This is a genomic window from Acinetobacter sp. 24-47-66 (genome assembly GCF_056779755.1).
In genome coordinates this window covers 57,672-115,342 of sequence record NZ_JBWYIL010000001.1, presented here as the reverse complement: position 1 = coordinate 115,342, position 57,671 = coordinate 57,672, and the positions used below count along the sequence as shown (strand labels likewise).

Annotated in this window: 50 protein-coding genes and 4 tRNA genes (1 of these 54 only partly in view); 24 read left to right on the top strand and 30 right to left on the bottom strand. The window is 38.7% G+C overall.

Going from position 1 to position 57,671, the window contains the following annotated elements; genetic code table 11:
* The 6 genes from AC1M84_RS00540 to AC1M84_RS00515 form a co-directional block, all read right to left on the bottom strand.
* A protein-coding gene (locus AC1M84_RS00540) for a 4-phosphoerythronate dehydrogenase (RefSeq protein ID WP_481594173.1) crosses the window boundary here: on the bottom strand, positions 1–628 show its 5' portion. The gene continues 440 nt to the left of window position 1, outside the view; 628 of the gene's 1,068 nt are visible here — the first part of the coding sequence; it begins with the start codon at positions 626–628; the stop codon falls past the left edge of the window.
* A gap of 110 nt (positions 629–738) precedes the next feature.
* A complete protein-coding gene (locus AC1M84_RS00535; protein WP_481591300.1) occupies positions 739–1,905 on the bottom strand; it encodes a type III PLP-dependent enzyme in 1,167 nt (388 codons plus the stop codon).
* A 119-nt stretch (positions 1,906–2,024) separates the two neighbouring features.
* The gene (locus AC1M84_RS00530) at positions 2,025–2,258 is read right to left on the bottom strand and encodes a phosphopantetheine-binding protein (protein WP_481593149.1); all 234 of its coding nucleotides are present in this window, start codon (positions 2,256–2,258) and stop codon (positions 2,025–2,027) included.
* Positions 2,259–2,260: 2 nt separating this feature from the next.
* Positions 2,261–2,905, bottom strand: a complete 645-nt coding sequence (locus AC1M84_RS00525) for an isochorismatase family protein (protein ID WP_481594172.1) — start codon at positions 2,903–2,905, stop codon at positions 2,261–2,263.
* 15 nt (positions 2,906–2,920) lie between these two features.
* The gene (locus AC1M84_RS00520; protein ID WP_481594171.1) at positions 2,921–4,585 is read right to left on the bottom strand and encodes a (2,3-dihydroxybenzoyl)adenylate synthase; all 1,665 of its coding nucleotides are present in this window, start codon (positions 4,583–4,585) and stop codon (positions 2,921–2,923) included.
* Complete coding sequence (locus tag AC1M84_RS00515) at positions 4,582–5,817, bottom strand: isochorismate synthase (protein ID WP_481594170.1); 1,236 nt, start codon at positions 5,815–5,817, stop codon at positions 4,582–4,584. Before AC1M84_RS00515 ends, AC1M84_RS00520 begins: the two co-directional genes overlap by 4 nt.
* 160 nt (positions 5,818–5,977) lie before the next feature.
* On the opposite strand from AC1M84_RS00515, the gene AC1M84_RS00510 reads away from it, so the two are divergent.
* A complete protein-coding gene (locus tag AC1M84_RS00510) occupies positions 5,978–6,748 on the top strand; it encodes an SDR family oxidoreductase (RefSeq protein ID WP_481594169.1) in 771 nt (256 codons plus the stop codon).
* 36 nt (positions 6,749–6,784) lie between these two features.
* Here AC1M84_RS00510 and AC1M84_RS00505 read toward each other — a convergent pair whose 3' ends face one another.
* Positions 6,785–8,107: a condensation domain-containing protein gene (locus tag AC1M84_RS00505; protein ID WP_481594168.1), complete on the bottom strand. Its 1,323-nt coding sequence runs from the start codon at positions 8,105–8,107 to the stop codon at positions 6,785–6,787.
* A 232-nt stretch (positions 8,108–8,339) separates the two neighbouring features.
* Between AC1M84_RS00505 and AC1M84_RS00500 the strand changes: the two genes are divergently transcribed.
* From AC1M84_RS00500 to AC1M84_RS00480, 5 genes are read left to right on the top strand one after another with little or no spacing between them, the layout of a single operon-like run.
* Positions 8,340–9,149: a siderophore-interacting protein gene (locus AC1M84_RS00500; protein WP_481594167.1), complete on the top strand. Its 810-nt coding sequence runs from the start codon at positions 8,340–8,342 to the stop codon at positions 9,147–9,149.
* Positions 9,150–9,186: 37 nt separating this feature from the next.
* Complete coding sequence (locus tag AC1M84_RS00495; RefSeq protein WP_092765986.1) at positions 9,187–10,137, top strand: ABC transporter substrate-binding protein; 951 nt, start codon at positions 9,187–9,189, stop codon at positions 10,135–10,137.
* A gap of 1 nt (position 10,138) precedes the next feature.
* A complete protein-coding gene (locus AC1M84_RS00490) occupies positions 10,139–11,176 on the top strand; it encodes a FecCD family ABC transporter permease (RefSeq protein WP_481594166.1) in 1,038 nt (345 codons plus the stop codon).
* A gap of 1 nt (position 11,177) precedes the next feature.
* The gene (locus tag AC1M84_RS00485; protein ID WP_481594165.1) at positions 11,178–12,194 is read left to right on the top strand and encodes a FecCD family ABC transporter permease; all 1,017 of its coding nucleotides are present in this window, start codon (positions 11,178–11,180) and stop codon (positions 12,192–12,194) included.
* Positions 12,191–12,979 (top strand): ABC transporter ATP-binding protein, encoded by a 789-nt coding sequence (locus AC1M84_RS00480; protein ID WP_481594164.1) that lies wholly within the window; start codon positions 12,191–12,193, stop codon positions 12,977–12,979. Before AC1M84_RS00485 ends, AC1M84_RS00480 begins: the two co-directional genes overlap by 4 nt.
* A 70-nt stretch (positions 12,980–13,049) precedes the next feature.
* On the opposite strand, the gene AC1M84_RS00475 is transcribed toward AC1M84_RS00480, so the two are convergent.
* Both AC1M84_RS00475 and AC1M84_RS00470 read right to left on the bottom strand, forming a co-directional pair.
* Positions 13,050–13,139, bottom strand: a tRNA-Ser gene (locus AC1M84_RS00475).
* A 97-nt stretch (positions 13,140–13,236) separates the two neighbouring features.
* Positions 13,237–15,270: an oxidoreductase gene (locus tag AC1M84_RS00470; RefSeq protein WP_481588517.1), complete on the bottom strand. Its 2,034-nt coding sequence runs from the start codon at positions 15,268–15,270 to the stop codon at positions 13,237–13,239.
* Between the two features lie 428 nt (positions 15,271–15,698).
* On the opposite strand from AC1M84_RS00470, the gene argG reads away from it, so the two are divergent.
* The 6 genes from argG to AC1M84_RS00440 all read left to right on the top strand — a co-directional run bounded on the left by argG (position 15,699) and on the right by AC1M84_RS00440 (position 22,944).
* Positions 15,699–17,039, top strand: a complete 1,341-nt coding sequence (gene argG / locus AC1M84_RS00465) for an argininosuccinate synthase (RefSeq protein WP_092765981.1) — start codon at positions 15,699–15,701, stop codon at positions 17,037–17,039.
* Positions 17,040–17,266: 227 nt separating this feature from the next.
* Positions 17,267–18,301, top strand: a complete 1,035-nt coding sequence (pyrC, locus tag AC1M84_RS00460; protein ID WP_092766254.1) for a dihydroorotase — start codon at positions 17,267–17,269, stop codon at positions 18,299–18,301.
* Positions 18,286–18,942: a ribonuclease T gene (gene rnt, locus AC1M84_RS00455; protein WP_035266446.1), complete on the top strand. Its 657-nt coding sequence runs from the start codon at positions 18,286–18,288 to the stop codon at positions 18,940–18,942. The genes pyrC and rnt overlap by 16 nt, the downstream gene beginning before the upstream one ends.
* A 215-nt stretch (positions 18,943–19,157) precedes the next feature.
* Positions 19,158–21,665, top strand: a complete 2,508-nt coding sequence (locus AC1M84_RS00450; RefSeq protein WP_481594163.1) for a TonB-dependent receptor plug domain-containing protein — start codon at positions 19,158–19,160, stop codon at positions 21,663–21,665.
* 152 nt (positions 21,666–21,817) lie between these two features.
* Positions 21,818–22,759 (top strand): hypothetical protein, encoded by a 942-nt coding sequence (locus AC1M84_RS00445; protein ID WP_035266435.1) that lies wholly within the window; start codon positions 21,818–21,820, stop codon positions 22,757–22,759.
* 35 nt (positions 22,760–22,794) lie between these two features.
* On the top strand, positions 22,795–22,944 hold the full coding sequence (locus AC1M84_RS00440; protein WP_171076764.1) for a hypothetical protein: 150 nt from the start codon (positions 22,795–22,797) through the stop codon (positions 22,942–22,944).
* Positions 22,945–23,026: 82 nt separating this feature from the next.
* Here AC1M84_RS00440 and serC read toward each other — a convergent pair whose 3' ends face one another.
* From serC to AC1M84_RS00410, 6 genes are all read right to left on the bottom strand, one after another.
* Complete coding sequence (gene serC / locus AC1M84_RS00435; protein WP_035266433.1) at positions 23,027–24,109, bottom strand: 3-phosphoserine/phosphohydroxythreonine transaminase; 1,083 nt, start codon at positions 24,107–24,109, stop codon at positions 23,027–23,029.
* Positions 24,110–24,742: 633 nt separating this feature from the next.
* Positions 24,743–27,745, bottom strand: coding sequence for a DNA gyrase subunit A (gyrA, locus tag AC1M84_RS00430; protein WP_481594162.1), 3,003 nt, complete (start codon positions 27,743–27,745; stop codon positions 24,743–24,745).
* A 304-nt stretch (positions 27,746–28,049) separates the two neighbouring features.
* Positions 28,050–28,658 carry a hypothetical protein gene (locus tag AC1M84_RS00425; protein ID WP_035266431.1) on the bottom strand — a complete coding sequence of 203 codons (609 nt, stop codon included), beginning with the start codon at positions 28,656–28,658 and terminating at the stop codon, positions 28,050–28,052.
* Positions 28,659–28,890: 232 nt separating this feature from the next.
* Positions 28,891–29,823: an FAD-binding protein gene (locus AC1M84_RS00420; protein ID WP_481594161.1), complete on the bottom strand. Its 933-nt coding sequence runs from the start codon at positions 29,821–29,823 to the stop codon at positions 28,891–28,893.
* An 18-nt stretch (positions 29,824–29,841) separates the two neighbouring features.
* The gene (locus AC1M84_RS00415) at positions 29,842–30,594 is read right to left on the bottom strand and encodes an electron transfer flavoprotein subunit beta/FixA family protein (RefSeq protein WP_035266425.1); all 753 of its coding nucleotides are present in this window, start codon (positions 30,592–30,594) and stop codon (positions 29,842–29,844) included.
* 452 nt (positions 30,595–31,046) lie between these two features.
* Positions 31,047–31,655, bottom strand: a complete 609-nt coding sequence (locus AC1M84_RS00410) for a LysE family translocator (RefSeq protein ID WP_035266421.1) — start codon at positions 31,653–31,655, stop codon at positions 31,047–31,049.
* Positions 31,656–31,767: 112 nt separating this feature from the next.
* Between AC1M84_RS00410 and AC1M84_RS00405 the strand changes: the two genes are divergently transcribed.
* Positions 31,768–32,262, top strand: a complete 495-nt coding sequence (locus AC1M84_RS00405) for an Lrp/AsnC family transcriptional regulator (RefSeq protein WP_092765973.1) — start codon at positions 31,768–31,770, stop codon at positions 32,260–32,262.
* 85 nt (positions 32,263–32,347) lie between these two features.
* Here AC1M84_RS00405 and mtlD read toward each other — a convergent pair whose 3' ends face one another.
* Together mtlD and AC1M84_RS00395 are read right to left on the bottom strand one after the other, a co-directional pair.
* A complete protein-coding gene (mtlD, locus tag AC1M84_RS00400) occupies positions 32,348–34,495 on the bottom strand; it encodes a bifunctional mannitol-1-phosphate dehydrogenase/phosphatase (RefSeq protein WP_481594160.1) in 2,148 nt (715 codons plus the stop codon).
* A gap of 210 nt (positions 34,496–34,705) precedes the next feature.
* Positions 34,706–35,080, bottom strand: coding sequence for a hypothetical protein (locus AC1M84_RS00395; RefSeq protein ID WP_481588525.1), 375 nt, complete (start codon positions 35,078–35,080; stop codon positions 34,706–34,708).
* A gap of 336 nt (positions 35,081–35,416) precedes the next feature.
* Between AC1M84_RS00395 and AC1M84_RS00390 the strand changes: the two genes are divergently transcribed.
* The gene (locus tag AC1M84_RS00390; protein WP_481594159.1) at positions 35,417–37,087 is read left to right on the top strand and encodes an amidase; all 1,671 of its coding nucleotides are present in this window, start codon (positions 35,417–35,419) and stop codon (positions 37,085–37,087) included.
* Positions 37,088–37,147: 60 nt separating this feature from the next.
* Here AC1M84_RS00390 and AC1M84_RS00385 read toward each other — a convergent pair whose 3' ends face one another.
* The 5 genes from AC1M84_RS00385 to AC1M84_RS00365 all read right to left on the bottom strand — a co-directional run bounded on the left by AC1M84_RS00385 (position 37,148) and on the right by AC1M84_RS00365 (position 42,066).
* Entirely contained in the window at positions 37,148–38,065 is a 918-nt protein-coding gene (locus tag AC1M84_RS00385; protein WP_481594158.1) for a tyrosine recombinase XerC, read from the bottom strand.
* Positions 38,066–38,177: 112 nt separating this feature from the next.
* Positions 38,178–39,020 (bottom strand): diaminopimelate epimerase, encoded by an 843-nt coding sequence (gene dapF / locus AC1M84_RS00380; protein ID WP_035267038.1) that lies wholly within the window; start codon positions 39,018–39,020, stop codon positions 38,178–38,180.
* An 11-nt stretch (positions 39,021–39,031) separates the two neighbouring features.
* Positions 39,032–40,276 carry a diaminopimelate decarboxylase gene (gene lysA / locus AC1M84_RS00375; RefSeq protein WP_481594157.1) on the bottom strand — a complete coding sequence of 415 codons (1,245 nt, stop codon included), beginning with the start codon at positions 40,274–40,276 and terminating at the stop codon, positions 39,032–39,034.
* Between the two features lie 47 nt (positions 40,277–40,323).
* Positions 40,324–40,518 (bottom strand): LPS translocon maturation chaperone LptM, encoded by a 195-nt coding sequence (gene lptM / locus AC1M84_RS00370; protein ID WP_092765967.1) that lies wholly within the window; start codon positions 40,516–40,518, stop codon positions 40,324–40,326.
* 150 nt (positions 40,519–40,668) lie between these two features.
* Positions 40,669–42,066, bottom strand: a complete 1,398-nt coding sequence (locus tag AC1M84_RS00365; RefSeq protein WP_481593167.1) for an amino acid permease — start codon at positions 42,064–42,066, stop codon at positions 40,669–40,671.
* Between the two features lie 322 nt (positions 42,067–42,388).
* On the opposite strand from AC1M84_RS00365, the gene AC1M84_RS00360 reads away from it, so the two are divergent.
* The gene (locus AC1M84_RS00360; protein ID WP_481593168.1) at positions 42,389–43,747 is read left to right on the top strand and encodes an alanine/glycine:cation symporter family protein; all 1,359 of its coding nucleotides are present in this window, start codon (positions 42,389–42,391) and stop codon (positions 43,745–43,747) included.
* Between the two features lie 57 nt (positions 43,748–43,804).
* On the opposite strand, the gene AC1M84_RS00355 is transcribed toward AC1M84_RS00360, so the two are convergent.
* Entirely contained in the window at positions 43,805–44,203 is a 399-nt protein-coding gene (locus AC1M84_RS00355; protein ID WP_481593169.1) for a hypothetical protein, read from the bottom strand.
* Positions 44,204–44,390: 187 nt separating this feature from the next.
* Here AC1M84_RS00355 and radA point away from each other — a divergent pair, with 187 nt between their 5' ends.
* Both radA and AC1M84_RS00345 read left to right on the top strand, forming a co-directional pair.
* Complete coding sequence (gene radA, locus AC1M84_RS00350; protein ID WP_481593170.1) at positions 44,391–45,779, top strand: DNA repair protein RadA; 1,389 nt, start codon at positions 44,391–44,393, stop codon at positions 45,777–45,779.
* Positions 45,780–45,910: 131 nt separating this feature from the next.
* Positions 45,911–46,915, top strand: a complete 1,005-nt coding sequence (locus AC1M84_RS00345; RefSeq protein ID WP_481594156.1) for a Tim44 domain-containing protein — start codon at positions 45,911–45,913, stop codon at positions 46,913–46,915.
* A gap of 235 nt (positions 46,916–47,150) precedes the next feature.
* Here the strand turns inward: AC1M84_RS00345 and AC1M84_RS00340 are convergent, their stop codons facing one another.
* A complete protein-coding gene (locus AC1M84_RS00340; protein ID WP_180028696.1) occupies positions 47,151–48,338 on the bottom strand; it encodes a trypsin-like peptidase domain-containing protein in 1,188 nt (395 codons plus the stop codon).
* A gap of 170 nt (positions 48,339–48,508) precedes the next feature.
* On the opposite strand from AC1M84_RS00340, the gene AC1M84_RS00335 reads away from it, so the two are divergent.
* The 6 genes from AC1M84_RS00335 (at position 48,509) to AC1M84_RS00310 (ending at position 51,465) form a co-directional block, all read left to right on the top strand.
* On the top strand, positions 48,509–49,267 hold the full coding sequence (locus tag AC1M84_RS00335) for a Nif3-like dinuclear metal center hexameric protein (protein ID WP_481589697.1): 759 nt from the start codon (positions 48,509–48,511) through the stop codon (positions 49,265–49,267).
* A gap of 161 nt (positions 49,268–49,428) precedes the next feature.
* On the top strand, positions 49,429–50,055 hold the full coding sequence (locus tag AC1M84_RS00330; protein WP_481594155.1) for a superoxide dismutase: 627 nt from the start codon (positions 49,429–49,431) through the stop codon (positions 50,053–50,055).
* A 153-nt stretch (positions 50,056–50,208) separates the two neighbouring features.
* Positions 50,209–50,284: transfer RNA gene (locus tag AC1M84_RS00325), tRNA-Asn, on the top strand.
* A 6-nt stretch (positions 50,285–50,290) separates the two neighbouring features.
* Positions 50,291–50,366 (top strand) — tRNA-Asn (locus AC1M84_RS00320).
* 505 nt (positions 50,367–50,871) lie between these two features.
* A tRNA-Asn gene (locus tag AC1M84_RS00315) sits at positions 50,872–50,947 on the top strand.
* 41 nt (positions 50,948–50,988) lie between these two features.
* The gene (locus AC1M84_RS00310; protein WP_481594154.1) at positions 50,989–51,465 is read left to right on the top strand and encodes a DUF2726 domain-containing protein; all 477 of its coding nucleotides are present in this window, start codon (positions 50,989–50,991) and stop codon (positions 51,463–51,465) included.
* Here AC1M84_RS00310 and AC1M84_RS00305 read toward each other — a convergent pair whose 3' ends face one another.
* From AC1M84_RS00305 to AC1M84_RS00290, 4 genes are all read right to left on the bottom strand, one after another.
* Positions 51,466–51,696, bottom strand: a complete 231-nt coding sequence (locus AC1M84_RS00305) for a hypothetical protein (protein WP_051586562.1) — start codon at positions 51,694–51,696, stop codon at positions 51,466–51,468.
* Positions 51,697–51,808: 112 nt separating this feature from the next.
* On the bottom strand, positions 51,809–53,032 hold the full coding sequence (locus AC1M84_RS00300) for an alpha/beta hydrolase family protein (RefSeq protein WP_481594153.1): 1,224 nt from the start codon (positions 53,030–53,032) through the stop codon (positions 51,809–51,811).
* A gap of 107 nt (positions 53,033–53,139) precedes the next feature.
* Positions 53,140–54,018 carry a 4-hydroxybenzoate octaprenyltransferase gene (gene ubiA, locus AC1M84_RS00295; RefSeq protein ID WP_481594152.1) on the bottom strand — a complete coding sequence of 293 codons (879 nt, stop codon included), beginning with the start codon at positions 54,016–54,018 and terminating at the stop codon, positions 53,140–53,142.
* 10 nt (positions 54,019–54,028) lie between these two features.
* Positions 54,029–54,520, bottom strand: coding sequence for a chorismate--pyruvate lyase family protein (locus tag AC1M84_RS00290; protein ID WP_092765955.1), 492 nt, complete (start codon positions 54,518–54,520; stop codon positions 54,029–54,031).
* A 158-nt stretch (positions 54,521–54,678) separates the two neighbouring features.
* On the opposite strand from AC1M84_RS00290, the gene AC1M84_RS00285 reads away from it, so the two are divergent.
* A complete protein-coding gene (locus AC1M84_RS00285; protein WP_481594151.1) occupies positions 54,679–55,593 on the top strand; it encodes a polysaccharide deacetylase family protein in 915 nt (304 codons plus the stop codon).
* 29 nt (positions 55,594–55,622) lie between these two features.
* On the opposite strand, the gene AC1M84_RS00280 is transcribed toward AC1M84_RS00285, so the two are convergent.
* Together AC1M84_RS00280 and glnA are read right to left on the bottom strand one after the other, a co-directional pair.
* Positions 55,623–55,901: a hypothetical protein gene (locus tag AC1M84_RS00280; protein ID WP_035267000.1), complete on the bottom strand. Its 279-nt coding sequence runs from the start codon at positions 55,899–55,901 to the stop codon at positions 55,623–55,625.
* A 95-nt stretch (positions 55,902–55,996) separates the two neighbouring features.
* Positions 55,997–57,412: a type I glutamate--ammonia ligase gene (glnA, locus tag AC1M84_RS00275; protein ID WP_171076768.1), complete on the bottom strand. Its 1,416-nt coding sequence runs from the start codon at positions 57,410–57,412 to the stop codon at positions 55,997–55,999.
* Positions 57,413–57,671: the final 259 nt, after the last annotated feature.

Sequence of the window (57,671 nt, the reverse complement as noted above, 5' to 3'; positions counted from 1 at the left end):
TGACTGGACCACGGGCAGAATTAATTAAAAATGTAGATGGTTTAAGCTTTTTTAAGGTCTCAGCATTAAACATATGTCGGGTTGCATGCATCCCTGAAGTGGTTAATGGCACATGGATAGAAATTGCATCTGCTTTCGAAAAAACTTCATCTAAAGTGACTTGCTGAATATCTGCTCTTTGTACAAAAGGATCAACCCCAATGACGTTCCATCCCAATAATTTCGCCATATGTGCGAGTCGTGAACCGACATTACCCAGTCCAATAATGGCTAAAGTGAAATCTTGTTCTGCATCTAGCAAATGAGGATTTAGAGCTAATAACGCCGTAATAACATATTCAGAAACAGCTTGGGCATTACATCCTGCAGCATTTGACCATTGAATATTTTGCTGTTCAATTGCTGGAATGTCCAAGTGATCTGTTCCGATCGTTGCACTACCAACAAAGCTTAATGCAGTATTTTGAATGAGCGCAGAATTCACTTTCGTCACAGAACGTACTAATAAGGCTTCAGCATCGACCACATCTTCATGCTTTAAGGTACGACCAGCTTTATTATCAATATCGCCAAATTCTGAAAAGAAATAATCTGTGAATGCGAGATTTTCATCTGCAACGATTTTCATGAGCCTACCCATCAAGATTTTAGCATTATGATAACGCTTCTGGGAGGGTTAGGCTATGTGGCTCGCAGCTTGAGCGACTGACTACCAACCACATAGCACCATTCCTTAAATCAATCTAAATAGAACGTTTTTAAAGGTGGATAACCATTAAATTCGACCGAAGCATAAGAGGTTGTATAAGCTCCAGTACTTAACCAATAGAGTCGATCTCCAATGCTCAAGTTTTTAGGTAACTGATAAGGCACTTTTTCATACATGATATCAGTAGAATCACAGGTCGGGCCTGCAAGCACAACACTTGAATGCTCAGGTGCTGAATGCATTTTAGGTGTGTATATAGGATATTTGATCATCTCACCTAAAGTTTCAATTAGTCCATTAAAGACGCCCACATCCGTGTAGACCCATCGTTTATCATCATGTGCTGATTTATTGGCGATAAGAACAATCTCTGAAACAATCACTCCAGCATTACCCACCAATGATCTGCCTGGCTCCAAAAATAATATCACCTGATCATCAAAGTGTTCATCGAGATAGCGTTGAATCTCATGCGCATAACTTTGGATACTGTCAACATCAGCTAAGTAATGTGCTGGGAAACCACCACCCAAATTGATTAATTGTAAGCTGATACCGTATTGGTCTTTCAAAGTATTAAATATTTGCTTCACTATCGTTAAAGCTGAACGCCATACAGTGACATCACGTTGCTGACTACCGACATGGAATGACACGCCAAAGGGTATTAAACCCAATTGTCTAGCTTTCACCATTAAATCAACCGCCATATCTGGATGGCATCCAAATTTACGTGACAGTGGCCAATCTGCTGTACCTCCCGACTCTACCATTGCCCTGACAAAGACTTTAGAGTTCGGTGCGAATTCGGCAATTTGTGCGAGATCTGCTTCCGCATCGGTGACAAATAAACGGATTCCTTTTTGGTAAGCATACTCAACGTCTGAAGCTTTTTTAATAGTATTACCGTATGAAATACGATCTGGATGAATTCCACATTCAAGCGCTTTGTCTAACTCATAAATTGATGCAACATCAAAACATGAGCCAAGTTGATCAAGTTTATGAATAATTTCACGACCTGGATTTGCTTTCACTGCGTAATAAATATGGGCTTTTGGAAAGCTATTCTGCAACTCAATAAATTGAGTTTGCACTTGATCTAAATCAACAACTAAAAAAGGGCTTTGCTTTGTTTCGGCAAAATTTTGGATTTTTTTCCATTGTTGATCAGAATAGTATTTTTCTAATTGCATGTAAGATCCACTCACGTTAGCGAATAATTTAACGAAAATGGCCTTTGGCTATAAGTACTTTGGCTAGGGCCGTTGATTGTGCATATGTTGATTTTCAAGGTATGCACATTAGTCTTACATTAATCTCTATCCAATCTAAGACGATCACTCCATTCATTCAACGTTGGCTCCTCCACCAGATCTTGAAATTCAATTTGAAAGCCTTTTTCACGTAGCAATCCAACCAGCGTCATAAGACTGACTGAATCAAGTCCTAACATAAATAAATTATCCTCCTGCTGAATTTCATCTACAGGTAAATTCAATTGATGAGCGACCATATTTTTTAACTCAATCATGCTTAATTCATTCATGATCATTGCCCCTGACCTAAGGCGTTAATCACAGTCTGAGTATCCATGACTTTTGCACAGCGCCCAGTCGCATACTTTAGTGCAAGATCATGTTCTTTTCGGCTAAAATCCGCCAAGGCATCACCCACCATAAATGCTTGAATATCCAACATAAATGCTTCGGCAGCTGTTAATAAGCAACCAATATGGGCATATACTCCACAAATCACTAATTGATCGCGATTGGCTTGTTTGATTTGCTGCTCAAAATCACTTTTTTTAAATGCGCTATAGCGCCATTTTGTCAGCACGGTGTCTTCATTTTTTGGTTGAAGTGGATCAATAATTTTGGTCAATGCTGGATCAGCTGACAAACCTTTACCCCAAAAATCCGTTAATAGTTGACGATGTTCTTGCGTCTGATCTCCAGGTTGTGCGGTGTAATAGACTGGAATTCCTAGTGCATGTGCCTGATCAATAAGGGCTTTACAATTTCGGATTAATGTGGGAATGGGCGCTTGGGTCTGATCGTAAAAATCTAAAAAATATTGCTGAACATCATGTACCAATAAAACCGACCGTGACGCATCTAAAGTCCAATCAACTTTGTTAACTGGAAAATCTTGAGCAGATGGCATGGGATAACTTGCAATACGTGGGATTGCCATATTTTATTTCCTTAGTTAAATCGTGTCTTCGGTGAGGCGTTTTCTGAGTTGTTTCTTGTCGATTTTGCCCAATGCCGTATAAGGCATTTCTTCAATAAATTCGATGCGATCTGGGATCTTATAGGTCGCCAGACCGTATACTTGAACAAATTGTCTAATTTGCAGTTTCAGCCTTGTTTCTGATGCATCTTGATCGTTAGGTCGCCATTGAATAAATGCACAACTTTTTTCTCCTAACTTTGGATCTGGTTGTGCAACCAAGGCAGACAAGATGATTTGTTGGTGTTGATTTAAAACCTGTTCGACTTCTTCCGTCGCGATTTTTTCACCGCCACGATTAATTTGTTCCTTACTTCGTCCTTCAACAATAATATTGCCTTCTGGCGTTAATCGTACTAAATCACCAGTGCGATAAAATCCATCTAAGGTAAAAGCACTTCGATTATGTTCTGAAGCCCGATAATAACCTCTAATGGTATAAGGGCCGCGAGTTAAAAGATGCCCCACCTCACCCAATGGCAGCTCGTGATCCTCCTCATCGACGATTTTTATTTCATCATCTGGACTTATACGGGAACCTTGGGTACCTATAATGACTTCTTTCGGATCATCGTAACGCGTGTAATTCACCAAGCCTTCTGCCATACCAAATACTTGTTGTAATCGGCATTGGTATTGATCAATCAACTTTTCAGCTAAAGCATCTGGCAACCTTGCTCCACCGACCTGTAAGGTCGTTAATTTTTTAAAAATATTTGTTGCGCCATTTTGAACAGCTTCAGCCCATGTTGCTGCTAATGCAGGTACAAGAGCAACATGCGTGATATAGTGCGATTCAATGAGTGGAAATGCAGTTTGGGGAGAAGGATCTTTCGCTAAAATAAGTGTTCCACCTGCATAAAATAGCCCCAATGAACCAGCCGAACTCATACTGAAATTATGTGCTATTGGAAGCACCATAAGCATACGGCTTTCTGTATCAAGTTCACAAATATCTGCACTGGCACGAACACTATACAAATAGTCATCATGTGTTCTTGGTATAAGTTTCGGTGTGCCAGTACTGCCCCCTGAAAGTTGAAAAAAAGCCACATGGCGAGCCGTTAATTTGGGCTTTGAAACCATATGATTTTTAAACGATGCAAGATTCGGCCAAGGATCAAAATCGCCTGCATCACCAACGACAATCACTTGCTGTAAAGTCGGACATCTGCGCTGGCACTCTTGCGCTAAGGATCTGTAATCAAAGCCTAGATGCTTATCTGCACAGATATACAATTTGGCATCTGTTTGCAGAATAAAATGACTTACTTCGGCATGACGGTGTGCTGGTAAACTCATCACTGGTCGCATCCCTATCCGCAAAGCTGCAAAATAAGCAATAAAAAACTCTGCTATATTTGGCATTTGAATCACAACAGCATCTGCCAGCCCATAGCCTTGTTTAGTCAAGAAGACTGCAAATTGTTCAATATTTTGATTCAGCTCTTGATAAGAATACTGGCGATCACCACAAATCAATGCCACCTGATTGGCAAATTTCTGGGCTGATTCTTGAAAAAACTCTGAAATGGTTTGACCTTTCCAATATCCCTTTTGAATGTACCGCTCTACGAATTCTTCTGGGTATGGCACGATGCCATCCCAGAGTAAAGACTCGTCATTTACATTCGCATTCATTTTATTCCCCCATGATTTAAGTGCTGAGAATCTAAACCCAATGCATTTAACATCGTTTTAAATTTCACGATGGTTTCTGACAGTTCACTGTTCGGCTGTGAAGCTTCAACAATTCCTGCACCCGCATAAAGACGAGCATAATGGTCAAAGATACGCCCACAACGTACATTCACTGCCCAAGCACCATTCCCTCGGGCATCACACCACCCCATGGTTCCTGCAAAAAGGTTACGGTTAAAAGGCTCTAGTTCCGAAATCAACTGGCGAGCCATAGGGGCTGGTTGTCCACAGACTGCTGGCGTTGGATGTAAAATTGAGACCACATCAAAGATATGTTGCTCTGGATCTTTCAACGTTCCCTGAATTTTGGTCGCCAAGTGCCAAACCGCCTCTGTTTTAATCAGTGAAGGTGATTTTGGGATATTGAGCGTTTTGCACAAGGGAGAGAGTTGATCTGCAATGGCTTCGATGACGACGGCGTGTTCATGCTGATCTTTTTGCGAAGCAAGCAATTTTTCAGCTTGTTGTTGATCCAGTGTTGGATCTGAATGACGTGCTAATGTTCCTGCAACTGGATGGCTAAACAAATATTCATTTTGCTTCGCAACGAGAAGTTCTGGACTTGCCCCCATAAACCAACCAGATTGTTTTGGGTTTTGGGCCAACGCAAATGTGTAGCCATCAGGATTAGAGGCCAACAACTGGTAAAATAAATCAATAATATTAATTTTGTGTTGGGTTTTAAGATCAATTGCCCGAGCCAACACTGCTTTTTCTAGCGGTGATGACTTCATCAATTCAACCAATTTAACGACACCAGCAATGTATTCCTCTTGTGTTGGGATGAGAGTCGCTTGTACTTGATCATCAAGAGAAGACTGAGCAGATTGATCAATGCGCTCATTTACAAATGTGTTTTTTGCTTCCGCAATCGAGATTTCTGGTAAATCTCGATGATCAAAAGGCAAGCTCCCGACCAAAATAAGATCTTTATTCGCTGTTAATTCGATTTTTTTTTGTAGTGTAGATTTTGCTTGTTCGAGCCACTGTGCTTGCTGCTGATTAAAATTTAAATGAGAAGCTCGATCAAATTCGATATGTTCAATTAACTTTTTACTTGAAATGGTCCCCGTTGGCGTTGCGAACACGAAGCCAGGTTGATCTTCCTCAATTAACTCTTCCTTTTTTATGCCTATCATATTTTGAAAAACTGACGGTTCTATTGGCAACATATTTGTTCTCACGATTATCTGTTCACACTGCGTGCATCAAACTTTCAACATTCACAAAAGGACAACCTCTAGGAGTTGAACGCAACCAATATAATAATTATTATTCCCAATTGAAAATGATTATCGTTTCAATTTGTTAATAAAATTAAAGGATACTTAAATGGGTTTATATATCGTGACGGGTGCAGCCAGAGGAATTGGTGCTGAAATTTGTCGTCAACTATTGCAGAAGGATCATCAAGTCATCGCAATTGATCGGATTGATGCCATCAATCAATGGGAACTTTTTAAATTAATTCCTGAAGCATCACTCAACCATCTAGACCACATCAGCTGTGACATTCGTAAGACCAATGAGATTATTCAGCACATTGAAAATTCTATACTTTTTAAAGGCACGATCACGGGGTTAGTGAATGCTGTGGGGGTCTTAGAAATGGGATCTTTATTAAATACATCTGTTGAACAATGGCATGAAAATTTGTCGATAAATTTCATTGGCCCTGCCGAACTTAGTCGTTGGGTCGCTCACCAAATGATTCCTCACAGAGAAGGTGCGATTGTGAGCATCAGTTCAAATGCAGCCCTCATTCCAAGAATGAATATGGGTCTGTATGCAACGACCAAAGCTACAGTGAGTCACTATTTTAAAAATCTCGCGTTGGAACTCGCGCCTCACAATATTCGCTGTAACTTAGTTTTACCTGGCTCAACCCTTACACAAATGCAAAAACAACTATGGACTGAGGATCGCCCTCCAGCAGGCATTGTCAACGGAAATCTAGAACAATTCCGAAATGGTATTCCATTACAAAAGATTGCTGAGGCTGAAGATATTGCCAATGCAGTGATATTCTTACTTTCAGATCAAGCACGCCAAATCACAATGCACGAATTGGTGGTTGATGGTGGAGCAACTTTAGGCGTGTAACAGCCCTATTGCCCATTCAAAGGATAAACTGCCAGACTATTCTGGCAGTGGTTTGTGAATTTGAAGTTGTTCAAAAACAAGTTCTGGTTGAGCTAACCAAGTTTTCATCATCTCCATAAAATCATACCAATAAGCTTTGAGACTCGGCACATCATAAAGTTCTTTATGTCCGTCAACAGCGAGATACAATCGTTCAATACCATCAACAAACTTATTGGTAATCGCGGTATCAAAGTCTTCAATTGGGCCAGCGGATATGGTTGTTTTTGTTAACTTACACCCTTCGAAATGTTCAGGTAAAGGATAAGGAATCCAATTCACAATAGGTCCAAATAAGATATTTTCATAGGGATCAAAATCTTCTAATACAAATCGCATTTGCTCAAAATAGCTTTGCTGATGCGGTCGAATTTCGGCAAACCTTCTCGTTAATAATAAAATGATTTCTTTTAAGTTTTCCTGTCCAGTAATGCCCAACCTTAATGGCAGGATATTCATGACTAAGCACGGAATACGTATAGATGAAGTTCCCAACCGAGACATAAAAGGTACCCCAAAGCATTGTTGAGGATCTTTAGACTGTTTCATTAAATAACTCATCATCACCGCCATAACGATAAGAGCACTGGGCAATTTTAATTCAGTTGCTAATGCATTTAATTGTAGCTGTGTAGGCCAATCAATTACCTCTTCATAACGTGGCCCTTGTGAAAATGGTTCTTTTAATTTTCGTTTAAGTCGTTTCTTAGGGGCTTTCTCATACGAAAAATTAGCCTTCCAAAAGTCCAAATCTTTTTTAGCTTTTTCAGAGTGAAGGTAGTGCTGTTCTTCTACAATAAACTTTTCATAATGATCGAACCCTTTAATTTTTAATTCAGTACCATTTTTGAGAGATTGATAATAATCAATAAATCGGCTAATCATCAGTCCGTAAGCGTAGCCATCTAATGCAACGTGATGCGCTTTAAAAAATAATCCATACTTTTGCTCACCTAAGTGTGCAAACACATAGTCATATAAATGACCCGATTCTAAATTAAATGCTGGTTCTACTTTTTTTTCAGCCCACGCTAAAATTTCCTCCTCATCAAGCTGAGATAAATCAACGAAGCTAGGTTTCCGTATCGTCACATCATCTACTCGATAGACGTGTTCGCCCTGAACTAAAGCTCGCCAATGAAGCGATTTAGCTTCCTTTAATGTGAGATAAACTGCTTTTTGAAAAAGCTCTCGATCTAATGGTCCCTCAATCACCAACCACTCCGCCGTATGAAAAGGATAACTGCCATGATAATGATGTCCTTTCCACATACTGTGTTGTGCACGAGTTAATAGACCATGGGATTCATTGATTTGCATAAGACAACCGTATATATTTAATTTTCATTATAAAATCAAAGCTTTACAAAATATCCTAACCTTCATATTTTGTGATTACACTTTGGCACAAAAAGATTATTAAATATAATGATTATCATTTGCAAATTTAATTTGTTTGATTTAGATTAATAACCATTCAAATCTGTCGACTGACGCACGTATTACTGTATCGACGATCTTCACTCCATTGATAAGTACAGAAGATTAAATAATGACGACACAATCTCCTCCTCTAGCTCGACATATTTCTGTCCATTCAACAGAACAAATTTCCACTCATTTACAGCGTATTAGGTTTAAAAGTGAAGATTTCACAGGTTATGCAAAATGTGATGGTGGTGCGCACATCAAATTGTTTTTTCCGAACCCTGATCAACAAGCACCTGACCTCCCGTTTCGAAATTCTTTAGGCAAAATTACGTGGCCAAATGGAAAGAAACCAATTACTCGGACATATACTGTTCGAGATTTCGATGAAGAACTGCAACTTTTAGTCATCGATTTTGTAAGACATGAAGATTTTGGTATAGCGGCTGATTGGGCGAAGCATGCGAGTCCAGGGGACTTATTAGGTCTAGCTGGTCCAGGAGGACCAGCACGTTTTAAAATCGATGCAGAATATTGGATTTTTGTTGGAGATCTTTCAGCAATCCCGATGATCGCTGCCTCTCTTGAACAATTACCAAAAGACGCCCATGGTGAAGTTTGGATCGAGATTGAAGATGATTCAGACCAAATACATCTGAATAAACCTGAACACATTAAGCTTCATTGGTGCAACAGCACTCATGAATTGAATAATAACATCCGTCATTCTTTGCAAAACTTAGACTGGAAAAATAAAGATATTTCAGTATCACTGGCGGGTGAAAATTCAACGGTGGTTGAACTTCGTAAAATACTGAGACAAAACTTCCAGTTACCCAAGAGCAATTTATATGCTGTGCCTTATTGGAAGCAAGGTCACAACGAAGAGGCTTATCATGAGGAACGCCATCAAGTGATGGATGCCATTGAATAAGTGAATAGAATTATTTTAATGAAATATGTAGAAAGATATGAAATATAAAATTGCAATTATGTTGAGTGCTGTCACTCTCTTCACAGCATGCTCTCAGTCGAATGAACCTTCTTCACGAGACAGTAAAGCGACGGTTGAATCTCAAATAAATACGACACGACAAATTGAAGATGCTTTAGGTCGTCAAGTTACGATTCCTGTTCAGCCACAACGTGTTGTGGTTTTAAGTGAGCTTGATTTGGATAGTGCTATTGCACTTGGAATAAAACCTATAGGCAGTAGTTATGTTCGAGGTCAAAGTAATTTTCCAGATTACCTCAAAAATGAAACACAACAGATCGCCTCCGTCGGTAACTTTGGACAACCGAGCATGGAACAAATTCTCACGTTACAACCTGACTTAATTATTGCTGGAAGCATGATTGATACACAAATGATTAATCAATTGCAGCAGATTGCACCCACTGCAGTCAGTTTTGCACGCGGAGAGCCATGGAAAGACAGTTTCAAAAAGGTAGCTCATTTATTAAACAAAGAACAACAAGCCCAAAAAGCTCTAGAAGCGTACGATCAATATGCGCAAGAAGCTCAACAGAAATTACATGTTCAACAAGGTCAATCAGTCAGTGTCATTCGTTGGACAGCCAATGGACCTGTTTATATGTTAAATGATTCATTTGCGAGCCAAATTTTAAAAGATATTGGCTTAACACGACCTCAACATCAGCAACAACCAGGTGCAAGCCATACGCCTCCAATCAGTCGAGAGCGTTTTGATCAAATTGATGCAGACTGGCTCATCATTGGCAGTCATCTAAACTCGGAAAAGCAACTGGCAGAACTAGAAAAATTACCAGAATTCCAACGTCTTAATGCTGCAAAAAACAAGCATTATTTCGTGGTTGATGCATCTATGTGGACTGGCATAGGTGGACCACATGCTGCTCGACATGCCATTGATGATGTATTGAAGCATCTCCATAATTAACATGCTGACGAATGCTACAACTGTACTTGACCGATTCCCGCTGATGGGAATCGTGCTTAGCTTGATTATTTTATGTTGCGCTGTTTTGTCGATCGCGTACGGCGCTGGTCAGCCCTACTTTACAGACAGTTTGCAACTTATTCTTCAGGCATTAAGTCAATGGTCCTTAGAACCAATCACTCCCCTATTGGAAATTAGAATTCCACGTACTATTGCGGCGGTGAGTGTCGGATTAGCTTTAGCGATCTCAGGCGTCATCCTTCAAAACTTGCTTAAAAACCCTTTGGCTGATAGTGGATTAATCGGAATTAATAGTGGTGCATCTCTTGCCATTGTTTTGGCCATCGTTCTTCAAATGGATACCTTAGGACTATTTTTTTGGGCGCTGATTGGAGCTTTAGTGAGTGCATTATTGGTCTTTGCAATCACCCCTCGTCAAATGACAGATCATAGCTCACTTACACGTTTAGTCTTAGCTGGACTGGCAATCACCAGTACATTCCAAGGTTTTATGGCTGCCATTCTTCTGAGTTTCCAAAATGGCTTAGACGACTATCGTTTTTGGGTTTTGGGTTCGCTCAATCGCGTTGATATTCAATATCTTAGTCTTGCACTGATTTTAATGGCGATCGGACTCATCATTGCTATATTGGTGATACGCCCTCTAGGTCTTAGCTTAGTTGGTGATCAACTGGCGAATAGCTTAGGCTTAAATACGAAACTACTTGATGCATTCTGCATTTTAGCTGTGGTTTTATTAACTGGAAGTGCCGTTGCATTAACAGGACCAATTGCCTTTTTAGGCTTGATTGCACCTTACTTTGCACGAGCTATTGGTGCTCATAGTATTCAGAAACAACTCATCTATAGCGGACTATTTGGCATGTTGTTGTTGCTGATCGCGGATATCATTGCACGTGCAGTCGTGCAACCTTTCGAAGCCCCTGTCAGTATTCTTTTAGCCTTATTAGGTGCGCCTATTTTAATATGGATGGTGCGTCAAAATAACCTACAAAATATTATTCAAGCGGAGAAATAATATGTTTTCTCTGTTGAGTCGTTTAAAACAAAAATCAGTAATAAAGGCTTGGATAATCATTGCGATTCTACTGATATCACTCAGTTTATTTAGCCTGATGTACGGTGAAATCACATTAAATTTGAATACGCTATGGAATGTATTGACAGGCAATGCGTCAGCTCCACATCAACTTCTCGTTGAAAAGATTAGATTACCACGACTTTTGGCAGCCTTATTGATTGGCGCTGCACTCGCCTTATCTGGTCTCATTCTTCAAATTATCACCAAAAACCCTCTTGCGAGCCCAGATGTTTTTGGTATCAGTGACAGTGCAGTGCTTGCTTTGGCATTCACCATTCTCCTCTCAAGCGCTAGTATGTTAGGTCAATGGTGGCAAGCATTGATGGGCGCGATCTTCTGTGTTTTCTTTATTTTAATTGCTTCAGGCGGCGTGGGAACACAGGGGTATCGTATTTTGGTCATCGGGGTCGGAATTGCAACACTCATGAAAGCCAGTTTTGACCTTATCCTTGCGACACTGCCAGTAATACACACCAGTAATATTTTAATTTTTAGTAGTGGTAGTTTAATTGGTCGAAGCTACAACATCTTGCTACCAACTTCGATTTTTATCATACTGCTTGTCAGTATTATTGTGCTGTGGCGGCGACTATTTAGTGCAATGGTTCTTCCTGATTCTGTCATTGATAGTCTAGGAGAACCCTTATCTAAAATTAGACTGATGCTCATTATTATTGCTGCCTTTCTCGCTGGGACCGCTGTCAGTATTGCAGGTCCCATTGGATTCGTGGCTATTGCCGCACCAATCATCGCATTTAAATCATTTCCTCATCATTTATTTCCGATTTTTCCAACCATGTGTATTGGTGCATTAATGGTTTTATGTGCCGATTTACTTGGAAAAAATTTGCTTGCCCCTGTCGAAATTCCCGCAGGCATTATTAGCGGCATGGTTGGTGGTCCACTGTTGTTGTGGTTGTTATATCGTCATTCTAGAAGTATGAGTCGTACATGAGTTTAATCATCAATCAATTAAGTGCTGGATATAATCATCATCAAGTTTTGAAGGGTATCAATGCTGAATTTCAGCAGGGTCAAGTCATCGTCCTCATTGGTCCAAATGGCTGTGGAAAATCGACCTTGTTAAAATGTATTGCTCAAATTCATCCATATGATCAAGGCGAAGTCATTTGGGAAAAAAATCAACTGAATATACTCAGTAAAAAGTTGCTCGCTAAACAACTTGCATTACTTCCACAGCATGTAACTGCACCCAACGGCATGACAGTTGAGCAGTTAGTACGCTTCGGTCGTTTTCCACATCAAGGTTGGTTTAAACGACTGAACATCGAAGACCAAAAAGCGATTGATGACGCCTTGTCTGCGACCCATTTAAGCGAATTAAAAAATCAAAATTTAAGCAATCTATCAGGAGGTCAACGTCAACGTGCATGGATCGCAATGGTCCTCGCACAACAGACCCCTTTAATTCTTTTAGATGAACCAATCAGTATGCTCGATATCGGTCATCAAGCCGATATTTTAAATTTAGTCCGCTCTCTAGCCTCACAAGGTAAAACCATAGTGATGGTTCTACATGAATTAGCCACTGCTGCACGCTGTGCCGGTTTTCTAGTTGCCATGAAAGATGGTCAAATCATTGCACAAGGAAAATCGGAAGATGTTTTAACAAAGCAATTAGTTCATCAACTCTATAACTTAGATGCTGAAGTCAGACTGGTTGAAGATGATCAACACAAAAAAAGGTTACTGGTCATCCCAAATAAGTTTGGTGATTAAACACTCGAATAAAAAGCTTGAATATATAGAATAAAAAAAAGCCCTGACATTTGTCAGGGCTTTTTGAATTTGGCGGAAGCGGTGAGATTCGAACTCACGGAGGACTCACACCCTCGTCGGTTTTCAAGACCGGTGCATTAAACCGCTCTGCCACGCTTCCATGTGCGCCATAATACGAAGCTTTTCATATCATGACAAGTAAAAATTACAATCAAACCATTCAAGTGAATATAGTTTCACCAAATGATTCAAATTTATTAAATTTTGGCTGCAATTTCAGCACCTTCACGAATCGCACGCTTAGCATCAAGCTCAGCAGCAAGCTTTGCACCACCAATAATGTGATATTTCGCTAAAGTTGTTTCAGTCTCTGATGGCATAATCTCTTTAACAGATTCTTGCCCTGCACAAACAACGATAGTATCGACTCGTAATAATTGATCATGTCCACCAACTTCGATCCACAGACCTTCATCACTCACTGATTTGTATTGAACGCCACGCAACATTTTCACATGATGTTTTTTTAATTGGGCGCGGTGAACCCAACCAGAGGTTTTACCTAATCCTATACCCAAAGGCGTTGTCTTACGTTGCAATAAATATATTTCGCGAACTGGACGATCCACTTCAGCAGGTTGTAAACCACCTTCAGAAACATACTGAATATCAGGATCAACTCCCCACTCACGTTTCCATTCTGCCAAAGGTTGTGGCTGTGGCTGATGTTCAGGTTTTAATAAAAACTCTGACACATCAAATCCGATACCACCAGCACCAATTACTGCTACCTTTTGACCCACAGGCGCACCTCTTAATACTTCTGCATAAGATAAAACTTGTGGTGCATCACTTCCTTCGATCTTCAATGCACGTGGAACAACGCCTGTCGCAACAATCACTTCATCAAAGCCTTCACGCTCAAGCTGTTCACGATTAACTTTAGTATTTAAACGAAGTTCAACCCCAGTGCGCTCAATTTGGACTTTAAAATAGCGAATGGTTTCATGAAACTCTTCTTTCCCAGGAACAACTTTCGCTAAGTTGAATTGTCCCCCTACATCATTAGTGGCTTCAAATAAAGTAACTAGATGACCACGACTGGCAGCAACAGTCGCTGCCGACATTCCTGCTACACCACCACCCACAACAGCTACTTTTTTAGGCTTCTTGGTTTTTAAATAAACCAGTTCAGTTTCATAGGCTGCACGTGGATTCACTAAACATGTGGCACGTTTATTTTTGAAAGTATGATCCAAACACGCCTGATTACACGCAATACACGTATTGATTTCATCAACACGATTAGTCGCCGTTTTATTCACCCAGAAAGCATCTGCCAATAATGGTCGAGCCATTTGAATCATGTCGGCTTTACCTTCAGCCAAAATAGCTTCGGCAGTTTCAGGCATATTGATTCGGTTGGATGCAATCACAGGCACAGACACATGTTTTTTCACCTCTGCGGTATAATCTACAAATGCCGCACGAGGAACAGAGGTTACAATTGTTGGCACACGAGCTTCATGCCAACCAATACCTGTATTCAATAATGTGATACCCGCTTCTTCTAGCGCTTTAGCAACGGTGATCACTTCATTCATTGTATTACCGTCGTGAACTAAATCGAGCATAGATAAACGGAAACAAATGATAAATTTTTCGCCAACTTTCGCGCGAATTGCCTTAACAATTTCAACTGCAAAGCGCATACGGTTTTCTATTTCCCCGCCCCATTGGTCTGTACGCTGATTGACATGACGACTCATAAATTGGTTCAGCAAATAGCCTTCTGATCCCATGATTTCGACACCATCATAGCCAGCTTTTTTCGCGATACTTGCTGTAGCCGCATAATCTTGAATCGTATCCAGAATTTGTTTTTCTGACATCTGACGTGGTTTAAATGGTGAGATCGGCGATTTTATTGGGCTTGCAGAAACCACAAATGGTTGATAACCATAACGCCCTGAATGCAAAATTTGCATTAAAATTTTTGCACCATGTTTATGAACTGCATGTGTCACTAATCGGTGTGGGGCAACATCACCTAAGGTATTCATTGTGCCACCAGCTGGAAGCAGCCAGCCCTGACGGTTAGGGGAAATACCACCTGTAATGATGAGACCTACGCCCCCTTTAGCACGTTCACCAAAATATGCTGCTAATTTAGGATAGTTATAAAAACGATCTTCTAGACCGGTATGCATCGATCCCATCACGACACGATTTTTTAGGGTAGTGAAACCAAGATCAAGAGGTTTTAATATATTTGCATAGCGAGTTGTCATGGCAATTCCTTATTTTATGGGCTTTGCAACTTGTTGCATAAAACTATACTTCTTTTTTCATAACTGTTTATGGCAATTTTTTGTCTTTTTCTATAATAAATTACCAACTATGAAATTAGATATTAATATTCAATCACTTACAAAAAATATTTTTCACTAAGTTCGCTTTGAAAAATTCCAATAAAATAAATTGATGCATAAAAATCTTCATAAATGCGCTGTATTATTTTCAAGAAGAAATCATGAATTAGATTAAGCACTACCTATTACTTCTGAGTTTCGACGAAATATTGCTACTTATTCTAATATTTTTGCACCACGTATCTTTTTTTAAAAAAAATTACCAATGAAAAGTGCTACAATTGAAGAAATATATTTTTCAGGTTACCAATTTTCTAGGTGCCTATATTCTATCGTTAGGATGAACAATGTCTGATAATGCAACTATCTTACAGAATGTACCTGTAGGCAAAAAAGTTGGTATTGCCTTCTCTGGTGGTCTTGATACTTCTGCAGCTCTATTGTGGATGAAACAAAAAGGTGCTGAACCTTATGCGTATACAGCAAACTTAGGTCAGCCAGATGAAGATGATTACGATGCTATTCCCAAGAAAGCTGAAGCTTATGGCGCTGTTAAAGCACGCTTAGTGGATTGCCGTTTACAACTTGCATTAGAAGGTATTGCAGCAATTCAATGTGGCGCATTCCATATCTCTACAGGTGGTGTACCTTACTTCAATACAACGCCACTTGGTCGTGCAGTCACAGGTACAATGCTTGTTACTGCGATGAAAGAAGATGACGTCAACATTTGGGGTGACGGATCTACTTATAAAGGTAACGACATTGAGCGTTTCTACCGTTATGGTCTATTAACGAACCCAGCACTTAAAATTTACAAACCTTGGTTAGACCAAACATTTATCGATGAACTTGGTGGCCGTGCAGAAATGTCACAGTTCCTCATCGACAACGGTTTTGACTATAAAATGTCAAAAGAAAAAGCATACTCAACAGACTCAAACATGCTTGGTGCAACTCACGAAGCGAAAGATCTTGAGTATCTTGATGCTGGTATCAAAATCGTTGAACCGATTATGGGTGTTGCATTCTGGAAAGAAGACGTTGAAATCGCACCTGAAGAAGTTTCAATCACATTCGAAGAAGGCTTCCCTGTTGCTCTTAACGGTCAACGTATCGAAGATCCAGTTGAGTTAATTCTTGAAGCGAACCGTATCGGTGGTCGTCATGGTCTAGGTATGTCTGACCAAATCGAAAACCGTATCATCGAAGCGAAATCTCGTGGTATTTATGAAGCTCCGGGTATGGCGCTTCTGCATATTGCTTACGAACGTCTTGTGACTGGTATTCATAACGAAGATACCATTGAACAGTACCGCATCAACGGTTTACGTTTAGGTCGTTTACTTTACCAAGGTCGTTGGTTCGACTCTCAAGCGCTTATGCTTCGTGAAACTGCGCAACGTTGGGTTGCTAAAGCAATCACAGGTACTGTGACTTTAGAACTTCGTCGTGGTAATGACTATACGATCATGAACACTGAATCTGAAAACCTTACCTATGAAGCTGAACGCTTAACCATGGAAAAAGGTGATTCTGTATTTACTCCAATGGATCGTATTGGTCAATTAACCATGCGTAACCTAGACATTACAGATACTCGCGCTAAGTTAGGAATCTATACTGGTGCAGGTTTACTTGCTGTAGGTACAGGTTCTGCTGTTCCACAACTTAAAGACAAAAACTAAAATTTAGTTTAGTCCTAAAAAAACCGCGCTTTGAGCGCGGTTTTTTATTTGGACATGAAAATCTATCGTTGTTCCCTAGATGAATAATGACTCATTCATCCAACGTATGCTTCATTTTTATATTAATCAGCACAAATACATGTAAAACCCCTTTTATCGGCTTTTGTCGTTATCAATTTCAAGCAATATCGATTATCATCTATGTTATTTTTTCAGTAAGACTTGCCTTGAATACGATCACTTTAATCCAGCCAGATGATTGGCACGCTCATTTAAGAGATGGTTTAGCACTTCAACGTACTGTTCCTGATTTGGCGAAGCAATTTCATCGCGCAATCTGTATGCCAAATACAGTTCCACCTGTAAAAACTGTGGAAGAGGCACATGCCTATCGTGAAAGAATCATGGCGCATGTTCCTGAAAATGTAAAATTCGATCCTCGTATGGTGCTTTACTTTACGGATCATACTTCTCCTGAAGAAGTACAAAAAATTAAAAAATCTCCATATGTAAATGCAATTAAGCTTTACCCTGCTGGAGCAACCACGAATTCTGATAATGGCGTTAGTGATATACGTAAAGTGTATAGCGTCATTGAGCAACTTGAAGAACATCAGGTTCCTCTCTTACTCCACGGCGAAGTAACACATCATCATGTTGATATTTTCGATCGTGAAAAACGTTTCTTAGATGAAGTTTTAGCACCGCTGCTTAAACAATTTCCAAAATTGAAATTAGTTTTAGAACATATCACCACAAGCGAAGCTGCACATTTTGTACTTGAGCAAGATCGCAACGTGGCAGCGACGATTACACCACAACATTTGTTATTCAATCGCAATGACATGTTGGTTGGTGGTGTTAAACCGCATTTCTATTGTTTGCCAATTTTAAAACGCCAGACACATCAGCAAACTTTGTTAGAAGTCGCAACAAGTGGCAACCCTAAATTTTTCTTAGGTACTGACAGCGCTCCGCATTCTAAAAATGCGAAAGAAAATGCATGTGGCTGCGCTGGGTGTTATAGCGCTCCAACTGCAATTGAATTATATGCTCAAGCATTCGATCAAGTCGGTAAAATTGAACGTCTTGAAGGTTTCGCTTCATTCTTTGGTGCGGATTTCTATGGTTTACCTCGTAATACTGAAACCATTACATTGATCAAAGAAGATCAAGTGATTCCTGAAAGCCTTGAATATTTAGATGGCGAACAGATCATTCCTCTTTATGCAGGTAAAACAATTCAATGGAGAAAAGTGTGACCACTGAAACATTACCTGTCATCGGTCAACGCTTCCGCGGGTTCCTACCCGTGGTTGTTGACGTGGAAACAGCTGGTTTTAATGCAGATACTGATGCATTGCTCGAAATAGCATGTATTCCAATCATTTACGACGAGTCTGGAAAGTTTGTACCTGGTCAAGCGCATCATGCACACATCAATCCATTTGAAGGTGCAAATTTAGATCGTCGCTCACTCGACTTCATTGGCATTGATCCTTTTAATCCAATGCGTGTAGCGATGGCAGAAGATGAAAAGTCTGCACTTAAACGTATGTTTAAAGCAATTAATGAGGTACGCAAACAACAACAATGCACACATGCTGTGCTAGTTGGACACAATGCTCATTTTGATCTTGGTTTTTTAAAAGCGGCAATTGCACGTACTGGAACTAAGAATCAAAATCCATTTCATAGTTTCTCGGTTTTTGATACGGTGACTTTGAGTGCTGTGATGTTCGGACAAACTGTTTTGGCTAAATCATGTATTCAAGCTGGCATCGAGTTTGATGGTAAAGAAGCCCACTCTGCGTTGTATGACACACAGAAAACAGCTGAATTATTCTGCTATATTTTAAATAAATTAGCGCCCCATTTACTTGAAACACTCGTTTCAGAGTAAAAATCTTTAAATACCCCAATATTTTAGAAATCTTGATCATCCTGTGGATTGATCTTAATTGAAAAGTATTGGGGCTTTTTGTTCCAATTTTTAACTATCGCTTTTTTATATTATGTTAATCGGAATATAGTATTGATAATTATTCTCATTAATATTGTGAAATAAGTATTATTAAATGATAATCGCTATCGTTTTTATTCTCTCAATGTTAAATCATGTCATTTGTACGCTCAAAATTAAATTTAGCCATTCTTACGATTCTCTCAACTACAGTTTGTGCAAATGAAACAGAAATAAATTCAACAGCTAATGATGATTCAATCAAACTCAATACAATTGTAACGAATGCAGCTGAGCAACAAGAAGTTGGGAAAACCCTTTATACGAAGGATGACTTAGACAAGAAACCCAATAGTTCTAAGAACATTACTGATTTTTTAAAAGTAAATCCTAATGTGCAATTTGGTAATAATTTTAAAAGTGGCTTACAACAAGGTGAACTTAGCCCAGCCGAAATTAGCATCAATGGCGGTTTACCCTATGAAAATAAATTTCTAATCAATGGGATGAGCATCAACAATAATATTAACCCTGTGGGTGCAACAACATCGAACTCAAATAATGAACTACTCGGCTCTAGTCAAGCTGTTGCAGTCAATGCAGACCTGATTTGTAATATTAAACTGCTTGATAGCAATGTGAGCGCTGAATATGGTGAATTTACTGGCGGTGTAGTGAGTGCAGAAACCTGCGCACCAAAAACTGAGGTAGGCAAAATTCACGGTAATATTACCTATGATTATACATCTGATTCTTGGTCTAAAATCAACTTTCCTGATCCAGAAAGCCAACTGGAATTTGAAACCTCCAAGAGTGAAAAAAATCAACCTTTCTTTACTAAACAAGGAATCAGCGCAACACTGTATGGTAATCTCACAGACCAATTAGGTTTCAATGCTTTTGGCTCTTTTCGACATTCGTTAATTCCATTAAAAACGAATTTTATTGAGCCAGCAGAATTAGACCAAACACGTGCTGCGAGCAATTATGGTGTCGAACTCTTCTATACACCTTCAGATAAAACCTCATTAAAAATAGGAACTCAGCTATTTGAAAATAAAGGTGATTACTTCAATGCTACATTTTTAAACTCAGAAAACACGCAAATATCTGATAGTCAAAGTATTTATATCAATTTAAAAAATAAATTAAATACTGTTCGGTTAGAACAACAACTTAATTATCAAACACAAAAAAGCTCGCGAAAGGCAGAGCAGGATGCGTATGTGTGGGCTCGATCTTCAACAAAGAATTGGAATCCGAATTTAAGTACGCAATCATATGGAAACTATGGTGCATTATCACAAGAAGAAAAAAAACTCGAATACTCAATCAAAGCCCTATTTGAACCAATAAACTTTGCGAACTCATCACACCAATTCAAAGTGGGTGCAGGTTATGGTCATTATGAAGCGTATTGGGAAAGACCTGAAGTTTCTAATAATTATTACACAACTACTATCGCTTCCAAAAATATTGAAAACTTAAACTGTTACGCTTCTGATGGTCGTCGTTATGATGCTTGTGACGAAGGCAATTCAATTGACGGGCAATATTTAACGCAACGATTTAAATATGATGCAGGACAAATCAATGTACGCCAAGATCGTTGGCATGCATATCTCGAAGATTCAATTTATGTTAATCCATTTATTCAATCTAGTTTAGGCTTAAGAGCTGATTATGATTCACTGACTCAAAATACAAATATTGCACCTCGTAGTTCATTTGTTTTGAAGCCATTTGGCAATGATCAATTATTTATCACGGCTGGTTGGAATCGCTATTATGGTTTAAACGCATTCGCCAACGAATTACAAGATCAACGAGGTCGATTACAGACAAAATTTAAGAGAAATAGTCTTTCTGAAGGTTGGGAACTCGATCCGACGTATATGCCATCCTTCAAATCAAGGTCAGAGCTGGATACGCCGTTTTCAGATGAATCTGTATTTGCTTTTAACACCAATATTTGGAACATCAATACTGGTTTAAAATATGTTCAGCGAGAGAACAAAGACCAATTACGCCAGCAGCAAGGTAATAAGTCTTATAACAACTCAGGAAAATCTGAAGCTGAAATATTAACGTTCTCTTTAAAAAATATTAAACCACTTGTATTTAAAAATTCTGTGCATTATTTAAGCCTAAATGCCGATATGACAGATACAAATCGTAATTTTGATAGCTATGAAAGCAACTACTACACAGGTACATCACAAATTTATTATGATGGCAAACTGATTAATGCTGAAGATAAACCCACTGATAATTTCAATACACCATGGACAGTTAGACTAGATTGGAATATTGGTTTTAATAATATTCCTTTAAATATTAATCATTATCTTAGCTATCGTGCAGGGACACCAGGTATGAAAAAAACCCTGAGTACCAGTAAAACTGAATTTGTCTATGAACTCGATGGTATGAAATATGACACTTACACTGCATATAAAACGAAAAATGCTTTGAATTGGGATATGCGTACTACCTACACAATACCGAGTTCAAAGAATACGCAAACTATTTTTGGTTTAACCATTAATAATGTACTTAACCGTAAAAATGAGTATTTTTCTTCCAATACATCCTCAGTGACACCAACACCAAGTCCTGAAATCGGTCGTCAATTCATTGCAGATGTTACATTTAAGTTCTAACTCATGATTCCCATAGAGCACTTAGGTGCTCTTTTTCATTTATGCCACGTTAAACTTTTGGATTGCATAAAGAAAAAACAATTCAAGACTTGAAAAATATCAATTATCCTCGATATTACATAAAGTAATTCACTCAATCTTAGAATGAGCATATGAACAATCAAAACAAACCTGAAATTATTACGATAGAAGATCAAAGCTTTGGTAGCCATGTAGAACATTGGGCGCTGTTAACTGATGATCCGACTGTTCAGGTTCCAAAATGGTTGAGTGAAGCACTAAATGCACCTGTCATGCCGATGGGGATTTGTGCTGAAGAACAAGATATGGATCCGAATGTTTGGCTAATTCAAGGACCTAAACAACAACCTATCCAATTGGTTCAAGTCATTGCTGTAGAAGACAATAAACCTAAAGCAGTCAAAACAGCCTTCCCTACTTTTGATAGTCCTTATACGTTGAACGCGACGATTGAACGCATCATTACATGTAAGTCCAACACGCAAGCAGTGTTACAATTAAAAGTTAGTGATAATAGTGTGGTTTATGCTTTTGATAGCTTATACAGTGTTAACCAAATTCAATACCAAAAAAATCAATCTTATAAAGTCCAATTAAATGCGTGGGCTTATGAGCTAGAAAAAGTTGCTGATCAAGAACAAATTGTTGTGGATGATCCAGCTTCAATTAAACACCATCGTGCTTTAAATGAAATTTTGAGTGAACACAATGGTGTAGCGCCAGATAATTTACAGCAGCTGATTGATGCTTGGGAACCTAAATCAGATGCCGATAAAGAACCTGTAACGGTCGATTTTTCGAAAATGGTGGCTTACTTGTACGGTGAAACCATGGGTCAGGAAGATGAGGCCTGGTTCCAAGGAAAAGTGGTTGGCAAGACCCAAATGCAGTTCAACGATCAATTTTATCAACTTTATGATGTAACACTTATTTTGGAAGAAAACCAACCTGCTACACTTATTCGTATCGCGACTAAGGATGAGAATTATAAAAATTTCGAAATTGGTCAATATATTCGTGGAAATATATGGATTCAGGCGAATATTTATGCTAAAAATACATCAAATAAATAGGATTTAACTATATAAAGTAATATTTAGGCTCCTAGATGAAAATTATACCGGAACAATCAACAGGCTTAATGGAACAAGCACGCCCTCGTATTCGTGTAGACAAGGGTGCTTACTGTTTCTTTTTCTTAGGTGTTTTCCTCGCTGCTTTTATTTTCCACTTTACCAATCTTATTCCAGCATTTTAATAAATTAGCGTTGATTACTTTCATCTACGTTTTAGACACATAAAAAAGCCTGTCATATGACAGGCTTTTTTACGAACTGATTTTAAGCATTACGCTTCGCAAAATCATCCATAAATTTCACAAGTGCTTGTACACCTTCAAGTGGCACTGCATTGTAAATACTCGCACGCATACCACCTACTGAACGATGTCCTGCAAGATTTAACAAATTATTTTCCTCTGCTTCTTTCAGGAATTGCTTTTCAAGTTCAGGCTTCGCCAATGTAAATGGTACATTCATAATTGAACGATATTCTTTCGCAATTGGATTTGCATAGAAGTCACTTGAATCAATATAACCATACAACAATTCAGCTTTTTGCTGGTTCACTTGATGAATTGCCTCTACACCACCCTGTTCAAGCAACCATTCAAATACTAAGCCTGATAAATACCAAGCATAAGTAGACGGTGTATTCACCATAGAATCATTCTTCGCTTGCGCTGAATACTTCAAAATGCTCGGAATTTCTTCTTTTGCTTGGTCTAATAAATCATCACGAATGATTACCAAAGTTAAACCAGCAGGACCGATATTTTTTTGTGCACCCGCGTAAATAAGACCGAATTTTGAAACATCAATTGGTGCCGACAAAATACTAGAAGATAAATCTGCAACCAGTGGTTTATCCGTAGTTGGGATATTTTTAAATTGAATACCACCAATCGTTTCGTTATCTGCATAATGAACATAGGCAGCATCAGCAGATAAATTCCATGTACTTTCATCAGAAATTGCAAGATTACCATCTGCATCTTTAATACCAGCTTCGATCACGTTAATTTCGCCATAACGTTTTGCTTCTTTTAAAGCTTTTTCAGACCAAATGCCAGTATGGATATAATCTGCTTTGTTATTTTTCCCTAATAGATTCAATGGAATCGCAGAGAATTGTAGAGAAGCACCACCCTGTAAGAAAAGCACTTTGTAGTTCTCAGGAATATTCATCAACTTGCGTAAGTCTGCTTCTGCTTTTTCAGCAACAGCGACGTAGTCTGCACTACGATGACTCATTTCCATGATTGATAGGCCCTTACCCTGCCAATCAAGCATCTCAGCTTGAGCTTTTTCTAATACAGCAGTAGGTAATGCAGCAGGACCAGCACAGAAGTTGTACGCGCGCATGATTTTTCCTTTCAGAGTGAAACACAATAAAATGATGGCATTTAACCACAGATAACCATAGCTTGCAGTATATTCAACTTAAATAATTTCAATCTTGTTTTCACACTAAAGCTATTTTTTCAATAAGCTCTACATTTATCAGAGATTTATGTTTACTATATTTTGAGAGACACCGTAGTTAGTAAGTTTAAATCGCTCACTACAACAGCTCTCAATCTGACAAAATTTATTATGACTATTTCGTTGTATTGTCTTTCATTTCATGCGAACAATTAAAACATCTCACCATATCATTCATAGCTGACTCTTTTAAAATGACTGTGTAATAAAAATCCATCTTTTATATCTTGATCTACAATTTCAACAACCATTTCATTATTTTTATCTCGAACTGCATCATAAAGCGCATCAGTATTTACAGCTGAATGTTTTGTTTATGAACAATATTCCTCAGATTCCCCTCTCTCCTTCATTCAGCTGAAATGAAAGGGTTCACTACATGCTGTTATAAACAGTGCTATTACAATCAGCAAGCTATAATTAAATTTGAGTTTCATTTTTAATTAAAATTCTTTTTTAGACTATTGTTAATTAAAAAAGGACGCTTCAGCGTCCTTTTTTAATTCCTACAAATTACTCATCTGTAGATTTTTCATCGCTATCAGTCGTATCAATTTCTTGAGTATCTACTGATTCATTAGATTCAATTGAAGCCTCTTCACCTTCAACTGATTCTATAAAATCATCTTCCTCAACTGATTCTATAAAATCATCTTCCTCAACAGCTTCAATCGCTTCAACACCAACCAATGTCTCGTTTTCACCTAAGCGGATTAAACGTACACCTTGTGCATTACGACCCGTCTGAGCAATTTCAGATGCACGAGTACGTACTAGCGTACCACCATCAGAAATCAGCATGACTTCTTTACTGACATCGATCGCTACGGCACCAACCAGCTCACCATTACGATCAGATGTCTTGATCGCAATGACGCCTTTACCACCACGTTTCTTGGTCGGGAAGTCATCCACTGGCGTACGCTTGCCGTAACCATTAGCTGAAGCACATAGCACTTCACCTGTTGCCGGGACAACAACTAATGAAACAATACGGCTTAAGAAATTAGAATCCGTATCTTCATCTTCTGAATCTACATCATTGTCTTCAATTTCTTCCGCTTGAGCCAATCCAATGGTGACACGCATACCACGTACACCTTTCGCAGAACGACCCATTGCACGTACATCAGTTTCTGCAAATCGAATCGCTTTACCTTCATTCGAGAACAACATAATTTGTTGTTCACCGTCAGTAATCGCAACACCAATTAAACGGTCATCTCCAGCTAACTCGATTGCACGTAAACCATTTGAACGTACATTAGAGAACTGCTCAAGTTCAACTCGCTTGATCGTACCGTATTCAGTTGCCATAAAGACATAGAAGTTTTTACGTAAGTTTTCTGCAAGCTCAGCAAATTCAACTACTACTTCATCATCAAGATCTGTAGTTGATAATTCAACTCCTAACTCTTTCAGATGTGTACGCAATTCGTCCGATAGATCGTCACCATCTGCTAGATCAGCAAATGATTTTTCTAATGCATCATAGTGTGCAGCAATGATTTCGTTTTGCTGTAATTGAGCTTGATGAGATTTAACAAACTGACGGAAATCGGCTAGACGTTCTTTAAATTTCTTCGGTGCATCAATCACTGGCAGAATAGCAGTAATTGTCTCATTTTCATCTAATGGCAATAAGTTCACCATAGGACGACCTTTTGCACCACGAGAAGCTTGAGGCACTTCAAAAACTTTTAAGCGATAGACTTTGCCGACATTGGTAAAGCATAAAACTGTTGCATGGTTAGATGTCACAATCAAATGTTGAATGTAATCATCTTCTTTCATAGACGTTGCTGATTTACCACGCCCACCACGACGTTGCGCAGCATAATCAGAAAGTGGCTGTGTTTTCGCATAGCCTGATTGAGAAACGGTTAAAACAACTTGTTCTTCTGGAATTAAATCCTCACGAGAGAAATCTACACGAGATTCTACAATCGCAGTACGACGCTCATCACCGTATTGCTGAAGAATAAGTGAAAGCTCTTCACGAATCACGTTCATCAACAATTCAAAATCATTAAGAATTGCTGTCAACTCTGCAATTTGTGCCAAAATTTCAGAATATTCTGCATGCAGCTTATCTTGTTCTAAACCAGTTAAACGATGCAAACGTAATTCTAAAATTGCACCCACTTGAGTCGGCGAGAGACGATAAATATTGCCAGATAATCCAAACGGTTTATTAGGATCTTCACCCTCAATCTCATCTGGGCGAACAGAAACTGAACCTGCTTTTTCCAATAAAGCAACTACACCACCTGCAGACCATTCCCCTGCTTGCAAACGTTCACGTGCTTCTTGCGGATTCGCAGAGGTTTTAATGGTTTCGATGATGGCATCAATATTTGCTAAAGCAACCGTTAAACCTTCCAAGATATGACCACGTTCACGCGCTTTACGTAATTCGAACATCGTACGACGTGTTACAACTTCTTGACGATGGCGAATGAAAGCAGCAATGATGTCTTTTAAATTCATCAGCTTTGGCTGGCCATTATCCAAGCAAACCATATTAATACTGAATGAATTTTGAAGCTGAGTATTTTGGAATAAATTATTAACAATTACTTCAGCGTTTTCGCCACGCTTTAAGTCAATTGCAATACGCATCCCTTCTTTATCAGATTCGTCGCGTAACTCTGAAATACCTTCGAGCTTCTTCTCTTTCACAAGTTCAGCAATACGTTCAATCGTTTTTGCTTTGTTCACTTGATATGGAATTTCAGTGAATACAATCGTCGTACGACCTGTTTTTTGGTCTTCTTCTAAATGGTACTTACCACGAATAAATAAACGACCTTTACCAGTACGGTAAGCATCAACAATACCCGATTTACCGTAAATGATACCGCCTGTAGGAAAGTCTGGACCCGAAATATGTTCCATCAATCCTTCAATAGTGATATTCGGATTATTGGCATAGGCTAAGCACGCATTGACCACTTCAGTCATATTATGCGGCGCCATATTGGTTGCCATACCTACAGCAATACCCGTGACACCATTAATGAGTAAATTTGGCACACGAGTTGGCATAACTTGTGGGATACGCTCTGAACCGTCGTAGTTATCTTCCCACTCTACTGTATCTTTTTCTAAATCAGCTAACAGTTCATGCGTTAATTTACGCATACGCACTTCGGTATAACGCATCGCTGCTGCACTGTCACCATCAACAGAGCCGAAGTTACCCTGACCATCAACCAACTGATAACGTAAACTGAAATCTTGTGCCATACGAACGATTGTTTCGTATACAGCAGAGTCACCATGAGGGTGGTATTTACCGATTACATCACCAACGACACGCGCTGATTTTTTGTAAGCTTTGTTATAATCATTTCCAAGCTCATGCATCGCATAAAGAACACGGCGATGAACTGGCTTTAAACCATCTCTAACGTCTGGTAGTGCACGAGAGACAATGACACTCATAGCATAGTCGAGATATGAGCTCTTCAGTTCATCCTCAATGGCAATCGGTCGAATTTCCGATACGCTCATGCATACTCCTTATTACAAACAGCTTGAAGAAACTGCTCGATTTATATAATCAATCTTGCAAAAAATTAGCCCAAAATCTATGGAGCTAAATTCTAAAACTCAGCCGAAAATTATAGCACAAATCCGTATTTTTGTCCCTAAATTTTATGGATGATCTGTTTAATTTTATTCATAAAAATGACTAAATTTTCAACACAAAATTCTTAAACAGTATTGCCCTAAAATGAATGATAAAAATCACTTTTTTGCTACTTATACATAAAAAAGATCCTCGTAAGGATCTTTATAAATACATGAATATTCTTCAATGATGAAGTTCGCGCTTGTCCGCTTTCATTAAACTAAAAGAAATTGCAAATAAGCTTAAAATCAACGGAAACTCATACAGCTCTTCGAGTAAGCTTTCATTACTATTTTCTGTGAGCAGGAGCATCCCTATAAAGCGATGATGCTCTATCGCATCAGAAACAACGAGCCCAATCACAGCCAAAACCAAGGCCCAAACTGGGATAATAGCTGTCTTAAACTTGTTCACAATCTCTGTGCGTAATTTTTGGTTCAATAGTGGAAAAACCACAGACCCAATCAATACAATTGAGATACCTCGAAAATAGATTTTTGGGACATCAGGGAAATAATCTCGCCCCCAACTGGTACTACGACCAAACAATAAAACCCACCAGCAAACAGCCCAAAGCCAAAACTCTTTCTTACCTTCTCTAAGCTGTAAAGGCTTTATGTAAAAATAGCTAATAACTGCAAAGGACAACAATAAAAGAGCCTGTAAATTTTCAATCAGACGCACATCTTCCATACCAAACACATTGAAATGGACTTGATTAAATAATGGAAAAATTAAACATGAGACCGCGATTAGAACAAGCGGTAATGTTATTCGGGTGTCGACCAGCAAAACACAAACTCCCTCATTAATACATTGAAAGTATGAATGAGCTTAAAAAATGATGGCGAATCATATCACAATTACAAAAAACATATAAAACGGTAAATTCTGATCCCTTGATGAGAATAATCTATAATTTTGTTTTATGAGATTTTTTTGATGATTAAATATAAAAATGCCCTGACCAAGTAAAATGAAATGAATCATTACTCGATCAGAGCATTAGTACAGCAATGCTGAATTAGATTTTAGAAACTAATTCTGGAACCACTGTATTTAAGTCACCTACTAACCAGTAGTCAGCTACTGCATTAATTGGAGCTTCTTCATCTTTGTTGATCGCAACGATCACCTTAGAATCTTTCATACCTGCCAAGTGCTGAATCGCACCAGAGATACCTACAGCAATATAAAGGTCTGGCGCAACGATTTTACCCGTTTGACCAACTTGCATATCGTTTGGAACGAAACCAGCATCTACTGCTGCACGAGATGCACCTTGAGCTGCACCAAGCTTATCAGCTAATGGATCAAGTACTTTATGGTAGTTCTCACCAGAACCTACACCACGTCCACCAGATACAACAATGCGAGCTGCTGTTAATTCTGGACGTTCTGATTTTACGATTTCTTCAGATACGAACTTAGAAATACCCGCATCACCAGTAGAAGTTGCAGCTTCAACCGCAGCAGATCCACCTTCAGCAGCAACTGCATCAAACGCTGTACCACGAACTGTACCAACAACAACTGATTCACCAGACTCTACAGTTGCAATCGCGTTACCAGCATAGATTGGACGCTTGAAAGTTTTAGGACTATCAACTGCAATAATGTCAGTAATCATACTTACATCAAGAAGTGCTGCAGCACGTGGAAGTACGTTTTTGCCCGTCGTTGTAGACGCCGCAAGAATGTGTGAATAACCTGTACCAATTGAAGCAACAAGCTTCGCTACATTTTCAGCCAATTGGTTTGCATATGCAGCATCGTCAGCTAAAAGAACTTTGCTTACACCAGCAACTTTAGCAGTTTCATCAGCAACTGCTTGAGCGCCTGAACCAGCAACTAATACAGTGATATCACCACCGATTTTTTGAGCCGCAGCTACAACGTTTAAAGTTGCACCGTTAAGTGCTTTGTTGTCGTGCTCAGCGATTACTAAAATACTCATGATTTTTATCCTTCTGTATTAGATCACTTTCGCTTCATTTTTTAGTTTTTCAACAAGCTCATCAACAGACTTCACTTGAACACCAGCTTTACGTTCAGCAGGCGCTTCAACTTTAACAGTCTTAAGCTTAGTTGCAGGATTAACACCAAAATCTGCAGGAGATTTAGTATCAAGCGGTTTCTTACGTGCTTTCATGATGTTTGGTAGAGCAGCATAACGTGGCTCATTCAAACGTAAGTCAGTCGTAATGATCGCTGGAAGTGCTAGTTCAACAGTTTGTAAACCACCGTCGATTTCACGAGTCACTTGTACTTTATCGCCTTCAACTTTAACTTCTGAAGCAAATGTACCTTGACCAGCACCAAGTAATGCACCAAGCATCTGACCAACTTGGTTAGAGTCGTCATCAATTGCTTGTTTACCAAGAAGGATAAGTTGTGGCTGTTCAGCGTCTACAACGCCTTTAAGAATCTTCGCAACTTCTAAAGCACCAAGTTGGCTGTCATCAGCTTCAACTAGGATACCGCGGTCTGCACCAAGCGCCATTGCAGAACGGATTTGTTCTTGCGCTTCTTTAGGACCAATAGAAACAACAACGATTTCTGAAACAGTTCCTTTTTCTTTTAAGCGAACCGCTTCTTCCACTGCGATTTCACAGAATGGGTTAATTGACATTTTAACGTTAGTAAGGTCAACCCCACTATTGTCCGGCTTTACGCGAACTTTAACGTTGGCATCAACCACACGTTTTACAGCAACAAGAGCCTTCATGTAATCCTCGGCTGTTTTAACAGAAGTAAATATTCAGAAAAGTTATAATAACTCTTCATTTAAAATTTTTAGGTGTCCTATCTTGCAATGTGTTTGGCATTTCGGTCAAGTCACAATTCACAAAACTGCTGTAAAAAAGCGTAATTTTCGTTGAACGGAGCGTTCACAAAATTATTTTGTTAATAAATTTGTCAGCTTTTCAATATTTTTTGTAAAAAATTAAACTTTGATTTTTAATATTTTTTTAATTTATTAACTACATCAGTTGAATTGATGCTGTAGACTCTTATTTTACGTTGAAAAGCGTTGGCGTGAGTCACCAAATTTGAGGTAAAAAATGTCATAACAGACAGCAAAAATTACAATAACAGCTATTCTTTTTGAGTATAATTTAACCAAAGTTAATTCTATTTGAATAGAAAGCGCAAACATTAGTTTGCGCTTTTTTAATGTTAATTCACAATGAGCCATGTTGCTGCCAATGAAAGCATCACTCCCGAACCACCATCAATCCATTTTTGACGTTTTTCATTTATCCCTGTTTTCTGTGTCAAAAATGCAAATACAAAACTCAATGATGAATAAATAATTAAGCATAATCCAATGAAGATTAGGGATAAGACAATCCCCTGTCCCATAATCGAAGAGGTATGCTGGTTAATAAATTGAGGTAAAATCGCAAAATAAATAAGCATACCTTTAGGATTAAGTAAGGATGTTATAAAACCGCGTCGAATCGGACTAATGACCTGACTTTGTTTAATTTCAATATTTTTGTGATTAAGCGCAGATCGAATCAAATTAAATGCCAAATAAAGCAAATAACAGATTCCTAACCATTTGATCGTTTCAAAAATAATAGGGAAAGAAATAATGATAGCCGCAATACCCACAACGACTAAAAAAGAATGGACGAAATAACCCAAACACACCCCTAAAGTCGCCATAACGCCTGCTTTCGCATTTTTACCCATTACCTGTGACAGAATAAATAACATATCCGGACCAGGCGTAAAAATAAGAGGGATAACTGTCAAAGCAAATAACCAATAGGTAGACATTTTCTTTCTTCCATCATTAATGAAAATGAAAAAAAAGTATCTTCGAATTTACATAAAATAGGATTTCAAATATTCTATTTATTCTTTAATTTTTAGAATTTAATTCTAATATATGAAAATAATATCTAAATCAATTTCAGTTAAATTAGATCGTATCGATAAAAGTATCATTCATGAACTTCAAACCAACGGTCGAATTCAAAATAATGATTTAGCCAAAGAGATTGGCTTATCACCATCCTCTTGTTTAAGACGCGTAAAAATTCTCGAAGATGCTGGAGTCATCCAGCAATACACAACCATTGTTGATCCTCAAAAAATCGGATTACAACTTATTCTATTTTCGCGTATTTGGTTGGTGGGACAAGACGCTGAAACCATCGATACTTTTATTGAAGCGATGAAAGAACTCCCTCAAGTCATGGAGTGCTATATTATTTTGGGCGAATGTGATGCGATGTTAAAAGTTGTCGTACCTGATTTGGAGAACTATCGTAAATTTCAGTCAGAACACTTAACCAAAAAAAATGGGATTACCAGTGTGAAAACGGATTTACCCAGTCAAATCATTAAACAAAGCTATCAACTGCCCCTGCAATCAATTTAATACCATTAAGCATCGATCCGACTGACTTTTCAGATCGGACCGATTATCCATTTTGATCAAGTTAAAAAGTTAAATGTTCAATGCTTTAAGTTTTTTCAACCTCGATTTTTTCATTCAAAATTTTTTCTAGAAGTACATGCTGATCCACTGATTCACTCAATTTAGGATCACAAATTTTGAGTCTCCGTTTCAGCTCTTCCTGTAAATACAATTGATCCTCAAGTTCCAATTCAGTTTGACTAAGTTGCTGAGCAAAATGCCGAATCACATCTTCAAGTCGTTGATTTTGCTTCAATATAACGTATGCATAACCTAATACAAGCCCTTTGAAAATTTCCTGATAAGGCTTGCCACGTTGAAAATTGTATGCCAATGAAGATAGTACCCGCTCACCAAAACCTAACTTACGATATGGGTCTCGTGCCACTCGATCACATGGGTCTTTATAAGCCGTCTCACAAGAGTCGATAAAACTCTTCGCCAACAATTCTAAATTTTCTTTTCGATGTGGTAGTAGATCCTTTAATCCAACTTTAACCTCATGGAGTACTGCCAACATAAATTTAGAAATTTGCTCATCAGACAGTGCAATCCCGATCGTTTCATACTGTCGAAAACTTGCAGCCCATGCTGTCATTGCATGCACACCATTCCACATGCGATTTTTGATTAACTGTATCTCTTCAATCTCTTCAACCAGAATCATTTGGCGCATTTTTGCCAATAAAGGGCTATTATTTTCTACATAAAGTGGCATATCTGTTTCGGCATGAAATAAGATTAATTCTAGATTCTGTAGAATATGCGCCGATTTGAATTTTTCGTATAGATCGTCAATATACTGAGTAGCCAATTGTTCTTGTTCAGCATTTAAACGCGTCCCTTCATCCACATCCGTCACGTCTAAATCATGCTCATCCTGCACATGTCTAAAAATATTGTATTTGATTTTTAACTGTCTAAATAGTTTTTGATCTGTAATTTTCGCTACCATTCGATTGACTACTGTATCGCAAAAATAGTGCTGCGACATGATGATATTGACTGTCTTCGCATCCGTAATTTCATGCAAAGCACTACAAATCTGTTGTTCAATTAATGATTTTGCGCCTACTTTGTTTAAAACAATTAAAACTGTTAGAGGATTCAACTGTTCTTCAAAATGGATATAACGCGCATACAACCCTTGAGCAATGGTTTTAGCCTCTTGCTCGATTGCCTTTTCAGGTAAACACAGTGCAATTAAACTTGATTCAATATACATGTGCTGCATCATTTCAATATTTGATGCATCTATGACGGTTATATTGTCTATTCGCTCGTCATGAGAGTGTTGCCCATAACGAATACTGTAACCACCAAAAGTATTCACACTATTTCTATAGAGTGAATTCCGCGTTGAAGCATAGATTTGTTTTGGTCGAGTATATCCATCCCAATGAGACAATACTTGGGCAATATAGCCACCACCTATTGCCCCAAAACCATGTATCCCCACGACATGCTGATTTAAAGTCTGAGGAAAAGAGTCAAATAGAGCAGGCATTTTTAATTTTGGTGTAAATTGATTCAAATCTTCCAGAAAATCATGCATGCTTTCGTAAAAGAAATTCGCTTTTTCGAGCATGGTTGAATTAGGTTCTTTGATATCTTGAAGTAATACCGTTAATCCACCCGCTTCAAACGCCGACATCACTCCATTTTCTGAGTCTTCAAACATTAAACATAAAGTTGGATCAATGTTCAGTTGCTCAGCAGCTTTTAAGAAAATTTCTGGGTGTGGTTTTCCATTATCAACCTCATCGCCGCATACGATAATGTCGAAAAACTTATATACATTGGCATTGATTAAATACTCTTCAGCTATTTCACGTCGACTCGAAGTTGCTACTGCCATTTTCAGATTGGACTTTCTTAAACGTTCAAGAACTTGCATGAGTCCAAATTTAATCGGCACTCCGTATTTTCTTACATGCTCAAGTTCTAGCTGATCTGCTCGCTTTCTAATTTCCGCATACGGCACTTCTTGACCATATTGCTGATTTGCCAGTTTTTCGGCACTACGAGCACTTAAACCCAAACAAGATAATAAATAGGCGTCTGTAAATTCGACACCAATGAGTTCTAATGATGCTTGCTTCAAAGTTTGAAAACGAAGTCGCTCCGTATCAAACATTGTGCCATCCATATCAAAAATGGCGGCATGGATATTATTTTCATGAAATTTAATCATTTACCCCTCTCCAAAAAAATTCAAAATTACTAGACAAGTGTAAAGAATTTGACTGAATCGAATGAGCAGAATAAATATATGAAACAAAATTGAACGTTATTTAATCAATAATTTTATCTTTATGTATTGAGTTGTTGGAAATGGGTAAATTTAATTTTCTATAAAGTAACAGAGCTAAAATTATTAGCCCTGTTTTTTAAATGATTTTTTTCAAACTTGATTGAGCGCCGCCAAGTAATCACGATGGACGTGACTCAATTCAATAATAGGATATTGTTCTAGTTCAAAAATTTTCCAAACTTCAATAAAGTCTTCTTTCAAATCAACTCCTTGATCTGCAATAGGTCTTTCTTGCCATTGCTGATCAGAAATCCACAAATAAGTCTTAGATGCTATTGGATCAATCGCTTGGATTTTTCCTTCAGTATTAATACCCTGCACATAGGCATTGTTAGGTAGAGCGGCCTCAATCATCGGTAAATTGATTTCCACAAAATGTTTCACCTGACGTAAACCATAACCTGCAAAAATGTCTTTTTGTGCTGAAGAGAGTTGCTGATACTTTTGATCAATATTGTCAATCATGGCTTGACCTAATCATTCCTGCAAAATATTTTTTAATTTGTATACAACTTAAATCCATCTATTAAAGTTATACCTTAAAAATCGTATTAAAAAAAATCAATTCGAAAAATTTAAGCTAAAGTTTAAGGGAAAATTATTTTTAAAAGCGCAGCTTTCAAAAGCTCAATCCCAACAATACATTATTTTTCAAATAATTTTATTCGCATTAAATTAACGCATTTTATTTATACCAATGGTTATTAGCTATTTTCTGGAGCATAAAACTGTAAATTTCATTCATTTTTAGAGTGGCACATTCATTGCTTAACCAGTTTGAACTTAATCTGGGGAATGCACATGATCACATTTAAAAAAACTTTGCTTGTTGTCACGATAGCAACTTTCTTAACAGCCTGTGGTGACAATGAAAGTAGCACAAATAATTCTAACACGCCGCCTCCTGTCCCGTTTAATCCTGTAGAAGCAACCATTAGTGATTTGCATAACTCGATTTTAAGCAAAGGTTCATCTTGTGTTGATGTTGTGCAAGGATATTTAAATCGTATATCAGCTTACGATCGACAAGGTCCAGAGCTCAATAGCATTATTTCTTTAAACCCAAATGCACTTAAAGAAGCAGAAGTGCTCGACCAACAATTTGCAAAAAATTCGAAACTTTCAGGACCTCTTCACTGTGTCACTGTACTCGCTAAAGACAATATTGATGCTGTAGATATGGCGAACACAGCAGGTTCTGTAGCATTAAAAGATAATTTTCCACATGATGATGCCTATATCATAAAAAATATCAAAGAAAATGGCGGAATCATTTTAGGAAAAGCCAATCTTGATGAGTTCGCTTTCGGCTTTGGTGGAAAATCAACTCTAGGTGATCAAACTAAAAATGTGTATGACTTAAGTAAAGGCCCAGGTGGTTCATCATCAGGAACTGGCGCTGCCATATCTGCAAGTTTTGCAATGGTGGGAATAGGAACTGATACGGGAGGGTCAATTCGTGTGCCTTCATCAGTACAGGGTCTTGTCGGTTTACGACCATCTTTACGTCTTTTGAGCCAAGATGGAATTATTCCACTGGCACCAACTCAAGATACTGCTGGACCAATGTGTAGACAAGCTATTGACTGTGCAAAGTTAATGGATGCAATGATCGGATTCGATAGCTCATTAAGTTCAAATCAACGCAGTGAATTTACACGTACTTCTCCTCTTCTAAAATCAGAGTCTGCTTATCGCGAATTGATTAATCAACCGAATAGCTACGTTCCTCATGACACTGTAAGTCTTGCAGGAAAGCGTATTGGTATAGTACAAGCACTTTACCCTTCCGAAGGTTCAACCACTCAACAGAAAGAAGACTACAATCTCGTTAAAGAAGCAATGGACAACGCAATTACTAAACTTGAAGAGGCTGGAGCAACTGTAGAAATAGTTACAATAAGCGATCTAAATACAATTTTGACACGTTATTCGAGTCTTTCAAGTGCTGAATTTAAAATATCACTTACAGAGTATTTAAAGACCACAAGAAGTATTTACCAATCGTATGAAGATTTACTCGCTAGTGAACTAATGATCCGTAACTTCAGTGGCTATAATTCTGATCCAACAAGTGCTTCATATATTGAGAATTATGAGCGCAACACCATTGAAAGAAGTCCATTCGTGCGCTTACGCATGAACAGCGCTTTAAATAATGTTGAACTAGATGGTACTCGTAAAGGCGTACAATACGACGCTTTAGCCTACCCTTCTATTACTGGGTTCGCTGGTAATTTAGGAAGTAGCCCGACCACAGGTACCAATAATCGCCTAAGTCCGTTTAGTGGTTTTCCTGCATTATCTATGCCTGCTAAATCAGTCAACTCAAGTCGCAGTAGTTATCCTATGAATGTTAACATCGAGTTTATTGCTCGTGAATTTGATGAGCCGACTTTATTTGAAATCGCAGTCGCATTCCAAAAAGTGAATCCCGCACGTATGATACCTATACACACACCAGCACTATAAACAGATAACTTTATCATTCAGTACAGTATTAGGTATATTCAATATACTTAATACTGAGGATTAAGATTTTTGGGCTCTAGGGTGAGCTTTATCATAGGCTTGAGCCAAACGATCAAAATCTAACTGAGTATAAATTTGTGTCGTAGATAAATTACTATGACCTAGCATTTCTTGAACTGCTCGTAAATCACCACTGTTTGAAAGCAGATGACTAGCAAAACAGTGTCGCAGTAAGTGAGGATGTAAATCCACATTTACGCCCGCTCTTTGTGCTTGCAATTTGACTCGATTTTCAATCTGTCGATTCGTCAATCGACTCCCTTTTTTGGTAATAAAAACTGGGGAATCCAATTCAATGTCTCCACACCAGATACGATGGACTTTGAGCCATTCAATTAAACTTGTTTTCGCTTTCAAACCAAAAGGAACAACCCGAGTTTTATTTCCCTTACCTGTAATTCGAAGTAATTGTCGTGTAAAATCGATATCTCGAATATTCAATCCTTGTACTTCAGCTAATCGTAAACCACTTGAATAAAGCAGCTCTAAAATAGCTTTATCTCTTAACCACAAGAGATGATCTTGAGAGGATTCAGGTGCCGGTTGATCCAAGATTTGCTGAATCGTTTCGACATCAACCATACCTGGCAAAGGCCTTGGCTGTCTTTTTAACTTAAAATCATGAATGGGATTATTCGATACATATTTCCCTTCCACAGCCCATTTCATGAATTGACGAATGGCTGTTAAATGACGTTGTAAGCTTGCACTATTGAGTTGATGTTGTTCAACCTTATAAGCCATATATTCTCGTAAATCAGATGCTTCAACCTGATTTAATTCAATTTTCTTTTCATAACAAAAGTCAATAAAACCAGACACATCACGGAAATACGCCTCAAGCGTATGCTCAGATTGATTTTGAATCTTTCTCTCTTTCAACCACATTGACAGCAATTGCATTGCGCCATATTGCATTTGGCTTTCTCTCTATTGAATCGATGTCTAATCATCAATACTCGTGGGCATTCCAACAAATCATAAACTAAAAAGCCCTGAATTTCAGGGCTTTTTAGTTAGGAAATAAGTTTTATTGAAAATAACGTAGATCCAAACGACCTTCATAAACCGTTGCAGTTGGACCAGTCATCCAAACCACATCTCCCTCTTTCCATTCAATCAGCAATTTACCGCCGGCAAGTTCGATTTCCACATTGCTAGACAATAAACCACGGCGCATACCTGAGACAGCAGCAGCACATGCACCTGTACCACAAGCTAATGTTTCTCCCACACCACGTTCAAAAACTCGTAATCGAGCATGTTTTTCATCAACGATCTGCATAAATCCAGCATTTACACGCTCAGGAAAACGTTCGTGAGATTCCACTTGAGGGCCTATTTTAGCAACATCAGCAGTTAACACGTCTGGAACAATGGTCACTGCATGCGGATTTCCCATATTGACAACATCGATGCTGATCGTCTCATTATCCGCTAAAGCTAAATCATATAAAGCAGCAGGCGCTTCTGCTAGAAATGGGATTTGGTTCGGTAAGAACTTCGGATACCCCATGTTCACACGCACCCATCCATTCGCACCCAACTCAGGCTCGACGATCCCCGCCTTTGTTTGCACTTTGAATTTAGTTTTATTGGTTAAATGACGATCATGAACAAATTTGGCAAAACAACGAACGCCATTGCCGCATTGCTCAACTTCAGAACCATCCGCATTAAAAATGCGATATTTGAAATCAACGTTCGGATGGTCTGGTGTTTCAACAATTAATAACTGATCAAAACCGATGCCAAAATTACGGTCAGCCAACCGGCGAATCATGACAGGATCTAGATAAGCACGTTGGCTGATTAAATCAACCACCATGAAGTCATTACCTAGACCATGCATTTTAGTAAATTCTAGCAACATCTATTGTCTCCTTAAGGCAATAAGGACTCACGTTCCCACAGAGACTCAATCGTTTCGCGTTGACGAATTAAGTGTGCTTGATCACCGTCAACCATCACCTCTGCTGCACGACCTCGGCTGTTGTAATTTGAACTCATCACAAAACCATAAGCACCTGCACCCAAAACAGCTAAATGATCGCTCGCTTGAATCGCAAGTTCACGCTCTTTACCGAGGAAATCACCTGTTTCACAGATCGCACCAACCACATCCCAAACTTTTTTCTCAGTTTGCGAATTTTGATTAACCTCTTGGATATCCATCCAAGCTTCGTACAAAGAAGGACGAATTAAGTCATTCATTGCTGCATCAACAATTGCAAAATTGCGATGATTGGTTGGTTTTAAAAGATCAACTTTCGTCACCAATACGCCAGCATTCGCCGAAATACTACGCCCTGGCTCCATATACACTTTAAGACCTAGTTTTTCTAATGCAGGACGTAAAGCATTTGCATATTCTTCAACTGTCGGTGGAACTTCATCTTTATAAGTCACACCAAGACCACCACCAATATCAATATGTTTGAGGTTGATCCCTAATTTTTTCAATGCTTCAATCATGTTCATGACACGATCAAGTGCATCAACAAAAGGTTGAGTTTCAGTCAATTGTGAACCAATATGACAATCAATTCCTACGATATCTAAGTGACTTAAACTTGCTGCATACTTATAAGTTTCATATACCGAATCAGAAGGAATACCAAATTTATTTTCTTTAAGACCAGTCGAGATATATGGATGTGTTTTGGCATCAACATCTGGATTTACCCGAAGTGAAATTGGAGCTTTTACGTTAAGTTCTGCTGCAACTTTTTGAATACGGTCAAGCTCTGCATATGATTCCACATTAAAACAAGCAATACCCACTTCTAATGCTTGACGAATGTCAGCTTCAGACTTGCCCAAACCAGAGAAGACAATTTTAGAAGCGTCACCACCTGCGCGTAAAACACGTGCTAATTCACCTCCAGTCACGATATCAAAACCGCAACCAAGTTTCGCCAACATATTTAGAACTGCGATATTTGAGTTTGACTTCACTGCAAAACAAATTTGGTGATCGATAAAGTTAAAAGCACGATCCATATCCAAATAATGTTTTTCAAAAGTTGCTTTTGAATAAACATAAAGTGGTGTACCAAATTGCTGAGCAAGTTGATCCAATGAACATTGTTCTGCGTGCAAAACCCCTTGAATGCGAGGGAAACTCATGGATGTATCCTTTCTAAATTGCGCTGGAGAAAAAAAATAAATGAATATTAATCTTGAGTAGGTGCAGCATCTGCTTTAGGTTCAGCTTGATCCTGACTTGGGCGATCATTGTTTTTATAAATTAAATATTGTGCTCGCTTGTCATAGTTTGGATCACTGGGTAGTTGTAATGCACCAGTCTGACCACATCCAGCCAAGATTGAAACAACGGCTGCACTGATAACTCCGATCAAAATACGCATACCTACACCTATCAGTAAAATTTATAGAAGTATACCTTGATCATCTAATTCACCAAAGTATTTAACGCAACAGATTAATAACAGAAATAAAAAAACGCCAGTAATTACTGACGTTTCTTTTGACCTAAATTGCAAATCATTTATAAGTTTTTATTTTTTCTTATAAAAACCAAAATAACCAATGATCAGAATAACAAACCAAATCGGGCTCACCATCAATGCACGGCGAGTATCATCTTCTAAAGCCAATACTCCAATCATGCCAATAAAGAATATAGCAACAATCGCACATGTCACCAATCCACCTGGTAGTTTAAATGTCGATTTGGCATGAAGTTCTGGGCGTGTTTTGTAATACACCACATAACTCCAAATAATCATCAACCATACACAAATAAATAAAATGGTGGAAAGTGTTGTCGCTAAAGTAAATGCTTCCACCGTATTCGGTACGAAGTATTGCAGTGCTGCCCCTAGTAACAAACATACTGCTGAGAAATACAAGGCATTCGCTGGCACAGCTCGCTTATTCAGTCTTCCAAAAGCTTCAGGAGCTTGAGTCTCGCGCGACAAGCCAAACAGCATGCGGCTGGTTGAGAATACGCCACTGTTCATCGATGACATCACTGAAGACAATACAACCAAATTCATAATAATAGCAGCGGCTGCAATACCTGCTTGACTAAACAAGTTTACAAATGGGGAAATATTCGGATCAATCTTATTCCATGGTGTAACCGACATCACCACCAGCAACGACAAAACATAGAAAATAATGATTCGAATAGGAATCGAGTTGACAGCTTTCGGCAAGTTCGTTTCAGGATCTTTAGTTTCAGCTGCGGTTGTACCCACCAGTTCTACACCCACAAAAGCAAAAATTGCGATTTGGAAGCCTGCCAAGAAACCGATTGCACCTGTTGGGAAGATCCCGCCGTTTGACCAAATATTGCTAAATGCTGCGATTTCACCTGATGTAGAAGTGAAACCTGTAAATATCATCCAAAAGCCAACGCCAATTAAAACCACAATTGCGATAATCTTGATTAAAGCAAACCAGAATTCTAATTCACCAAACAGTTTCACTGTAACAAGATTCAATCCCATAATAAATACGATTGCAGCGATGCTAATCATTACCCCTTCTTCAGGGCTAAAAGGCATCCCATTATTGAAGAACTGAAGGTAATAAATGATCGCCGATAAATCTGCAATACCGATGGTGATCCAACACAGCCAGTAGGTCCAGCCCACAAAGTAACCTGCCCATGGTCCAATTAAATCCGTGGCGAAATCAATAAACGACTTATATTGCAAATTTGAAAGCAACAATTCGCCTAGTGCTCGCATCACTAAAAAAACCATGAAACCGATGATCATGTAAATTACAAGGATTGAAGGACCAGCTAGGCTAATTGTTTTCCCAGAGCCCATGAACAAACCTGTCCCAATTGCGCCTCCAATTGCAATTAACTGCAAATGTCGATTGGATAGACTTCGTTGTAATTCACCATTTTGCTGAGGCGAATTTATATTTTGATCTGACATTTTCAAATTCACCAAATATATTAATCGGCACAACTTAACTGAAAAAAATCAGATTTCAAAAAGAAAATTAGCACGATCAATATTTTCTAATTAGTTTAAAGTATTAATTCATTTTTCTTATATATCACTAGAGTGATCAATTATTCATCATATTTATTTATCTTATTTTGAGTAAAATATTGAAAATCTTGTTGTTATATGTAAAAAATATAAGTGCAAAAAATAATCAAAAGGAATGATGTGTTTGATCGCGCAAAAGTATGGCATATCCCTTGCTTGATCATGCATGTAAAAAACAATCAGGAAAATAAGAAGGTAATTTATGCAAGAAATACAATCAATCATGGAAACACTCAGCGGCTTAGTCTGGGGACCTTATATGCTGGTGCTGATTGTTGGGACAGGTGTTTTCTTAACATTCCGTCTACTTTTTTGGCAATTCAGGATGCTTCCTTTGGCATTTAAACAAGTGTTCGGGAAACACCCAGAAAAAAAAGACTCGGGAGATATCTCACAATTTGCCTCACTCATGACCGCACTTTCAGCCACGATTGGTACAGGTAATATCGCAGGGGTAGCGACTGCTTGTGTACTGGGTGGTCCGGGTGCTGTATTCTGGATGTGGATGACTGCATTTTTCGGTATGGCAACCAAATACGGTGAAGGTGTTTTGGCGGTCAAATACCGTGTAAAAAATGAAAAAGGAGAAATGTCTGGTGGTCCAATGTACTACATTGAACGAGGACTTGGCGCGAAATGGAAGTGGCTCGCAGTCCTCTTCGCATTATTTGGTACATTAGCATCCTTTGGTATTGGTAGCTCAGTTCAATCAAACACAGTGGCACTAGCAGTAGAAAATAGTTTGGGTATAAGCACGCTCACCACTGCCATCATTATTACAATTTTCTCTGCATTGGTGATTTTAGGCGGTATTAAGTCTATTTCCAAAGCATCCTCAATTATTGTTCCAGTCATGGCTCTAGGCTATGTCATTGGCGGGCTAATTATTATTTTCAATAACCTTGAATTAGTTGTTCCTGCTTTAAAAATGATCTTTACCTATGCATTCACAGGTGAAGCGGCAGCAGGTGGTGCGATTGGTGCAGCGATTCGTTACGGTGTTGCCCGTGGTGTATTTTCAAACGAAGCTGGTATGGGCTCTGCTCCAATTGCAGCGGCAGCAGCTAAAACTGACCACCCTGCCCGTCAAGGCTTAGTTTCAATGACTGGTACTTTCATTGACACAATTGTTGTATGTTCAATCACAGGTATTGTTTTAGTCATGGGCTTCATCATGGCTGGACAAACATTTGGTGATCAAACTGGGGCTGTTCTGACCATTAGTGTTTTTGACAAATTACTACCAGGATTTGGGGGCTGGGTTGTTACGTTCGGAATCATCTTTTTTGCATATTCAACTATTTTAGGTTGGAGTTATTACGGCGAAAAATGTTGCACCTATTTACTGGGTGAAAAGTCAGTATTTATTTATCGTCTCATTTATATTGCTTCAGTATTTGTAGGCTGTGTCGTCACACTTGATTTAGTTTGGCTTTTCGCAGACACCTTCAATGGTTTAATGGCAGCACCAAACTTAATTGCCTTATTGTTACTTTCTGGAGTTATTGCGAAAGAATCTAAAGATTTTATTGAACGACGAAAATCTGGTGAGCTTTATTAAACAAATTAATAGAATCAAACCAAAAAAAGCCTCATTGATGAGGCTTTTTTTGTCTTTTCACGAAAATTTCTGATCGTTCAAATTTTGTTTTTCCTCTTGATCCTTTGCAATTTCTTCCGCAACCTCTAAGCTCAATACAAAAAATAGAACATGTTCAATTTTCATATTGCCTTGATCATCTTCAAGATAATTTTTAACCAGCTGATACTGCTTATTTTGCTCATCAAAAGGAATATCTAGATATAGGTCACCCAGATAGCTATCAATTTCATCCTCACCTGACAAACCTAGACATGGCTCAAATTCAATTTCATGTTGTTCAAGCCATGTAATCACAAGATCTCGAATATTTTCTTCCTCATTCTGATCATCCGTGTAATTCTCAAAATGAATAAACAGCACATCACGCTGTATTTCACGTGCGATGGCATCAATATGTTGGGCGTACAAGCGCATATCAAATAACTCAGTCGATTCTTGATATGAGTATAAATTAATTCATGATCGCTTTAATTCAATATCTCGTTAAAGCACACGTCATGACTTGTCTTATTGTTTTTAAATTTGATCAATATTTTTTTGTTTTCGTGACCTTTACTCAGTATGCTCAGCATATAGAAATTCAAAAAACCTATATCAAGTTATGGCTAAAGCAAAAAGTGTATATCGCTGTGAACAATGTGGCGTAGATCATCCTAAATGGGCAGGTCAATGCTCAGAATGCGGAGAATGGAACAGTTTAGTTGAAGTCACCATTGCCCCTGCGATTACGCATCGTGCAAATCCAAAAATTGCAGGTGGTTATGCTGGTCAAGCAGCATCAATCACTACATTGAATCAAGTTTCAGTTTCTCACGAAACACGTTTAGCAACAGGGATTGGAGAATTTGATCGCGTTTTAGGCGGAGGGCTTGTTACTGGTTCAGTTGTACTGATCGGTGGTGACCCTGGTATTGGTAAATCAACAATTCTTTTGCAGACGGCAACCCATATGGCTGCCGCGAAAAGTTCCGCTCTATATGTCACTGGTGAGGAATCTTTATCTCAAGTTGCATTACGTGCCAATCGTTTGGATCTTCCAACTGATCAATTAAAAGTGATGGCTGAGACGTGCGTAGAGCGTATTTGCGAAGTATTAGCGCATGAACGACCTGCTGTCGCGATCTTAGACTCGATTCAAACTTTATACACTGAAACCTTACAGTCTGCGCCAGGCGGCGTTTCTCAAATTCGAGAATCTGCAGCCCTTCTGACACGTTTTGCGAAGAACAGCGGAACAGCTTTATTTATTGTGGGTCATGTGACCAAAGAAGGTGCTTTAGCTGGCCCTCGTGTTTTAGAACACATGGTCGATTGCGTACTTTATTTTGAAGGTCAATCTGATTCACGTTATCGAATGATTCGAGCTGTTAAAAATCGTTTTGGTGCAGTCAATGAACTCGGTGTTTTTGGGATGACCGATAAAGGGCTTAGAGAGGTTGCCAATCCCTCAGCCATCTTTCTTAGCCGATATGATGAAGCAATTCCTGGTTCTATCGTCATGATTAGTCGAGAAGGCACACGTCCACTCTTAGTTGAAGTGCAAGCCCTAGTAGATGACGCGCATGGTCAACCTCGCCGTGTTGCATTGGGTCTTGAGCAAAACCGTTTGAATATGCTACTCGCCGTCATGCACCGTCATGGTGGTGTTCAAACTTCTGGTCAAGACGTATATGTGAATGTTGTTGGTGGCTTAAAAATTACTGAAACAGGTTCAGATCTCGCCGTCTTATTGGCCTGTGCTTCAAGTTTGAGAGCAAAAGCACTCCCTCAGCAATTGGCTGTATTTGGCGAAGTGGGATTATCGGGAGAGATTCGTCCCGTACCTAACGGGCAGGAACGGTTGAAGGAAGCAATTAAGCACGGGTTTAAATATATTATAGTCCCTAGAGCGAATGCACCACAAAAGGATATTCCTGGTGTTCGCATTATCGCCGTTGCCCGTCTACATGAAGCTTTAACTGAAGCGATGAGCTTAGCGGATGAACATTAATTCAGCTGATCAATTTATTTAACTATACACTGTGTATGAATACTGAAAAAAATTGAGGTTTAAGTTGAAATTTAAGCCAAAAGACTGCATAAATACAGTGTGAAATTAACTTTTTAAAATAGGAATTTTAGATGGAAGTTCGACAGCGTAGTTTAGTTGCGGGTATTTTAATGGCGACACTCATGGTAGCTCCTTTTGCAGAAGCAAAACGTGCTGGTGGTGGTAAAAGCCATGGTATGAGCCGTTCTGCTGCTCCAACCCAATCATATCAGCAACCACGTCAAGCTACTCCTGCCCAACAACCTGCTGCTCCAGCGACTGCGCCACAAAAGTCTGGTCCTGGTGTGGGTGGTATGGTCGCTGCTGGTGTTGCTGGTGCTGCAATTGGTGCAGTCGCAGCAAATGCTTTAGCAGATGATGATACTGTTCCAGCGAGTCAAGCAGAAGTTGCTGCACAACCTGAGGAAGAAGGTGGTATCCCAAGTTGGGTATGGTTGTTGATTATTGCTGCTGCTGCGTTCTTCATCTTCCGTAAATTCGGAGCAAAAAAAAAATTAGCGGCTAACAACCCTTATGCACCAAACAGTTCAGGTCCACAATCTGCACCGTTTGGTCAAACTGCTGCACCTCGCCCTTCAGTGTCTAATGACAATACCAATATTTTTGGTCAATCTGTGGGCGGTGGCACAGCTGCATCTCAAGCGCCATTTGGTCAAGCACCACAAGCTCCTTTTGGTGCAGCAACAATGTCTAGTGGAAGTCAGCTACCTGACGGAACTGAACCAGCTGCTTTCTTACGCATTGCACGCCAACGCTTCAACCATATTCAATCAATGAATACGGCAAGTAATATTGCTGAGATTCAACGTTATTTGACGCCTGATCTTTATCAATCGATGTATAACGATATTATGGGTAACCAAGATCAAGACGTAGCTGAGTTTTCAAATCTGAATGCTATGGTTGTTGATTCTGCGACTGAAAATGGTCAATACGTTGTCAGCGTTCGTTTCACGGGTACCGTAAGTGAAGACTTAAATAGCCTTCCACAACCGTTTGCTGAAGTTTGGCATTTCGTTAAACCAGCAGGTTCTAGTCATGATTGGTTGGTTGCGGGTATTCAACAGGAAAGCTAATTTTATTCTCAAAAAAAGCCAGTGAACCACTGGCTTTTTTTGTTTCGTACACTGTTTAATCATTGTTGAGTGAATTCAATTTTGCATGTGTTAAAACTCTATCTCACCGACACTTAGGAATGCATGACCGTATTTAATTATTAAATAGCAGATTTATTCAGATTCATTCAAAGGTATGAAACAATATAGAATCTAAGAATTATAAAAAAGCCCCATATTACTGGGGCTTGTTAATTTAACGACGAGGTAATGGAATATACTGGCTATTACGATCGCTGGTTTCAGCTGGTCGTTCACCAATAACCACTTCAGTATTGATGCTCTTACCTTCACGTAAAATCTCAATTTTTGCAGAGGTATTCGGTGATTGCATTGCAACATAATTAATCAATTGTGATGGATTATTGATCTCCTGATCATTTACTTTCATGATCCGATCACCGACTTTAATCTTAGCTTTATCTGCAGGACCAGACTCATAGACGCTGCTCACAATTACACCCTTCTCACGAGGTTGTAATACATCGGGTTGCGTCGGATTCGCCAAACCAATACCTAGCCACCCTCGAATTACTCTGCCTTCTTTTAATATTGAATTCAGAACTTGCTGGCAGACTTTAGCAGGAATAGCAAAACCAATTCCTAAAGAACCACCCGATTGCGAGAAAATTGCAGTATTAATCCCAATCAAATTACCTGCAACATCAATGAGTGCTCCCCCAGAATTACCTGGATTAATAGCAGCATCGGTTTGAATAAAATCTTCATAGAAATTTATACCCAATCCCGAACGTTCTGTCGCAGATATGATCCCTTGCGTAACTGTTTGTCCCACGCCAAATGGATTACCAATTGCGAGTACAACATCTCCAACTTCATTTCCACTCAGTTTGAAAGGAAGCACTGGCAGTTTGTCCATTTCGATTTTAATGACTGCTAAATCCGTATCAGGATCTGTTCCAATTACTTTGGCTTCTGCTCGACGACCATCATACAAAGCCACAACAATCTGGTCAGCCTGTGCAATCACATGATTATTAGTCAAAATATAACCATCAGGTCGAACAATCACCCCCGAACCCAAACTATTTTCATTTGGTTCTTGTCCAAAACGTTCAGGTAATTGACCACCAAAAAATTCTCTAAAAACAGGATCATTTAAAATCGGATGATCCACTTTTTTTACAGTTTGTGTTGTAAAAATATTAACGACTGCAGGTGCTGCAACCTTTACCGCAGCATTGTATGACACTACTCCCCCAGAACGTGTCGTATCCACCAAAGGTTCTACTTTTTCAGCTGGCATTTTATATCCATCAGCTGCTATTTGAGGCTTTGGTTGATTTAGTTTTTGCCATGTGACAAAACTAATAATGACAATAATGAGTAACACCCATGGTAACCATGTAAAGGACCGGCGCACTTTAATATCCTCTGAGAATTTTAATTTATTGATGACAAAAGTATTTTATGACTGCATATTGTAATCAAAAAAAATTTATATACCTAAAATTGTGAAAATAGTTTTGTTCGGCTTTAGTTAAGATTAAAAATATGCTTTGATCTTTATATTTTCACAGACTTAAGAACATTATGGCAAAGCTAAACGACATTATCCAATGGTGTGATCAGACCCTAAAAGCCAATGAATTTAAAGATTACGCTCCCAATGGTCTGCAAATCGAAGGTAAAACAGAAGTAAAACGAATTGTTTGTGCTGTATCGGCTTCTCAATCAGCCATTGATGCTGCAATCGAGCTGCAAGCTGATGTTTTATTGGTTCACCATGGCTATTTTTGGAAAGGTGAGCCATCTCCTATTACAGGAATGCGTGGCAAGCGAATTAAATCACTCATTCAACATGATATTTCACTATTAGCTTATCATTTACCTCTCGATAGCCACCCTAGCTTGGGAAATAATGCTGCGATAGCAGATTTACTTCATCTTGATCAAATTGAAGCACTTGATCCGAGTGAACGTCATCCCATTGGAAATATCGGCTATTTAAAAAATGCAATGACACCAGATGAGTTTAAAGCTTTTGTGTCACAACAACTTAATTATGATGCGATACATTTGATGGCTGATAAACCAAGTATTCAAAAAGTTGGATTTTGTACTGGCGGGGCTCAAGACTTTATCACTAAAGCTGCCGAACAAAATTGCGATGCTTATATTTCAGGTGAAGTCAGTGAGCGTACCTTTTATCAAGCTGTAGAATTAGATGTGCATTATTACGCATGTGGACATCATGCGACTGAACGTTATGGTGTTCAACGACTAGGTCAAGCAATTTGTGAACAATTTGGTCTTGAATATCATTACGTTGAACTCAATAATCCTATTTAAATTGATTTAACCACGCGTTTTAAATTGGAGTGAGCTTATACGTATTAATTCACGCTTTATTCTGTATTCTTATTTATAAGTAATGCGCAAAATATGGTGAGAATCTATTACAATAAGTGCACTTCGATGTAAAACCCAGCACAATGCAAGGAACTTAAAACATGACAACGATTACTTTACCAGCTCTTCCGTACGGTTACGAAGATCTTGCTCCACACATCAGCAAAGAAACTTTAGAATACCACCACGACAAACACCACAATACTTATGTTGTTAATTTAAACAACCTAATTGCAGGTACTGATCTTGAAGGTAAAACGCTTGAAGAAATCATCAAAGCTTCTGCTGGTGATGCTTCTAAAGCGGGTATCTTCAACAACGCAGCACAAGTTTGGAACCACACATTCTACTGGAACTGTATGGCTAAAAATGGTGGTGGTAAAGCGACTGGTGCTTTAGCTGCTAAAATCGACGAAGCTTTCGGTTCTTACGAAAAATTTGCTGAAGAATTTGCGGCTGCTGCTACAACTCAATTCGGTTCAGGTTGGGCTTGGTTAGTTGCTGATGAAGTAAATGGTAAACTTTCTATCATGAAAACTTCAAATGCTGATACTCCACTTGCTCATGGTAAAGTAGCTGTATTAACGATCGATGTTTGGGAACATGCTTACTACATCGACTTCCGCAACGCTCGTCCTAAGTATATTTCTACTTTCTTAGAAAACTTAGTGAACTGGGATTACGCTAATGCGAAATATGCTGGTCAAGAAGCTGGCGTAGAAAAATAAGATTTAACCGTCTTATTACGTTTAAAAAACCATCCTTTTAGGATGGTTTTTTTGTTATTTACATCAATTTGAGTATTAATAAATCAAACTATTCATTTCTTTACAATAATTGGTTGACGACTAGTAATTTCAACCCTAAAATGCGCATCAGATTCTCCAATAGCTCAGTCGGTAGAGCGACGGACTGTTAATCCGCAGGTCCCTGGTTCGAGCCCAGGTTGGAGAGCCAATCTAATCTCCCATAGCTCAGTCGGTAGAGCGACGGACTGTTAATCCGCAGGTCCCTGGTTCGAGCCCAGGTGGGAGAGCCAAGATTCTAAAAACCCAAGCATAATGACTTGGGTTTTTTTCTGCCTAAATTTTTGATTTGCTATAGAATTATTCTAATTTTCTAAAAAAATCTAAAAATGAATACACCTTGGCTTAAATCACTGATTTTCTGGTCTCTACTTGTTGGCAGTCTCATCTTTATATTTCAATGCACTCAGAAATCTGAACATAATAAAGTAGCCCCTGCACTTATGTATGAACGTTTGTATCACTGCACTTCAGAATTATCCTCTGAACACACACTCCTGATTAAAAAAATTCAAAACGAGGTACATGTGGAATCATCACAACAAACCATTATGGAACTTATGAGTTTATGCCGTAAAGCGAATCCACTGAAAAGCAAAGCAGAGTATGTCCATTTATTAAAAAAGCTATAGATCGTTTCACTTAGATTAAATTTAAATCAGTTGATTCATATTTCTAATATTTTTCAATGTTAAGGCTTGACCTCTCTTCATTTGACTCATAGAATGCGTACCAGATTCTCCAATAGCTCAGTCGGTAGAGCGACGGACTGTTAATCCGCAGGTCCCTGGTTCGAGCCCAGGTTGGAGAGCCAAGATTCTAAAAACCCACTCAATCGAGTGGGTTTTTTCTTATATGTGCTTTTATTTACGAATTCCTGTGTTTCAATCCAGTCAAATTACTTTCTTAATTATTGGTGTTATTGCAACCCTTGCCCTGCTCACCATTATCTTTCAACAATTATTTAAAAAGCCACAACGCTTTTACCCCAAACGCATTATTACCGCATTTGAAAGTAAAATGTTTTTTAGATTAAAAGAGAGTTTTCCGCAATACCATGTGCTTGCTCAAGTCGCTTTTAGCGCTTTAATCACAAACCCCAGTCTAAAGATTCGAGCTAAATTTAATCGAAAAGTGACTGACTTTGTCTTACTGGATGATCAGCTTAAAGTTATCGCCATTATCGAGCTCGATGATCCCAGTCATCTTGGTAAGGAACAAGAAGATGCTGAACGCGATCAAATGTTTTATGAAGCAGGATATCGAGTATTTCGCTATAACGATATCCCAAGTATTCAAAGTCTCAGAAAAGACATTCTTGCTAAAAAATAATTAGTTCAAAGGCTCTGCAACAGATGAAGCATTCTGCTCAAGTTGCTCTTGTTTTTCTCTAGCTTCAATTCGCGCGGCCTGTTCTGCACGTAAACGATCGTACTCTGCTTTGTTTTTTGCATCACTCTTTACTGCAAAAAAAGCGATCGCAATGATAAGCAACGGGATAAGGGGACCAAGACTTGCCAATAAAATAAATTTAGTGGTGAATTTCTTTTTTGATGAAGTCATCAACAAAACCTGTGTTATTGAGTCCGAGGCAATATAACAGAATAAAGTCATAGAAAAAACTTTAGCTTTAAGTGTCAACCAGGATGCAACACCCTAGCTGACATAGTCACGTTTAGCGCACCGGTAAATACGATTTAATAAAATCAATAACCTCTTCATTTTTCTCAACAATCGCTTGTGTATGCGATGCTCCTGCCACAATATCTAATACAACTGGAGGTTGAGTCCCCAAGCCATTTAACTGATTTACTAATTGTTGTGTTACTTGATATGGCACAGCGGTGTCATTTTCACCTTGAACCACATAAACTGGTTTCATGAGTTTTTGAGTTCCAGGCTGATTATTACTTAAAAAACTACTCACCACTGGATCATTTTCAAAGCCAACCTTTAACCCAGGATAGTCCATTACTTTTTGTGTTGAATTTGATTCCAAATAAGTCTTAATATCTGTTCTAAACTCATCAATTAATGGCATCAAGCATATGCCATTTTCACCAGTCGACCCCTCAGCTTTCTCTGCCACAGCTTGAGACCTAGCTTGGAATATCGTTGCTAATGAAAATCTAGGTTCATATGCTTTAATCCCTACACCTGTATAAGCAGCATAAGCTAATAGCTCTGAATAAATAGCGATTGCCAAATCTCTATTTTGACTTTCTATCGCTGAAATGGCATTTGGTGCGACTTGGGTAATAATGTAACCCAAACTGGATGCTGGAGCAGTCGCTACAGCCCCTTTGAAATACGGATCATTATTGGCATATTGTGCAATTCCTAATGATGCATGACCACCTTGGGATTGGCCGACAGACATCCAAGATTTATTTAATCGTGATGGATATGCTTGGTGAACTGACTTTATTGCATGAATCGCAGATTGTGCAGCACTAGATAGATGAAGATAAGGATGAATCCCTTTAACTCCCAAACCTTCATAATCAGGGGCTACAATTACATAACCTTCTTTAAGAAGACTGTTCGCTAAAATTTCAAAATTCGAATTAAGTAAATTATTGCTTGGTGCACATTCGTCTCCAACACCAGTTGTTCCATGTGCCCATACCACCACTGGCCATCCTGCTGCTGGCTGAGCAGTCTTAGGAAACATGACCATAGCTGTAGCCTCAGTTTTCTGACCCAGAACATTCGGCATTAAATAAGTCATAATTTGGATTTTGGAAGCTTGCTCTAGACTATCTTTTTGATAAGCTTTCTCAGCAACAAACACTTTTTCTTGAAAAATATTTTTATCATCATCACTATTACAAGCCGTTAAGAGTAATGCTGCCGTACAGTACATTGCGATAACTGTTTTTTTAATCACATACTTCATCATTCTCTCCCTTCATTATTATCACTCTCCATGAGTACTTTTAATTAAACATAAAAAAAGCATCCGACTAGGATGCTTAATAACTTTATTTTTACTTAATATTCAGTTTATATGAATGCAATAAAAATACCCATAAAGATCATCACCCCTACCCATCGGTTATGTCTAAATGCCCAGAAGCACCATTGCGGATCTTTATCACGTGTTTTGGTCCATTGATAGATGAAATCACCTACCACGAGCACTAATGCGATTAATCCAAAAGGGACAAGTATATGTTCAAGCCATAGTGCAGCACCAATTAAAATGACACTCATCGCCTGCAATAAACTGATAATTTTAATATCATTTTTTCCAAACAAAATAGCCGTCGACTTAACCCCAATCTTTAAATCATATTCGCGATCCGTAATTGCATATTGAGTATCATAAGCCACAGTCCAAGCCAAATTACCGAAATAAAGTAGCCAACACGTCCAATCCAAAGGCTTGCCCATTGCCGTAAATGACATCGGTATACCCCATGAGAATGCCATCCCCAGTACCACTTGAGGTAAATGCGTATAGCGCTTCATAAATGGATAGATGAAAGCAAGTACCAGCCCAATTAAAGCACAATAAAAAGTTTCAATAGGCAGGAAAAACAATGTACAAGCACTTGCAGCAACGAGTGCGATAAACACCCAAACTGCTTCTTTTGCCGAAATCACACCTGTGGCTAATGGACGATTTTTAGTTCTTTCTACGTGTGCATCCACTTTACGATCAGCAAAATCATTAATGGCACATCCCGCTGCACGCATAAATATAGTGCCACATACGATGGCAAGCAGTGTCACTACATCAGGTATTCCACCAGCTGCAACCCACAGCGCCCATAAGGTGGGCCACAGGACTAACTCAGTACCAATTGGCTTATCGAAACGACATAAATAGTAATAAGCGCTTAAACGCTCGCGCCAGGTGATTGCTTGTGCGGTTGCCATAAAGTCTAGCTCAATGAGTTTTTATAAAACGTTCAAATGCTGGTAAAAATGTTTCTTGGACAATAAATTTACAGCCATGCCAAGTATAACAGCTCTGTCTGGTCCATCCATCCTCAAGTAAGATCACGCGACGTTGGCATTGCGGTTCTGTGCGTTGGAACAGGAATCGACCTATAGGCTGATTTCCAATATGTTGAAAGAGACGTGCTTTTTTTTGAAGGCTGGTAATTGGAAAAATAGATTTCGCTTTTACCCAAGGTTCGCAATCAGAACCAAATAAATGAGTCTCTCTAACCCAAGAAGTATGCTGATGTGATACACCCATCCAGCTAGCATCATTAAAGTTTAAACGTTTAAATCGCTCTTGGATTCGTTGAACTTTAAATATTCCATCAGCTAAATCTGTCAGTTGTTGGGTAAGTGAGCCTGAGGCGTACAACCATTTTTTTAACTCAGGACACATTAATTTTTCCTGATGATTAAATTGACGGCTTTCAAGCATATTTCAGACTACCATTATTTTATACTCTCAAGTGTACCCAAGCTTTAGAACTAATGCACCAAACCTATGGTTTAGTTTAAGGCATCACACTCACACATTTCATACTGCCCCCCCAAAAAAATGCTATAAACATTCATTCGTAAACAACTTCATTAAACATGCTTAAATTTAGCTTGTACTTATTTATATCACTGTTATTTCTTTCCCAAGCTCATGCTCGTCAATTAGCACTGAGTTTTGATGATGGATTAAATCCAACTATCGATCCTACTGCTCCACACATTAATCAACAAATACTAGCGCATTTAAAAAACAAAAATATTCAATCTATCATTTTCCCAAGTTACATCAAAATCGGTGACAATGCGGGTAAAGACTTAATACGTCAATGGGATAAACACGGACACATTGTTGGCAATCACAGTGCTTTTCACGAAAATTTAAATAAACCTGAAGTTTTGGCGAAAGACTACATCAAGAGCATTAGAATTAATGAATTAGTTTTTCGTGATTTAAAAAACTATAGGAAAATTTTTAGATATCCCTATCTCAAAGAAGGCAATAATATTGCGAAAAGAGATCAAGTCCAAAACTGGTTAAAACAAAATCATTACCAGCATGGTGGTGTCAGTATTGATGCAAGTGACTGGTTTTATAATCAAAAATATCTAGCGTATCTAAAAGCAGGAAAAACGTCACACATTAAAAGATTGAAGCGTGCTTATATTGATCATCTTCTTGATCGAGCTGAATATTATGACTCACTCGCATTGCAAACCCTTCAACACTCTCCTCAACATGTATTGTTACTCCATACGAATGCGATTAATGGACAGTTTCTAGGCGAGATCATTCTAGCCTTAGAAAGCAAAGGTTGGAAAATAATCAATGCAACAGATGCTTATACTAATCCACTATATAAGAATTTCAGCTCTAATATCCCCGCTGGAGAGAGTATTATATGGTCTATCGCCAAGAGCCAAAATATTGAAAATTTAAGATATCCTGCTGAGGATGCACCTTATGAGCGTGAAAACTTACTCAACTATGACTTGGATGATCACAAGGAATAAATCTTACTTTTAGGCGCAGCTACACACATTCAAGCATTGTCAGATTTTGCAATCACTTCAAATTTGCCTTGTGGCGTTTTTACTAAAATAAAACCTTCGGCACTGATATAAAATTCATGTGGATAATCAAATTGTAAAGCCAAATCAGGATTTCTTAGTTCAAGAAATTGTGCCTGCTTATAGCCTTCGATGGTTCTGCCAACTTCCAAATAGGTCACTTCAGAAAAATTGAGCTTGAATCCTTTTTCGTGATCACTTGGATCATTCCAAGGAAAAAATCCCGTGTGCTTTTTACGTGGCTTTGCCATGAAATATTTCTCATATTTGACTACATTTATTTTAACTCAAAACACAAAAAACCCGCGCATTGCGCGGGTTTTTTACAGCGAAATTCGTGAACGAATTACAGGCTGTAGTACATATCAAATTCAACTGGATGAGTTGTCGTATTAAGACGACGAACTTCTTCAGTTTTAAGCTCAATGTAAGCATCAAGCATTTCTTTAGTGAATACGCCACCTTTAAGAAGGTAATCGTGATCGGCTTGAAGAGCTTCTAAAGCCATATCCAAGCTGTGTGCAACTGTAGGAATTTTTGCTTCTTCTTCAGGAGGTAGATCATACAAATTCTTGTCTGAAGCTTCACCTGGATGAATCTTGTTTTGAATACCGTCGATACCCGCCATTAACAATGCAGCAAAACCTAAGTACGGGTTCATCATTGGATCTGGGAAACGTGCTTCAATACGTTTACCTTTCGGGCTAGAAACGTATGGAATACGGATAGAAGCTGAACGGTTACGCGCTGAGTAAGCAAGCATAATTGGCGCTTCATAATGTGGCACTAAACGCTTATACGAGTTTGTAGAAGGGTTAGTAATCGCATTTAATGAGCGTGCGTGCTTGATGATACCGCCAATGAAATACAATGCCATTTCTGAAAGGCCTGCATATTCATCACCAGCAAACAAGTTCTTGCCGTCTTTAGAAATTGACATATGAACGTGCATACCAGAACCGTTATCACCAACCATTGGTTTAGGCATAAACGTTGCAGTTTTAGCATATTGATGAGCAACGTTCCAAACAGCATATTTAAACTGTTGTACTTCATCAGCTTTACGAACCATTGTGTTGAAGCTCACACCAATTTCTAATTGGCAAGATGCAACTTCATGGTGATGTACTTCTACACGACCTGGCCCCATGATGTCTTCAATTTTCGCACACATTTCTGCACGCATATCGTGGTGAGAATCAACTGGAGGCACTGGGAAGTAACCACCTTTAACGCGTGGACGGTGGCCTGAGTTACCTGATTCGTAAGAATTACCTGTAGACCAAGCAGCTTCTTCAGCGATTAATGTATGGCGAGCACCAGACATATCGATGTCCCATTTAACTTCGTCAAATACGAAGAATTCTGGTTCTGGACCAAAGAAAGCAGTATCACCAATACCAGTAGATTTTAAATATTCTTCTGCACGGCGAGCAATTGAACGTGGGTCACGGTCATAACCTTGACCAGTAGATGGCTCAATAACATCACAAGTCACCACTACAGTTGGCTCTGCAAAAAACGGGTCGATAAAACCTGTTTCAGCATCTGGACGTAAGATCATGTCAGACGCTTCGATACCTTTCCAACCAGCAATTGAAGAACCGTCGAACATTTTACCATCTTCAAAAGTATCTTCATCGATAGTATCTGCTGGGTAAGTAACATGTTGTTCTTTACCCTTAGTGTCCGTAAAACGGAAGTCTACCCATTTTGCGCCACTTTCTTGGATGAGTTGTAGGACCTTGTTCGCCATGCTCATTTTGCTCCGATGATTTTTTGTTGCACATTTAGTGCGTGTTAGTAGTTGGTAGTTTTAAAGCAATTACCGTACCAACTTTTAAAAGCAAAGCTAAAATCTTGAAATCCTTATCAGATTAACAGCTTTATTCACTTTGCTTTGCGACTATTATACTGTGCTTAAAACTAAATGCACCATATTCAGGCACAGTTCATCGCAATAAAAAATATTTATTTACAACCTGTATCAAAATGGTGCATCTCAGAGCATGAACGTTTAA

Coding starts and splice junctions, on each gene's coding strand:
- AC1M84_RS00535 (WP_481591300.1), bottom strand. CDS start 1,905: ATGCAATTAGAAAAATACTATTCTGATCAACAATGGAAAAAAATCCAA.
- AC1M84_RS00530 (WP_481593149.1), bottom strand. CDS start 2,258: ATGAATGAATTAAGCATGATTGAGTTAAAAAATATGGTCGCTCATCAA.
- AC1M84_RS00525 (WP_481594172.1), bottom strand. CDS start 2,905: ATGGCAATCCCACGTATTGCAAGTTATCCCATGCCATCTGCTCAAGAT.
- AC1M84_RS00520 (WP_481594171.1), bottom strand. CDS start 4,585: ATGAATGCGAATGTAAATGACGAGTCTTTACTCTGGGATGGCATCGTG.
- AC1M84_RS00515 (WP_481594170.1), bottom strand. CDS start 5,817: ATGTTGCCAATAGAACCGTCAGTTTTTCAAAATATGATAGGCATAAAA.
- AC1M84_RS00510 (WP_481594169.1), top strand. CDS start 5,978: ATGGGTTTATATATCGTGACGGGTGCAGCCAGAGGAATTGGTGCTGAA.
- AC1M84_RS00505 (WP_481594168.1), bottom strand. CDS start 8,107: ATGCAAATCAATGAATCCCATGGTCTATTAACTCGTGCACAACACAGT.
- AC1M84_RS00500 (WP_481594167.1), top strand. CDS start 8,340: ATGACGACACAATCTCCTCCTCTAGCTCGACATATTTCTGTCCATTCA.
- AC1M84_RS00495 (WP_092765986.1), top strand. CDS start 9,187: ATGAAATATAAAATTGCAATTATGTTGAGTGCTGTCACTCTCTTCACA.
- AC1M84_RS00490 (WP_481594166.1), top strand. CDS start 10,139: ATGCTGACGAATGCTACAACTGTACTTGACCGATTCCCGCTGATGGGA.
- AC1M84_RS00485 (WP_481594165.1), top strand. CDS start 11,178: ATGTTTTCTCTGTTGAGTCGTTTAAAACAAAAATCAGTAATAAAGGCT.
- AC1M84_RS00480 (WP_481594164.1), top strand. CDS start 12,191: ATGAGTTTAATCATCAATCAATTAAGTGCTGGATATAATCATCATCAA.
- AC1M84_RS00470 (WP_481588517.1), bottom strand. CDS start 15,270: ATGACAACTCGCTATGCAAATATATTAAAACCTCTTGATCTTGGTTTC.
- argG (WP_092765981.1), top strand. CDS start 15,699: ATGTCTGATAATGCAACTATCTTACAGAATGTACCTGTAGGCAAAAAA.
- rnt (WP_035266446.1), top strand. CDS start 18,286: ATGGAGAAAAGTGTGACCACTGAAACATTACCTGTCATCGGTCAACGC.
- AC1M84_RS00450 (WP_481594163.1), top strand. CDS start 19,158: ATGTCATTTGTACGCTCAAAATTAAATTTAGCCATTCTTACGATTCTC.
- AC1M84_RS00445 (WP_035266435.1), top strand. CDS start 21,818: ATGAACAATCAAAACAAACCTGAAATTATTACGATAGAAGATCAAAGC.
- AC1M84_RS00440 (WP_171076764.1), top strand. CDS start 22,795: ATGAAAATTATACCGGAACAATCAACAGGCTTAATGGAACAAGCACGC.
- serC (WP_035266433.1), bottom strand. CDS start 24,109: ATGCGCGCGTACAACTTCTGTGCTGGTCCTGCTGCATTACCTACTGCT.
- gyrA (WP_481594162.1), bottom strand. CDS start 27,745: ATGAGCGTATCGGAAATTCGACCGATTGCCATTGAGGATGAACTGAAG.
- AC1M84_RS00420 (WP_481594161.1), bottom strand. CDS start 29,823: ATGAGTATTTTAGTAATCGCTGAGCACGACAACAAAGCACTTAACGGT.
- AC1M84_RS00415 (WP_035266425.1), bottom strand. CDS start 30,594: ATGAAGGCTCTTGTTGCTGTAAAACGTGTGGTTGATGCCAACGTTAAA.
- AC1M84_RS00410 (WP_035266421.1), bottom strand. CDS start 31,655: ATGTCTACCTATTGGTTATTTGCTTTGACAGTTATCCCTCTTATTTTT.
- AC1M84_RS00405 (WP_092765973.1), top strand. CDS start 31,768: ATGAAAATAATATCTAAATCAATTTCAGTTAAATTAGATCGTATCGAT.
- mtlD (WP_481594160.1), bottom strand. CDS start 34,495: ATGATTAAATTTCATGAAAATAATATCCATGCCGCCATTTTTGATATG.
- AC1M84_RS00395 (WP_481588525.1), bottom strand. CDS start 35,080: ATGATTGACAATATTGATCAAAAGTATCAGCAACTCTCTTCAGCACAA.
- AC1M84_RS00390 (WP_481594159.1), top strand. CDS start 35,417: ATGATCACATTTAAAAAAACTTTGCTTGTTGTCACGATAGCAACTTTC.
- AC1M84_RS00385 (WP_481594158.1), bottom strand. CDS start 38,065: ATGCAATATGGCGCAATGCAATTGCTGTCAATGTGGTTGAAAGAGAGA.
- dapF (WP_035267038.1), bottom strand. CDS start 39,020: ATGTTGCTAGAATTTACTAAAATGCATGGTCTAGGTAATGACTTCATG.
- lysA (WP_481594157.1), bottom strand. CDS start 40,276: ATGAGTTTCCCTCGCATTCAAGGGGTTTTGCACGCAGAACAATGTTCA.
- lptM (WP_092765967.1), bottom strand. CDS start 40,518: ATGCGTATTTTGATCGGAGTTATCAGTGCAGCCGTTGTTTCAATCTTG.
- AC1M84_RS00365 (WP_481593167.1), bottom strand. CDS start 42,066: ATGTCAGATCAAAATATAAATTCGCCTCAGCAAAATGGTGAATTACAA.
- AC1M84_RS00360 (WP_481593168.1), top strand. CDS start 42,389: ATGCAAGAAATACAATCAATCATGGAAACACTCAGCGGCTTAGTCTGG.
- AC1M84_RS00355 (WP_481593169.1), bottom strand. CDS start 44,203: ATGCGCTTGTACGCCCAACATATTGATGCCATCGCACGTGAAATACAG.
- radA (WP_481593170.1), top strand. CDS start 44,391: ATGGCTAAAGCAAAAAGTGTATATCGCTGTGAACAATGTGGCGTAGAT.
- AC1M84_RS00345 (WP_481594156.1), top strand. CDS start 45,911: ATGGAAGTTCGACAGCGTAGTTTAGTTGCGGGTATTTTAATGGCGACA.
- AC1M84_RS00335 (WP_481589697.1), top strand. CDS start 48,509: ATGGCAAAGCTAAACGACATTATCCAATGGTGTGATCAGACCCTAAAA.
- AC1M84_RS00330 (WP_481594155.1), top strand. CDS start 49,429: ATGACAACGATTACTTTACCAGCTCTTCCGTACGGTTACGAAGATCTT.
- AC1M84_RS00310 (WP_481594154.1), top strand. CDS start 50,989: ATGTGCTTTTATTTACGAATTCCTGTGTTTCAATCCAGTCAAATTACT.
- AC1M84_RS00305 (WP_051586562.1), bottom strand. CDS start 51,696: ATGACTTCATCAAAAAAGAAATTCACCACTAAATTTATTTTATTGGCA.
- AC1M84_RS00300 (WP_481594153.1), bottom strand. CDS start 53,032: ATGAAGTATGTGATTAAAAAAACAGTTATCGCAATGTACTGTACGGCA.
- ubiA (WP_481594152.1), bottom strand. CDS start 54,018: ATGGCAACCGCACAAGCAATCACCTGGCGCGAGCGTTTAAGCGCTTAT.
- AC1M84_RS00290 (WP_092765955.1), bottom strand. CDS start 54,520: ATGCTTGAAAGCCGTCAATTTAATCATCAGGAAAAATTAATGTGTCCT.
- AC1M84_RS00285 (WP_481594151.1), top strand. CDS start 54,679: ATGCTTAAATTTAGCTTGTACTTATTTATATCACTGTTATTTCTTTCC.
- AC1M84_RS00280 (WP_035267000.1), bottom strand. CDS start 55,901: ATGGCAAAGCCACGTAAAAAGCACACGGGATTTTTTCCTTGGAATGAT.
- glnA (WP_171076768.1), bottom strand. CDS start 57,412: ATGAGCATGGCGAACAAGGTCCTACAACTCATCCAAGAAAGTGGCGCA.